The organism is Spongiibacter sp. IMCC21906 (assembly GCF_001010805.1).
Classification (GTDB): Bacteria; Pseudomonadota; Gammaproteobacteria; order Pseudomonadales; family Spongiibacteraceae; genus Spongiibacter.
In genome coordinates, this window is sequence record NZ_CP011477.1 from 2,666,663 (window position 1) to 2,717,500 (window position 50,838).

Below are 50,838 nucleotides of genomic sequence, written 5' to 3' on the forward strand. Positions count from 1 at the left end.
AACTACCTCTTGGGCAGAGGCATCACGTTCAGTCACGGGTTTGAGATTGACCGTGAGCTGGGCATTGGTCAAACCGCCATTGCCGCCACTGGTGCCGGTGACATCAGCCACGGCCGGGTCTTGCAGAATGTACTGACGAAAGGCTTCAATTTTCGGCTGCATAATTTGAAAAGAAAACCCGTCGTCTCCCCGCACAAAGCCCCTGATCTGCCCGGTATCTTGATTCGGCAAGGTGGTTTTAGGGATGGCCATATACAGATAAATATTGCTGGCCAGCACCCCCAACAACAAAACCATCACCAGTACGCCGTGACGCAATACCCAGTCCAGACTGTGACCATAAGCCGTTTGCAGCGATTCAAAAAGCTCCGCACTGTTGCGCGCAAAACGCCCCGGACGGCGCTGTTCTTTAGCCTGCAACCAGCGGGCACAAAGACTGGGGGTCAGCGTGATAGACACCAGCAGAGAAATTAGCATGGCCCCAGCCAGGGTAATCGAAAACTCCCGAAACAGACGTTCGACAACCCCGCCCATAAACAGAATTGAAACAAACACCACCACCAAGGCCAAATTCATTGCCAGTAGCGTAAAACCCACTTCGTTGGCACCTTTTAAGGAGGCGTGTAATGGCGACAAGCCAGCCTCCAGGTGACGCTCGATATTCTCCAGTACCACGATGGCATCATCCACCACCAAACCACAGGCCACCACCAAGGCCATCAACGACAGGTTGTTGAGCGAGAAGCCGTAGAAATACATCACCACAAACGCGCCAATTAATGACACCGGAATGGCCAAGGTGGGGATTAATGCCGTACGGAAGCTTCCCAAAAATGCCCACACTACCAATATCACCAACACCACTGAAATCAGCAGCGTCAGCTCGGCTTCAGACAATGTAGAACGGATTCCCGGCGAGCGATCCATTATCACTGACAACTCACTATCGGCGGGCATCAAGGCTTTTAACCTTGGCAGCTCGGCATATATCGCATCGATGGTTTCAACAATATTAGCGCCGCTCTGGCGACTGATCATTAACATCACCGCGGGCCGATCATTGTGAAAACCGCTGCTATAACGGTTTTCTACCGAGTTAGTCACCTCCGCCACATCCCCCAGCCGCACCACCGCGCCATCGGTTTGGCTAATAACCAGATCGCGATACTCACTGGCCTTACGCAAGGGGTCACTGGTGGTAACCCGCCAGCGATAGTTCGCATCTTCGATGACACCCAGAGGGCGCAGAGCATTGGCGGTGCTAATGGCATTGCGCACTTCATCCAAAGCCAAGCCTCTGTGCAGCAACGCGCCAGGGTTAAGTTGCACCCGCACTGCAGGCAACGATGCCCCGCTGACTTCCACTTCACCCACCCCCACAATTTGAGCAAGTCGTTGGGCTAAAATGGTCGAGGCCGCGTCGTAAAGCTGGGCCGACATTAAATTGGGCGAACTCAATGCCAAGCCCATAATAGGCGCTTGAGAAGGGTCTACTTTTCTAAATTCAGGGTTACCGGGCATGCCCGACGGTAACTGGCTGCGGACACTATTAATGGCCGCCTGTACATCTCTGGCCGCCTCGTTAATATTTCTATCCAGTTCAAAGGTCAACACAACCTGAGACGAGCCCTGATTGCTGGAGGAAGAAATCGCGGTGACGCCAGAAATTGCCCCCAGCGCCCTTTCTAAAGGTGTCGCCACCGTGGTGGCCATGCTCTCTGGACTGGCACCGGGCAAACTGGCGGAGACACTAATTACCGGAAAATCAATCTGGGGCAGCGGCGACACCGGTAGCATTCGCCAAGCCAGCAGCCCCACCAACACAATGGCCAGTGACAGCAGCCCGGTTCCCACAGGCCGTTGAATAAAAGGCCGGGATAAATTCATTGCAGGGCCTCAGCCGCATCAAGATCAAGCGGATCTTGCCGAAACCGATCAAAGAATAAATACACCACAGGGGTCGTAAACAAGGTGAGCACCTGACTCACTAATAAACCGCCCACCATGACCAGCCCCAGCGGCTGGCGAAGTTCAGCACCCGAACCCGACGCCAACATCAATGGCAAGGCGCCAAAGAGTGCGGCAAGGGTCGTCATTAAAATCGGCCGAAAACGCAACATGGCGGCGCGGTGAATCGCCTCACGAGGGGCCATACCCTGAGTACGCTGCGCGTCTAGGGCAAAGTCCACCATCATAATGCCGTTCTTTTTAACCAGACCAATAAGCAAGACCACGCCGATAACCGCCACTAAATCCAGCGGTCTGCCGGTCAACAACAATGCCAACAGCGCGCCAACCGTGGCCGAAGGCAGAGTAGATAAAATGGTAATAGGATGAATAGTGCTTTCATACAAGATCCCCAGCACCACATACATGGTCGCGACAGCGGCAAGTATTAGCCAGAGAGTATTCGACAAAGAAGCCTGAAAAGCTTCGGCAGCGCCTTGAAAACGCCGTTCAATTCCCAGCGGCAAACCAATTTCTTTTTCTACGGTTTCAATGGCATTAATTGCTTCACCCAGTGAGGCATCCGCAGCTAAATTAAACGACAAGGTTGCCGAGGGAAACTGTCCTTGATGATTGATCAGCAGCGCCGCCGCACGTTGCTTCACCGTGGCAACACTGCTCAACGGTGCAGGACTACCCGAGGCAGTTGGCACATACAGACTTTGTAAGGCCTCCAAGCCCCGAGCCTGATGTTGATCCACCTCCAACACCACCCGATATTGGTTGGCCTGAGTAAACAGAGTCGCAATTTGCCGCTGGCCATAAGCGTTTTGCAAGGTATCGGCAATATCCGACACACTTACGCCAAGCCTTGCTGCAGCGTCCCGATCAATATCGATATAGGCTTCCCGACCCTGTTGCTGTAAATCACTGGCAACATCGACCAGTTCTGGACGCTGGTCCAACGCCTCAATAAAACGAGGCACCCAATCGGCTAAATCTTTGGTGCTGGCTGCCGTCAACGTAAAGCGGTATTGGGTACGACTAACCCGGTCTTCAATACTCAGTTCTTGCACTGGCTGAAACCAGGCTTCTATCCCCGGCACGTCTGCAGCTCGGGCGCGAAGTTTTTCGATTAACTCAAATACCGATTCACTGCGCTGGTCGTGGGGCGGCAAATTAATAAACATGCGGCCGCTATTCAACGTGGTATTGCTGCCATCCACACCAATAAACGAAGACAGACTTTCTACACCGGGCTCTTCTAATAATGCCGCAGCCAAACTTTGTTGACGCTTGGCCATATTGGCAAAAGAACTGGTCTGGGGCGCCTCGGTCACCACTTGAATCACGCCGCTGTCTTGCACCGGAAAAAAGTCTTTATCCACCGCAAAGTACAGCACCACCGTTAACGCGATGGTGCCCAGCATGACCAACATCGCTGGACCTCGTCGTTCTAAAACCCAATCCAGGCCGTGACCATAACGACGAATCAAACCGTCCATAAAATCCTGAGAGCTGTTTTGATGATTCAACGGCTGCTTCAACATTTTTGAACACATCATCGGCGTCAGCGTCAGCGAGATCAGTAAAGAAATACCGATAGCCACCGCCAGTGTCACCGCAAATTCATGAAACATTCGCCCCACCACATCCGCCATAAACAGCAAGGGGATTAATACCGCAATCAAGGAAACGGTAAGGGAAATCAACGTAAAGCCAATTTCTTTGGCACCTTTTAAAGCGGCGGCCAGCGGCGAGTCTCCCTCTTCCCGATGGCGGGCAATGTTTTCTAGCATCACAATGGCATCGTCCACCACAAACCCAGTGGCGATGGTTAAGGCCATCAGGCTGAGATTGTTAATGGAGTATTCTGCCAAATACATAAAGGCAAAGGTGCCCACCAGCGACAGCGGTACTGCAATGCTAGGAATAATCGTGGCGGGAATACTGCGCAAAAATGCAAAGGTCACCAGCACCACAAGGCCGATGGCAAAGAACAATTCTTTTTGTACATCCCGCACCGACGCGCGGATGCTATCGGTGCGATCACTTAATACCGTCACATCTACCGAGTCAGGCAGAGTTGCAGCCAATTGTGGTAACAGCGCCTGTACCCGATCAGCCACATCGATGACGTTTGCACCCGGTTGTTTTTGAATATTCAACAACACTGCCGCTTGAGTGTTGGCCCAGGCACCCATAAAACGATTTTCTGCACCATTAACTATATTGGCAACATCACCCAAGCGCAGCGGTGCGCCGTTTTGCCAGGCAATGATCAGTTTTTCGTAATCAGCCACCGAGGTAATCTGATCATTGGCGTCTAGCATAGTGCTGCGATTAGGGCCGTCAAAACTGCCCTTGGGCTGATTAACATTGGTCGCCGCAATGGCACTGCGAATTTGATTCAAACTCAAACCATAGGCCGCCACCGCCGTGGGGTTAACCTGAATGCGCAGAGCCGGGCGCTGCCCCCCAGCCAAACTGACTAAACCAACACCCGATAATTGCGCCAGTTTTTGCGCCATGCGTGTGTCAACAAGGTCGTAAACCTCCGGCAAAGGCAGGCTGGCAGAGCTAATCGCCAGCGTCAGTATGGGCGCATCGGCCGGATTCACCTTGCGGTAAATTGGCGGTGTAGGCAGATCGTTGGGCAGCAGATTATCGGCGGCATTTAAGGCGGCCTGTACCTCCTGCTCGGCTACGCCCAAATCGACTTCCAGCGCAAACTGCAGGGTAATTACCGATGCGCCACCAGAACTGGTGGAAGACATCTGCTTCAACCCTGGAATTTTCCCCAGTTGTTTTTCCAGCGGCGCGGTAATGGTTCTGGCGGTCACATCGGGACCCGCGCCGGGATGAAAGGTGAATATCTGAATAATGGGATATTCCACCTGCGGCAGTGCTGCCACCGGCAACAGGCGCCAGGCCAATATCCCCATTGCCAACAGCGCGGTCATCAGCAGCGACGTTGCCACTGGTCGAAGAATAAAAGGACGCGACAGGCTATTCATATCTGCAATCAGCCTTGGGGGGCAGCGCGTGCTGGTCTGTTACCGTCTCGGGGCCGTCCACCCTCAGGGCGATTAGCTGCCTGACCTGCGGGCCTGTTGCGAGCACCCGGCTCAGTGGCACCGCCTTTGGCATGGCTGTTTGACTCCGTTGCGGGCTGGGGCTGAGTCTCTTGCCCTTCGACAAGCACTTCACGACCATCACGCAGACGATCTAAACCTTCCAGCACGACTTGCGCACCTTCACTTAACCCCGCAGTGATGGTCACTCGCTCATCATCTGCCGCACCCAGCTCCACCGAGCGAATATAAGCCCGGCCCTCTTCAACCACATAAACGTAGTTACCCTGGGAACCATGCTGAACTGCATCGGCAGCAATGGTGAGAACATCCTTCACCTCTGCCAGACGCAGCCTGACGTTAACAAATTGATTGGGAAACAAGGCTTCATCTTCGTTGGCAAACTCAGCTTTAACCCGCAAGGTACCCGTATTGACATCAATCTGATTATCCAAGGTCACCAGCTTACCCGTGGCAATCACCTCCTGTTCATTACGGCTAAGCACCTCTACGCGCAAATTGTCATCGACACTCATGGCCTTACGCAGCGCCGTCACCTGCACTTCGGGAATCGTAAAAAACACCGCGATGGGCTTGGTTTGGGTAATGGTAATCAAGCCTTCTTCTTCATTGGCGGTAATCAAATTACCAGCATCAACCCGACGCAAACCAAGGCGGCCCGCTATCGGCGCCGTAATCGTGGTCCACGACAGTTGTAAACGGGCATCATCCACTTCTGCCTGACTGCTTTTGTTGGCCCCCTGAAGCTGTCTTACCAGCGCGGCCTGACTGTCCAGCTGCTGCCGGGCAATGGAATCTTCTTTATAAAGACCTTGGTACAGCTCTAAATCAACCTTGGCATTTTCCAACTGGGCGCGGTTTTGCTGTAACTGACCTTCAGCCTGAGCGAGCTGAGCTTGATACGGGGCGGGATCAATCTGCGCCAATGGCGCCCCGGCTTTTACCTCTGCACCCTCATCAAATAAAATCTCATCCAACACGCCACCAACCCGGCTACGCACGATCACCGTATTCATAGCCGTCACGGTGCCGATAGAATGCACCTGCACATCGAGACTGCCTTTCTGCGCGGTCACCACGCTGACCGACGTTGCCATATTGCCCCAGCCTCTTCGCCGTGGCTCTGGGGCAGTATCGCCGCCGCTCGCGCTTAGCAAATACCAGGTCCCACCCACCAGGGTCAGCAAAATCAGCACGCAAATAACAATATTGCGTCGTTGCCGACGTTTTATTCCGTCTGTCATCGTTGGTTTTTCTCTCTGTCAATCGGGCGAACACTTGGCATCGTTAACACACTGGCAATACCCAAGGTTCAAAACGGAAGAGGCTAACAGCACAACGCCACGACTAAGCGTGGCGTTGGCTACAGTATTTCACATTACCGGCGACACTGGCTGAATGCAGCTCGCTGGTTTGACCCTCGCATACGGTTTAAACACAAGACCGGCATAAATCCTTCGCCAGTTTAAGCCTTGTTTACAGATTTTTTTGCCGCTAAGACTGAGGCTCGGTCACAAAACCCAACTTTAATATACCTGCCCGCTGTACCGCCGCCATCACCTTTAACACCTCTTCGTAATTGGCCTTGCGATCACCGCGTATATGAATTTCAGGCTGAGGCTCTTTTTGGGCTGCAACGACCAAACGCTGATCCAACTCGCCGCTACTCACCACCGACTTATTCCAGTGCAATGTGCCATCGGCATCCACCGCCAGATTCACCGTATCGGGTTTAATAAGATTGGGCGTGTTATCTGCTCGCGGCAAATCCACTTTCACCGAATGAGTAATAACCGGCACGGTAATAATAAAAATAATTAACAGCACCAACATAACATCCACCAACGGCGTCATATTGATTTCGCTCATTACCTCGCCTTCTTCATCAAAGCCGCCGCCAAAGGACATTATCTAGCCTCCTGCTGCCGCTGTTTGCGGCCACTGATCTTGGCGACCACATCAGGATTACTGGACTTTTTTGGCGCGGGAGGTGCCCCTGTCAGCAAGTAAGCATGAAGCTGATGCGCAAAGCGATTGAGCTTGCCGATAACACCTTTATTCGAGCGCGCCAAGGCGTTGTAACCCAACACCGCTGGAATCGCCACTGCCAAACCAAAGGCGGTCATAATCAAGGCCTCACCCACAGGGCCGGCAACCTTGTCGATACTCGCTTGACCAGACATACCAATGCCCACCAAAGCATGATAAATACCCCACACCGTGCCAAACAAACCAATAAACGGCGCAGTAGATCCAACAGAAGCCAAAATAGCCAAGCCCCGCTGCAGGCGTTCCGCGCTCTCATCAATAGAGCCCTTCATGCAGGCAGTGACCCAGTCGGCCAGTGGCATATGGCCGTGCAAATCGTCTTTGTGATTAACATGGTGGACGACGGCCGCTTCACCGGTTTCGGCCAGTTCCCGAAAGGGATTGTCCTTACCATCGCCCAGCAGTTCCACCGCCTCACTAAAACTGTGCTCATGCCAAAAATCCTGCAACGCCGCCTCGGCACTACGAAGACGGTTAAGACGCCATGAGCGCACGACAATGACATACCAAGACGCAACAGACATTATTAGCAAAGCAATTGCCACCACCTTGATGATGGCATCGCCCTGGGACCACATCGCCTCGACGCCATAGGGGTTATTCATAACTGTTTCCTCTTTCTCAATAAGCCGGATCAATAATCCCGCTGATGATTAGTTCAATGAAAATTCCAGAGGCTGGAGATACCAATATTCGATAGGGGTATCGCCCCGCATCGCCGGTATATATTTCCAACGCTTTACCGCTTTAATCGCGGTTTTATCCAACCGCTCAAAGCCGCTGGACGTTTTAATAACAACTTCACCCACACTGCCATCGGGCAAAATCAACAGCTTCAACACCACAATACCCTCCTCCTTCAAACGACGAGAGATACTCGGGTAAGCGGGTGCCGGATTATTCAGCGGATTGGCATCATGCTTCGGAGGCGTAACTGGCGCCCCCAGTGCTTTATTGTCTTTATCTGTCACCGCTGACGGCTTTTGGGTTTGGGGTGGCGGCGGCTCACTCTCCGCTTCCTCTGGCTTTTGCTGATTAATGGCCTTTTCCAACGGCGGTGCTTCAACGGGTGGCGGCGCCTTTGGTTTAGGCTTGGGTTTTGGTTTGGGCTTCGGTTTTGGCTTGGGTTTGGGCTTCGGTGTTTCAACCGGCTTTTTCACCGGCGGTGTTGTAGGCTTGGCACTGGGTAACTGTACCTGCTCTGCGGGTGGTGCAGGCACAATCACGCCTTGAATGGTTGGCATCACCAGCGTGTTTTGCTTGGACTCAGGCGCCAACACCACCGCCGCCACAAAACCAGCGTGTAGCGCCAATACCAGAAACAGCCCCAGCCAAGAATCATCGCCGTGCTTTTTCAACCCTTAACCTCCAAGGTATAACGCAATACGCCGTGTAACCTCCCGCGGAATAGCGCAGCCCTGAGCAACATCATTAACCTCACGTCCTGTTCATTCCTCCACTACCCCACGAGCACCAAAGCCATCAGCCACAGCGCCAAACGACCAGTGTTTTCTCAGAAGATGAAAACCGCTATTGCGAAGGGCCAGCTATAATCCGTTGACCAAGGCAAAAGCCCTGCCAATATAGAATTGATAATTAAGTGCATTTGAGAATCAATTCTAACTCAAGAGCTTATACTCCACCAGTAGCCAGCTATAAGGGAGGTAAATTATCTGTCCGCCCCCGCAGCCTTCGTAGCCCGCAACACTACAAACCGTAACGAATGGGCCGCAAAGCACGATGGCAAGAATCTAAATTTCAGAATAAATCCGGGAGGACGTAGCGCAATAAAACCGAGTTCAAATCAGGGTTGCGCAAAAAGGGAAGGTCTTCAACAAGGTTGAATTAGTGGATAAACAGGGCTTTATGCGAAGGAATCGTCATTGCAAAATTAGTAACAGCCCGTAGCCAGGCTGCTCAAGTCTTCAATACATCTGCGAAAGTTATGGCCTGTTTTAAAGTGCTAAGCCTAATTTAGCGCACTCTGCCGACAGACAAAGATGCTGTTCTAAATACCATTATGATCAGGCCTGCACGCCCTCCCCTTTAAAATTTATAACAGAGAGAAAAAGCCAGGCCTGGTCCCAATCATTTTGGACAACAAGCATTCGTCTTCGATGAAATTAATAAGTGATTCTTAGAGGTCAAGTCCGCCGCATTAACAACGCAATACCCGCAACAAAGCAGATGGCGATGGGCATAATGCTGGCGTATATCGGGTCGAAGCCATACACCAAACTGGAGGGGCCGAGAATATCCTGCAGGGTGCGAAACACCACACCCACCATGACACCAATAAACACCCGAAAACCCATGGTGACACTGCGCAACGGCCCAAAAATAAAAGAAATTGCGACCAATACCATACCGACAATGGTCAGGGGTTGGAGGACTTTATTCCAAAAGGCGAGGCGGTATTCTCCAGCATTTAAACCTTGTCGCTGCAGATAGTCAGCGTATTGCCATAAACCGCTGATTGATAAATCACTGGGTTCCAGCACCAGAATATTCAGCAGGGTTGGGGTTAGATCAGACGCCCATGAAGAGCTTGAGTGAAACTCTTGTAAGGCCCCTTCGTCGGTCAGGGTGACTTTGCGTGTATCTTCCAGCAACCAGCTACCGCCCAGATAACTGGCCCGCTCGGCAAAGGTACTACTGCGCAGACGGCGCTGATCATCAAACTCATAAATACTGACGCCATACAACACGCCATTGGCTTGCACCGCGTTAAAGTGCATAAAAGCATCGCCTTCCCGGTGCCACATGCCGTATTTGGAATGCAGGGATGAAGACTTTTGCAACGCCACCGCCCGCTGGCTTTCAGCAATTTGCTGGGCGGCAGGAGCAACAAATTGCGCAATTAATAAACCCGCAAAAGTAATCAATAACGTTGGTCGCATTATCGCCCAAATCAGGCGATTGGTTGACACCCCGGCAGCGCGCATGGCGACCAGCTCACTACTGCTCGCCAACATACCCAGCCCAGCCAAGCAGCCTACCAAGGCGGCAAAAGGCAAATATTCGTAAAGACTTCTGGGCACGTTGAGCAACACATAGCTCACCACCGATAAAAACTGGTAATCACCCCGAATCTCTTTGATCTCTTCAATCAAGGCTGACAAAACGTCAATGCCAACAATCACCGCGAGCACCAAGAAGATGGCCGAGGCAACGGTGGTACCAATATAGCGATTAATTTTATGCATTATTGCGTCTCCACCCCAGCCACCAATGTCGGGTCATGCTGTCCCAATACAGCAATACCAAGCCCAACAATAAAAACACCAGATGGATGACCCACATTCCGGGCATAGCCGGCCAATGACCTTTTGCAATGGCGTCACGGGCGGCGTTTAGGCTGACGAGGTAAATCATATACAGAACGAAGGCGGGAAACATTTTGCTATAGCGCCCACGTCGGTGATTGGTTTTACTGAGAGACACGGCAATTAACGCGGCAATAGGCACCAGTATCGCCAATGAAACCCGCCACTGTAAGGCGGCGATATCTTCTGGGTCGCTGGAACCCAGCAGTTCAACCGTATCCATGCCATCTAGCTCTTGGCGATAGGTTTTTTCTTCGGGATCGGTCAGTAATTGACGGAGCAAATCAAAACGGGTGACTTGATAATCCATAAAACCCGGTTCACCGATATACCGCACCCCGTTATCTAACACCAAATAACGCTGACCGGTTTTAGAGTCTACCTGAAAGCGGCCACTATCGGCGGTCATTAATGACACCAGACTGCGACCATCTTTCGCAAGCGGCTCTGGTTGAGCAACAAAAACGCCGCGCATGGATTGATCATCCCGGTTGGCACTTTCAATATAGGTGACCCGGCCGGTAGATTTATCGACCCGAAAGCGTCCTTCTACCGCAGCCTTCACACCGATATCGGCCTTACTTTTGGCCAATAAGTCCATATACGCCTGAATACCATTGGGCGTTATCGACAAACTGATCCACGCTACTATCGCAGCAACAAAGCCGGCGGGAATAAGAGTGTAGGCCAACAAGCGGCGGCGACTTATGCCACAAGTGCTCATCACGGTCATTTCACTATCGACGTATAAACGGCCGTAGGACAGCAAAATGCCTATAAATAAACCAAGGGGTAATACCACTTCCAAAAAATTGGGTAAGCGATACACCATCACCATAAACAAAACATCAGGAGCAAAATCGCCAGAGGCAACCTGGGCCAAATATTTTACAAAGCGACCGCTCATAATAATCAACAGTAGGGTAATGGTTACCGCCACCACCGATTTGAGCATCTCAACGGCCAGGTATCTGAAAAGAATCAAAAAGTGCCTCTCTCGGTCGGCTGTAGGCTTACAGTTTCACGGGCGAATAATACCCTTTACACTAGGAACTGTTAACAGGCTTAGATTCACGCCACCTATTAAGACAACCGTAGCATTGCTTCAATTGTCGAGGTGGTTAAGAATCACATGGCCGGTGTGGCTCAAAGAAACGTGCCGCATTATTACTAATGCATCTTCAGTCTGCGAGAGTCTCAATGCAAATAAGCCTTAAATCCTATAAAGATGTTGCTGCTATCCGTAGCGACTGCCTGATATTGACCACCGACGCCAAATTAAGTGACAGCGCAGCTAAAAAAATAGATGACGCCTGTGGCGGCGCACTGAGCAAAATTATTAAACGGGGTGAGTTTGCTGCCAAACTTGGTGACACCGCCTACTTACCCGTTTGCGACGGTATCAAAGCCGACCGCATTCTATTGATCGGCACTGGCGAAGCAGCAACGCTTAGCCCCGCTGATTTTGACAAAATGGTTACCGCGGGTATTCGCGCTTTAAACCAAAGCCGTTGCCAGGATGCCTGTTGGGTCAGCGAAGGCCTTGATGTTGCCGACAAAGAAGATCGCTGGCAGTGGCAACGCCTTGCCCAGTTACTCGAGCTGGCGTCTTATCGCTACACCAAAACTCTGAGCAAACCCAAGCCACCCATGACGCTCAAGCGATTGAGCATTGCTGCCAGTAATAATGCCGCTAACAAAGCCGCCGTTGCCCATGGCAGCGCCATTGCCAAAGGCACCAACGTTGCAAAAGAACTGGGCAACCTCCCCGCCAACATCTGCACACCCAGTTACTTAGCCACTCAAGCCAGAGCCTTGGGCCGACGTTTTGAAAACACCAGTGTGACCGTGTTGGATGAGAAAAAAATGCAGCAACTGGGCATGGGATCGTTACTTTCTGTTTCGGCTGGTAGCGATCAACCGGCTAAATTGATTGTGATCGAATACAACGGCGGCAAAAAAGGCGACGCGCCTCACGCCCTTGTCGGAAAAGGCATCACCTTTGATACCGGTGGCATCAGCCTTAAACCCGGTGCAAAAATGGACGAAATGAAATATGACATGTGTGGCGCAGCCAGCGTGATTGGCACCATGGAAGCTATTTGCCAAATTGCCCCTAAAGTTAATGTGGTGGCCGTGGTGGCCGCCGCAGAAAATATGCCCAGCGGCCGCGCCACCAAACCTGGTGATGTTGTCACCAGCATGTCTGGCCAAACCATTGAAGTGTTAAACACAGACGCCGAAGGTCGACTGGTATTGTGCGACGCGCTTACCTATGTCGGCAAATACAAACCCGCTTCTACCATTGATATCGCAACATTAACCGGTGCTTGCGTCGTGGCACTGGGCAAGCATGCTGCAGGTTTATTCAGCAATGACGACAGCTTTGCCGCAGAACTGCTGGCAGCCGGGCAGACCGCTCAAGATCGGGCTTGGCATATGCCACTATGGGACGATTACCAGCCCCAACTGGACAGCAACTTTGCCGACATCGCTAACATTGGTGGCCCTGAAGCAGGCAGTGTCACCGCGGCGTGCTTCTTGTCTCGCTTTACCAAAGATCAACGCTGGGCGCACTTGGATATTGCCGGTGCAGCGTGGAATGGCGGCGCCAACAAAGGCGCAACCGGCCGCCCCGTTGCCCTGCTCTGCCAGTATCTACTGAGCAAAGCGAGCTAAGGCAAATGACCAGGGTAGATTTTTATATCCTTGATAGCGCAGAGCCAGAAGACGCTCTGCGCTATGCCTGTCGTCTTACCGAAAAAGCCTACAAAAACGGCCATCAACTTTGCTTGCAAACCAGTGACGCAAATCAGAGCAACGTGTTAGATACACTCTTGTGGGGGCACCGGCCAGAATCCTTTATTCCCCATAGCCAGAGCGATAATGACGAATCTGTACTGATTCAACACAATGGCGAAGTGGGCGCACACCATGACGTTATGGTAAATCTTGGCCGCGAAGTCCCCGCTGCATTCAGCCGTTTTAAACGACTGGCAGAAATTGTTTGCCAGGAGCCAAGCTTACTGACAGCCTCACGAGAACGTTATGCCTTTTATCAGCAACGAGGCTACCCCCTACACACCCACCGCATAAAGGTCTAACTCTTGTTTAAGCGCTCCCACCACAAAGAAGATCAAATAAAACGGGACGAGCTGCTGAACGAGCTGCAATCCCTAAAGTCGCTGCTGCGTGAGAAAACCAGCATCGACTCCAGCATGATTCCGGTGCTGAACGACATCATCGACGAAGCTGAAACTGGGGCCGAAACTGAAGAAAGGCATGAGCTAGACACCCTGGCCCCCAAAGCTTCGTCACCCGATCCCGATAACATTGACCGGGAAATTTTTATTCAAGAAGTGATAGACAGCATGATCCCGCAGGTAGAGGCCGAGCTACGTCGCCGGATGTTAAATCTCGACGACCAGACCCTTGCCAACTGGTACCAGCACACGCCAAACCCCAATCTCAGCGACCCAAACCAAGCGATTAATGACATCGACCCTCCCTCCAGCAAGGAATAACGCCTCGCCTTTGCCCTGCCCCGGCAAAAATCAGTATACTTGACGGCTTTTTTCGACCACACAGTACGCCGCCTGCGGGTTATACTGCCCGACGCACTGCTGCCAGACCGACACAAATTAATTATTTGGATTTCCATGGACAAAACCTATCAGCCCGCCGATTTAGAACAAAAGTGGTACAAACATTGGGAAGAGAGTGGATTTTTCTCGCCCCAAGGCGAAAAAGCGCCTTATAGCATTATGATTCCGCCTCCCAATGTCACCGGCAGCCTGCACATGGGCCATGCATTCCAAGACTCCATCATGGACGCCCTCACCCGCTACCAGCGTATGAAGGGCCACAAAACCCTCTGGCAAGTCGGCACCGATCACGCCGGTATCGCGACTCAAATGGTAGTAGAACGTAAACTGGCTGCCGAAACCCAACAGACACGTCACGACCTTGGCAGAGAAACCTTTCTGGATAAAGTCTGGGAATGGAAAGAGCAATCTGGCGGCACCATTACCAGCCAACTTCGCCGCTTGGGCGCGTCGGTAGACTGGAATCATGAACGCTTCACCATGGACGATGGCTTTTACAAAGCCGTGCAAGAAGTCTTTGTTCGTCTTTACGATGACAAGCTGATCTATCGTGGCAAACGTTTAGTAAACTGGGATCCCAAGCTGCACACCGCCATCTCAGATCTGGAAGTTGAAAACACCGACGAACAGGGCAGCATGTGGCATTTCCGCTACCCGCTGGCCGATGGTGCCACCACCGCCGACGGCAAAAACTACTTGGTTGTGGCCACCACTCGCCCCGAAACCATGCTGGGTGATACCGCCGTTGCCGTAAACCCCAAAGACGAGCGTTATGCGTCACTGGTGGGGAAATCGATTTCGTTACCCATTGTTGGCCGCCGCATTCCCATCGTTGCCGACGATTATGTAGATAGAGAATTTGGCACCGGCTGCGTCAAAATCACCCCGGCCCACGACTTTAACGACTACGCGGTGGGCCAGCGCCATAAGCTGCCAATGATTAACGTCATGGACCAGAACGCCGCCATTAGGGACATTGCTGAGGTTTTTAATAGCGACAGCAGCGTCAACAACGATATTGATGCCGCCATGCCCAGCGCGCTGGCAGGACTGGACCGCTACCAAGCCCGCGAAGCGATCGTGGCAGATTTTAAATCTCAAGGGCTGTTGGAAAAAATAGACCCCCATGCATTAAAGGTCCCTCGCGGTGATCGTTCGGGCCTGGTAATCGAGCCCTTGCTGACGGATCAATGGTTTGTGTCTACCGCCACCCTCGCCAAACCCGCTATCGAAGCGGTGGAAGATGGCCGAATTCAGTTTGTGCCCAAGCAATACGAGAATATGTACTTCAGCTGGATGCGAGATATCCAAGACTGGTGTATTTCTCGCCAGCTTTGGTGGGGCCACCGCATACCCGCTTGGTACGACGCCGACGGCAACATCTACGTTGCCAGAAATGAAGCTGAAGCCCGGCAAAAATATGCCCTGGCAGCCGACTTGGCACTGCATCAAGATGAAGACGTGTTGGACACCTGGTTCAGCTCAGCACTCTGGACCTTTGGCACCTTGGGCTGGCCAGAACAGACCGAGCGCCTCAAAACCTTCCACCCCACCGATGTACTGGTGACCGGTTTCGACATTATCTTTTTCTGGGTTGCCCGCATGATCATGATGACCATGCACCTGATAAAAGACGACGAAGGCAAGCCTCACGTGCCCTTTAAAACCGTCTACGTCACTGGCCTGATCCGCGATGAACAAGGCCAAAAAATGTCCAAGTCCAAGGGCAATGTCTTGGACCCATTAGACATGATTGATGGCATTGAGCTGGATTCCCTGTTGGAAAAACGCACCGGCAATTTGATGCAGCCCCAACTGGCAGAAAAAATTGGCAAAGCCACCGCCAAAGCGTTTCCCGACGGCATCAATGCCCACGGCACCGATGCCCTGCGTTTTACCCTTTACTCCCTGGCTTCCACGGGTCGCGATATCAACTGGGATATGAAGCGCCTGGAAGGCTATCGTAATTTCTGTAACAAGCTCTGGAACGCCGCCCGTTATGTGTTGATGAACACCGAAGACGAAGATTGCGGCAATAACGGCGAAGCCGTCAGCCTCAGTTTGGCGGATCGTTGGATACGCTCGCGACTAGACGAAACCATTGCCAGTGTCGACAAAGCGATGAGCGCCTACCGCTTTGACCACGCCTCGCAGGCGATTTATGAATTTATCTGGAATGAATACTGCGACTGGTATCTGGAGTTATCTAAACCCGTACTCTGGGATGACAATGCCAGCGCCGAAGCTAAGCGCGGCACGAGGCAAACCCTGATTCAGGTTTTGGAAGCCACCCTCCGCCTGGCCCACCCATTTATGCCCTTTATCACCGAAGAAATTTGGCAACGCGCCGCAGCTATTGCCGGTCTTGGTGGCGACACTATTATGCTTCAGGCCTTGCCCGAGGCGTCAGCCGACAATATCGATGCAGAGGCCATGGCCGATGTCGAATGGCTTAAAGGCTTGATTCTCGCTGTGCGAAATATTCGCGGCGAAATGAACGTGCCGCCGGGAAAATCACTGGACATACTGCTAAAAAATGCCAGCACCCAAGACCGTCAACGTCTACAGGATAATCAGCAATTTCTGACCAAGCTAGCCAAACTGAGCAGCGTGACCGTAGTAGAAGCTGGCGAGGCGACACCCCTGTCCGCCACTCAACTAATGGGGGAGCTGGAAATTTTAGTCCCCATGGCTGATCTCATCGACAAGACTGCCGAGCTGGCACGTCTGGAAAAAGAAAAGCAAAAGCTGGAAAAAGATGTTCAGCGTCTACAAGGCAAACTCAGCAATGAAGGCTTTCTGGCGAAAGCCCCCGCCAATGTAGTGGACAAAGAAAAAGAAAAACTTGCGGCCCAAGTCAGTGCAATCGACAAGCTCAGTGAGCAAATTGAGACCATAAAAGCCTTATAAGCTCGCATTTTAGCAAACTGTCACACGAGTGGCGTGGACAAAACCACGCTACTCGTTATAGTAGTGGTATTAAAAAGGGCTAACCGCCACCACTACAGTGATCGTAGATATGGACTCATCCCCCCGCAAGACAACGCGCACCGCCCCCTCTTTTACAATTTTTTTCAATTTTTGCAGTCCAATAACGCCGGCTCGGCCCGTTGGTTGCATCCTACTGCCCACATAATGTTGCCCTGAGTTAATTTTGAATCTCTACTTTGGAGTGAGTTAGTAATGAGTGAACGCGCCACCGGGACTGTTAAATGGTTCAATAACGCCAAAGGATTTGGCTTTATTACTCGTAACGAAGGGGAGGATGTTTTCGTACATTTTCGCTCTATTCGCGGCGATGGTTACCGCACCCTGGACGAGGGCCAAGCGGTAGAATTCAGCATGGTAGAGGGCCCAAAAGGGCTGCAAGCTGAAGACGTTATAAAGCTATAAGCTGCACGTTACTACCACAACAGCCTGCGGGCCGCCAAACTCATTGAGCCGCCCTTCACGCTTTTATAAATGCTTTTTGCTGCAGGCTGTCTAATAACGCCCTTGCCAATAACGGGTGGGTAAAGACCTTCGTCTTATCCACCCCGCCGCGCCATTCCCCCTTGGGTCGCGGCAACAACACAATCAGCCTGTCTACCTCGTCAGGTTTGCAAAGCACGCCGCCATCACTGATCAACGTTACATTTTCTGCCAATTCCCTTTCTGCCAATTCCTTTTGAATAATGTGTGCCGATCCTCGCCACCGCAAACACGGGTAGCCAGCATGTTTAAGAATGGCAGTTACAGATTGTTGTATTAATTCGTTTTGAATGTCCACGAACACCACCTCATCACGAACCTCTGACGATGGTGGCTGTTTAGGCAAGCTGACTGGCACTGAAACCTTGGCCTCGGTAAACTGACCGGGCTGACTGTTAAACTGAATATCACCGTCCATCAATTGCAAGAGCTTGGCGCATATCGCCAAACCTAAACCGTTGCCTCCAAACTTTCTGCCATAACCACTATCTCCCTGAGCAAACGCTTTAAACAAATTTTTATGCTGATGCACATCAATTCCAATTCCGTTGTCCCAGACAGCAAAAATCAGCCTCCCTGCCTTAGCTTCCTGAAATGAAATCGACCACTTCACAATCCCGTGGGGTTTACTGCCTTGAGAAAATTTTAAGGCGTTATCCAACAATTTGATAACCACCTGACGCAGCCGTAACGGGTCACCGTATACGACCCTCGGCAACCCACCGGCAGGAATAAAATGCAGCTGTTGTGCGCGCCCCGCCAAACGAGGAATATAGTGTTGAAGAATATCGTCCAGCCAGACCATGACGTCAAACGGCTGACACTGCAACTCGACGGCACCGTTTTGCAGGGCTGAATAATCAAGCAAATCATCTAATACCGTTAAAAGATTAGAGGAAGAATCTTGTATCACTTTTACCATTAACTGCTGATCGGCAGTTAATGAACTCTTCAGCAACATTTCAGACATTCCCATTAAGCCATTCATGGGCGTCCGGACTTCGTGTCCTAGCACCTCCAGCAATGCCGAATTATTCGCTGACAGGGGATTCAAACCGGCATCACTCTGGCTTTGCAACAAGGTCTCAAGCCGTCGATTAAGCTGAAAAACCTCCTGCTCTTTGCGCTTAATACCAGTGACATCGGAGTGGGTTCCCACCACTCGTATCACCCGCCCCTCTGCATTGCGCTCCACACTTGCCCGACAGATCACGTCGAGCAAGTGACCATCCCGATGCCGAAGATGATGATCAAAGCGAAACAAATTTCGACGACTGGCAAAGAATGCCTTGATTGCCGCCCTAAATTCACTTTTTTCCGCCTCAGGAATCACCTTTTCAAACATGTCCTTCTCATCACTAGAGATTGCCTCAGCGCCAAAGCCGAGCATCTCTTTCCATGTCTGACTAAAATACGTTTGTTTAGTATTTAAGTCCCAGTCCCACATGCCATCACGGGTCGCCCAAACCGCCATTTCAAAGCGTTTTTGACTTACATTAAGCTGCTGATACAGACGGCTTTGCTCCGCCTGATCTCGAATACTCAGCAAGAAAAATTGGCGCTCCCCCAGCATTACCGCGCTTAATTTCAATTCGACAGGCACATCATTTCCAAGATGGTCAGCCAGAACAAACTCCCTGGCAACATCATCGGAAAGCACACCATTAACAACAGGCATCAGAAAGTGCTGGAACCGGCCAAGGAACCGCGTTGGCAGCAAAGAGTACAGCTGCTCGCCACGCAGGGATTCAGGAGAGTAGCCTAACAAGGGTAAAATTGACTGACTCGCCCGAACAACACGCGCATCTTGTGATAACAACAAACACGGTTCAGGAAAGTCTAAAAACAATTGCTCGGCATCATTTTTCAACACCTCCACTTCTTGAGCCAATGAAAAATACCGCCAAGCGACGAGTATCAATATGATAATTGGCGCAAGTAATATGAGCAGAAGCACTGCGCTATTGAGGTAAAAATTACGTTCAGTGTTAAGCAGATTGTCAGTTTCAATCCCCAGTTTGCTTGCACTGATAATCTGGCGACGATGCACCCCTTGCAGCAAACCCAATAAAACCTGGCGGTCCACTTCTGGAGAAAACGGTAAACTTCTCCCTATCACCTTACTGTTTAGGCCAACATATAATTCTAAAAGCTGGTGTAAATCATTGATCAGAGCCTTCGCATCCGGATCTGGCCATAATCGCAGTGAAGGACGGGCAAGCTGTCGCTGGGCATCCCGCATACGTAATGTCAACGCAACAAAATTTTGCTCACCGGACCGAAGGGCATGCTCATCCAGTATCGCGCCCCGCTGCAACAGCTTATCCAGTTCCAACAAGGTGTTTTCACGCTCAATGTAGCTTTGTACAGCCGCCTCTCTGCTGAGTAACTGCCGATTCCAGCGCGCCTCGTGTTGCCAACTATGAAACACCAACACCAAAACACAGCCAAGTAAAAACAACAGCGTAATCGATATAAAAATGCGAATATGCTTAACTCGCTGGGGACGGGGATCAAAGAAAAAGGATTTGGGCTGTGGCATATTTGCGTGGCCTGAAAACCAAAGCGCGCAGCAGAATGAGCGGCTACCATTCCTTAGTCGCAACGGCGGGAATCAATGAATAGCGTGAAGCTTCTCCCAGAGCGTATGGCAAGCGTCACTTTTCATACGGGGATAATCATAATTATTCTCGTTAAGACCTATCCAAGCCATGCGTATTTTCACCTACCCAGCCTCAGATCAGCCAAAACGCTACTTCTGCAATAAAAATAGCGCAGCCAGACTGCCGAACAATGATCACGCTATATTGGCCGCTAACTGGCCGTGGCAAGCAGCAATAAATGACTACGGGTTCTCAACACTTCGTTCACTCTTCCTGACGGATCGCTGAGTGAGACGGCAGTTTGATTTGGAGGAAAATGCGTCGCGACCTTAGCGGCGACTAATGCTACAATCTGCGCCGGGTAGATTTTATTTCTAAAAAATCAAGGTTTTAACGCTTAATAAGGTACTCCGAAGGCACGTCGTGCGAGGGTTTGGCACCACGCGCATATCGGATTTTCCAGATTGTCGTATGGATGGTTATGTTACTGATACTTAGATTACTTTTTATTGCTTTACTCAGTGCGCTGAATATTTTTGCGCTTTACGCTTATGGCTACAATGTCTTACAGGCAGCCCCTATTGCAACGGTGGTCATTTTGACCATGGTGGCGGTAATACTCGCTCCATTTATTCCCTTGGTAGCAGAAAAAATGCGCAGCCAAAAGGAACGTGGTGTAGTGAAATGGTTTAACGTGAGCAAAGGCTACGGCTTTATCACCCGGGAAGATGGCGGCGGCGATGTATTCGTACACTTTCGTTCAATTCGTGGTCGCGGCAAAGATCGTCGCAGCTTGAACGAAGGCCAGCAAGTTGAGTTTGTTTTGACTCAAGGCGACAAAGGCCCACAAGCCGAAGAAGTTTCCATTCTTTCTTAGTCAGACCGGAATGACCTCCTCAGTAATGGGGAGGTCGTTCAATCGCTACAGCGTTTTCACCTTGGGATTCTGACATTGAATCTGCCAGCTTATGGTAACTGTCTCGCAGCGCTAAAAGCATACGCTTAAGCTGTAAAAGCTCCTTATCCTGTTCCGCAACCCGATGATTCAACGCCGCCAACAAGTCTTCTTGATATGCAACCTGGGTTTGCAGTTCTACCACTTGTGCCTGAAGATCAGCGCTCATCGTTTACTTCCTCAACATCATAATTCAATAGTAAGCCATGCAGGCTACCGGCAAGGACGCGATTATAATACCTATAGAGGGCGAAGACCTTTGCATAAGCTGGAATTTTGTACACTAGCGATGAAAAAGCCCTTCTGTAGCGAATAAAGGAGACACGCATGTCACGATTAGTTTACTCCACCCAGCAGGGCCGCCTGTGCCCCGAGTGCGAACATCCCGTGGAAAACTGTCAGTGCAAGAAAAAGCAATTCACCCCTGAAGGCGATGGTATCGTCCGAATACGCAGAGAAACAAAAGGCCGTAAAGGCAAAGGGGTCAGTATCGTTTCTGGCTTGTTACTCAACGAAGATGAACTGAAGTCTCTAGCTAAAGAGCTAAAGCGTAAACTGAGTAGTGGCGGCAACATTAAAGACGGTGAAATCGAGTTTCAAGGCGACCACCGGGACAAAATCAAAGCGGTACTAGAAGGCAAAGGCTTTACCGTAAAGCTCGCAGGGGGTTAATTCGGATTAGTTCAGGCACGAGTCCTTACCAGCGGTGCTCAGCGCCTTTTTAAGCCATATCAACGCTCCCTATCTAAAAACTTAAGGAGCACAGGCCCTGCTTTAACAAAAAAGAGCTAGCGATTGGGAATATCCAGCTTGCGCATCTTTTCTATTAAGGTCGTGCGCCGCAGTCCCAAATGCCCTGCCGTACGACTCACCACGCCATGGTGAACAGATAAAGCTTCAGAAATCAGCGTTTTCTCCATTTCCTGCATTTTCAACTTTAAGTCCAAAGGCTGTTCGGCCGAGATTATCGATACCGGTGCAGTTGTTGCCACATCAAGGTCTGGCCGGTATTTCTCGGGTAAATCCGCAACCCCCACCAAGGCGTCCGCATGCATAATTAAAAGCCGTTCAAGCAAATTAGCCAGTTCGCGAATATTGCCAGACCAACTTGCCTGGCTCAGCGCCGCTATTGCTGCGGGGGTCAACCGCAACAAGCCCAAGCCTTCCGCCTCTAGCTGCACTACAATTCTATTAATCAACAACGGAATATCTTCCCGGCGCGCATCTAAAGCGGGAACCTCAATGGGGAAAACATTTAACCGGTAGTACAGGTCTTCTCGAAAATCGCCACTGCCAATCATCGCCTCAAGGTCACGATGGGTAGCGGCCACGATTCTAACGTCCGCCTCTTGGCTCACACTCGAACCCACCCGCTCAAAACGGCGTTCTTGTATTACTCGCAGGATCTTCACCTGCATATCCAGCGGCATATCACCAATTTCATCAAGGAACAGCGTACCTCCCGCCGCCAATTCAAAACGACCTGCACGACTAGAAATAGCGCCAGTAAACGCGCCTTTTTCATGGCCAAACAGTTCACTTTCTAACAGCTCGCGAGGAATAGCGCCGCAATTTACCGGCACAAAAGGACCATTACACCTAGGAGAAAGCCGATGAAGATTGCGTGCAACCAATTCTTTGCCCGCCCCCGATGGGCCCGTGATTAATACCGTGACCGATTTGTCCGCAACCCGGTGCAACATACTTCGCAAATGTATTATTGCCAGGCTGCTACCCACCAAACCATCATCAACAGAGTCATCTACCGACTCGGGGCCACGATGCTGCACCCTAGCCAATACGTCAAGTAACGACTGATATGGCAGGGTCTCGGGAATCTGCAAAGGAATAACGCCACTAGCAACAACGGCAGAAGGTGAATCAAGCATCTCGATAATCGGAGTGCTCGACGGAAGCCTCGCCAGCACCGAGTGCTGCGACACCGCGTCACCGGCCTTTATAACTGCATCCACATCTCCAGACGCCGTTGAATGCACAACGGTTTCGCCCAAACTTTCTAACACCGCAGACAAACGAAGGGCAACGGGGTCATCGGCAAGGATTAGAATTTTCACAGCAGCGCGCCTTTATTCACTCCATGCGCTCAAAAATAGTCGCATCGAGTACGGTAAATGACGAAATTTTGACACAAAAGCTACGCCACCACCAAGAATAAAAGATTACGTCATTATTTCGACAGTACGCCTAACGCCAACTTGCCCGATCGCCGTGGTTCCTGCACAATTCGGCCGTCTTTGATTACCCCGGAAAACCGCCATGCTCGACACACCACCTATTTACTACCTAAGCTGGGATGAGTTTCATCGGGATACCCGAAGCCTAGCAAAACAGCTAGCGTCGACCCCATGGAAAGGCATTATCTGCATCGCCAGAGGTGGGCTGGTGCCCGGCGCCATCTTGGCCAGGGAACTCAATCTTCGCTTGGTAGACACCCTCTGCATCGCCAGCTACGACCACGACAAACAAGGCGAAATCAGCATACTGAAAAGTATTGAAAGCGATGGTGAAGGCTATCTATTAGTAGATGATTTGGTGGACTCGGGCAAAACCGCCGAGATTGCCAAGCAAATGCTACCGAAGGCCTGCTTTGTCACCGTGTATGCCAAACCTAAAGCCAAAGCACTGGCTGATATCTATGTCAAAGAATTCTCTCAAGACACCTGGATCCATTTCCCGTGGGATATTCAATACAGCTACAGTGCCCCCCTGGTAGGTGGCTAACCCTTTACTCTGCACAAGTTTTTGATTAACGCGAAGCAAGACTATAGAATCCCCGCCCGAACAATGTTTTCGCCCCGGTGGCACAGCTGGATAGCGCGGCCCCCTCCTAAGGGGCAGGTCAGAGGTTCAAATCCTCTCCGGGGCACCACTTTAGAACACCCAGCCTATGCTGGGTGTTCAAATATTGGGCCGAGCACATTTTTCACGACACCACCTCGAAAGTCGTTACCCACATTAATAGTCAATAACTGACCGTTGCCCCCATAACCAACAATTAATGTAGCTCACTCCCATACTGTGACCCGACTCCCATTATCTATAAGTCTTTTAGAAAAGACTGGATAGTATCGTTAGATACTGACTAAAGTAATAAACTGCTTTTTATTGCCAACAGAACATAATTGGCGCACAAACTGCACAGACAATGAAAATTTCCAGCACGGACCGATGGTAATTTAACAAGTCGAAGGATAATTTAGAAATTACCCAGAGGTTAGTGATGCAAGCTCTTGCCCTACTTTTTAATACTTTTGCCGCCTTGCTACGATGGACTGGAAATCTAAGTATTATCTTAGCCATTGCCTACAGCATATACTTCCAACTCATTAATAGCGTAGCTGTCGCCACTATTACGATAGCAGCACTGTGTAGCTTATTATTTTGTATCCACTTGGCATCCAGTACGCTCCAAAACATCGCTAATGCTACTGCCGCGATTCATATCAGGCATTAACTGAAAACCCTCACTCAGGATCACCCAGAAAACCAATCCGGCAACATAAGGACAGCAAGGCCAATTAGTGTCAGGATGAACGAGACAAGGCGATAAAAATATTGGGGGGGGGGGGGAAGACAGAAGAAGGCAAGAGAACTAACCACCTGTCAATGCAACAAGTAGAAACTTCTTAAAAGCGCATATAGAAATATGCAGGAAAATTAAGCGTCTAGAATAGTATTTAGACTTAGGAGGTCAAATTTTAATTCGTTGAATAATCAACTAGGAATATGGCGGACCGGACGGGACTCGAACCCGCGACCTCCGGCGTGACAGGCCGGCATTCTAACCAACTGAACTACCGGTCCGCATACTTCCTAACACTCGAATTTTGGTGGGTGATGACGGGATCGAACCGCCGACCCTCTGCTTGTAAGGCAGATGCTCTCCCAGCTGAGCTAATCACCCTCTCTCGTTCGAGTGAGGCGCATTCTACAGTAACCACCCGCCTTGTCAAACACTAGGAGACGTTTTTTTTAAATTTTTGTGAATTTCCTATCTTGCTGATTTTGTTCATTATTTAACCACCCGCAAGAATCAATAGGCTCGAGTAAAATGGCACCTTATAATTGCCCAGTACTTCGCGCTGTACACAGCTGTGATGGCTGATTAACATTAGCGCCATCCTCCAGATCACCACCAACGATTACCGTTATATTTAAGAGACTTAACCTTGGAAATTTACAAAGAATTCACCTTTGAAGCAGCTCATCGCCTTCCCAACCTGCCAGAAAATCATAAATGTCGACGGCTACATGGGCATAGTTTTGTCGTGCGGCTTTACGTCAGCGGTGAAATTGACACCCATACCGGATGGTTAATGGACTTTTCCGATATCAAAGTCGCTTTTGCTCCTATCTACGATCAACTCGACCATTACTACCTCAACGACATTCCAGGTCTAGAAAACCCCACCAGCGAAATTATAGCCCAATGGGTCTGGCAACAAACCAAACCTAGATTACCTGCCCTATCCGGGGTCGAAATAAGAGAAACCTGCACCAGCGGGTGTCTCTATCGCGGTCCAAACCTATAAACCTCAGCACCAGTGTTGGGCGCAACGTGCTCAAGAGCGACTTGTCGGTGAATTTCAGTAACAGGTTACACAAGTCAAGTCTTGACGTAACACTTATTCACAGATATAGCCCTAAAAGGTAAAACAGCCACCTTAGGCACGACACATCAACACCATTATCATAATAATTATGTAAGTATATGAATTTATTGAATTTTAATAAAATGACTAAAATTTGAACAATTTGTTACACCCCTGATAAGCTCTCTGTTAGCTGGACAAACTGACAACTTGTCCACCAAGTTACCCACAGATATTGTGGACAACATTTTGTAACTTTAAGCAAATCGTTATACCCCGCATCTTTAGGCTTAGTGAGTGCTGCACACATTTGCAATTGATCACTACTGCACAAATTCAAGTTATTTTTCATCGCGATGCACCAAGCTGATTGTCACTAAAAAGTCACAAATAACTTTATTGTCATATTAGTGTCATGTATCTGTCACACAATGGCGCCCGGTTCTGAAACACCGCTGTGTCAACGTAGCTTTAATAGCACTAAAACGTACGACCTGAATCGAACACCTACAACTGCACCAACGAATGAGGGAGCCATGATTAAAAACCCCGCGATGAAACGAGTTCAACCACGACAGATTCTTGCCGCCGCGATTTTAGCCGCTACAAGCTCCTTGGCTGCCGCCGATCCTGCCCATTTACAACTGTATGTAGATAGCAACAGCAAGCAGGTATTTACCGAGCCCGGTCCCGGCAGAGTCAAACTGGGCACATTTCAGGCGGTTGAATCGCAACCAAGCACCAATGCCGCAAGTTTAAAGATGGGTAAAAAAGGCCTGGAAATAAGTTCTGCTAAAGGCGATTTTAAAATGTCGATAGGGGGGCGCATTCATATGGATGCCAGCACCCATACCAATGACAGCCTCATTGAGAAAAGCTCAGGCGACCCAGTCGAAGCGACTTCAGGTAGCAGCATTCGTCGTGGACGCATTGCGCTAAAAGGCGTGTTGTACAAGGACTATCAATTTATTCTGGAAACCGATTTCGCCGGAGACAGTGTCTCCATGAAGGATGCAATGGTCACCTACACCGGTGTGAAAGCTTACGAGCTGACCGTGGGTAACCAAAAACATGCCGTCAGCATGGAAATCCAAGAAAGCTCCAATGACATTATGTTTATTGAACGCTCACTATTATCCGCTCTCACGACGCCACATTTTGATCGAGCCATGGGCATCAATCTAAAAACCAAAGGTGACGACTGGTCGCTGCAGGGCGGTATTTACGGTGATGCTATTTCGTCTTCAGGTGATGGTGCAGATGAAGGCGGCGGCTGGGGTGTCCGTGGCACTATCGCCCCCATTAACGAAGCGAACAAGCTTATTCATTTAGGTGCTAGCCTTGGCCAGCGGCAAGCAAACGACAATAACAAGCTGAGCAACAGTAAAACGCCCCGGGCACGTTATGAGACCACCGCTATTTCTGACCTGTACCTGACGAACACCGGTAGCATTGATGGCTTTGAGGATATTAGCTTCGTCGGAGTTGAAGCAGCAGCCATGCATGGACCATTTTCAATTCAAAGTGAATACGGCCAAACCAGCATCAATCGTGACGTCGGCCGCAACCTCAGCTTTGACGCATATTACGTGCAAATGGCATGGACACTAACTGGCGAAACACGTCGGTATAAAGGCTCAGACGGCGAATTTAAGGGACTCAAGCCCGGCAAGGTATTTGATCCTGACCAAGGAAAATGGGGCGCCTGGGAGCTAGCCATACGGCTAGACGAATTGAGTTTAAATGATGTGGACGTAGTCGGCGGTGAACAAAAACGCCTGACCCTGAATCTAAACTGGTATTTAAACGACAATCTACGGATTTTGATGGGATATAGCCGTGCCTACGACGTGGAAGACTCACCGCTAATGCAAATAGGTGGCGATGAACCTGATAATGTAGACGTATTTATGATCCGCACGCAATTGGCGTTTTAAGTGCAACAAGCACTCCCCGCCCTTATTGGCTGGGGAGTGTTACGCTACATTAATAGGTTGGAAGCCCCGAACCTAACTCGGCATCATGCTGCTTAGAAAGATGCTCGGTCGCGGCCTTTAATGCATCCAATCTAGTTGTGAATGACGCATCTCCCGGCAAACCACCGTTCATGTTCTTCAATGTGTTAGTCACTGAAGTATTCATACCAACCAGATACAGGTGCTTACCGCTGCTTAGCGCGTCTGCCGCGATATTTTCTACTGCCATCACCGCCGACACATCCAAATAAGGGACGCTGGTAAAATCCAGAACCAGAATCCTGCTGCCCGGTTCACAATGCTCTCTTACCCTATGCCCCAAATCTGCCGCAGCACCAAAGCTTAAGGGGCCAGAAAAGTCGAACAACATCACCGCATCACCAGCGTCATTTAGCAACGCCTTCTCTTCAGGCGAATCTAAATGCTCTGGACGATAGCGCAGGTTTTCAATTTGCAGCTGCGCCACCTGTCTTACAAAGCTCAACGCCGCTAACACGACACCCGCAGCCACAGCTGTAATCAGGTCCACAAATACCGTCAGCCCCAATACCATTACCATCAACAGCAAGTCCCAACGGGGACCTTGGTGAGCGCGCTTCAAGTAATTCCAGTCAACGATATCCAGCCCGACTTTAACCAGAATACCCGCCAGTACAGCAAGGGGGATATTGGCGGCCAACGGTCCCAGACCTAACACAATAGCCAGCAACAAAAGAGCATGCACAGCACCAGAGGCACGAGTTTTACCGCCAGAACGGATATTCACAACCGTACGCATTGTTGCACCGGCACCGGCGATCCCACCAAATAAACCAGAGAAGGTATTACCAATACCCTGGCCAATCAGTTCACGATTACTGTTGTGGCGGGTGCGCGTCATATTATCTGCCACCAATGAGGTCAACAAACTATCTATCGCCCCCAGCAAGGCCAGAATCAATGCCGCTTCTATGACCAAAAACAACTGACTTTGCTCTGGCATAACGGGCAGGTGCAGACTGGGCAAACCACTGGGGATATCACCCAGCACCGGCACATCCAACACGCCATAGGCCAACAGACCACCGACAACTAGGGCTGCCAATGGCGCAGGCACATATTTACCCACCGACGCAGGCCAAAAATACACAAGCGCCAAAGAACCTAAGCCCAATAATAAATTGGCAACATGGATATCCCCCAAGGCCGTAGGCAAATGGCCGAGTGCTCCAAGAGTACCGCTTGGCGATTCATGCCCCAGTAGCGGACTGAGCTGCAAAATAATGATAATGACACCGATCCCGCTCATAAAGCCGGAAATAACCGGGTAAGGCACCAAGCGAATGTAAGCACCTAAGCCCAATATGCCAAACACCACCTGAAAAAGCCCCGCCAGCACTATCGCGGTAAAAATTAGACTCGCATCGCCAGACAAGCTGGCGAAAAGGCCAGCCAAAACCACAACCATGGGCCCCGTTGGCCCAGAAATTTGTGATGCAGTGCCACCGAATACGGCAGCAAAAAAGCCGACAAAAATAGCCCCATATAAACCGGCCATCGGTCCCAGTCCGGATGCAACACCTAAGGCCAAAGCCAGTGGCAGTGCGACAACACCGGCGGTAATACCGCCGGTGAGATCACCCCGAAGATGATCTAATTTCATACTGCGTCTCCATTGGCCACAGCGTTCAAGCTCTGATCCATAAACTTGCGATAACGTTCATCCATCACTTCAAACTGACCGCTCTCTTCATTGAAGCACAGCACCTCACCACTACCGATGTTGTATACCCAGCCATGCAGAGTAAGTCGGCCATTGGCAAGTTTTGCAGCAACCGAAGGATGCGTTCTAAGATGCTGAAGTTGTAGCAGCACATTCTCTTGCGTGACTTCGTCTAAATGCTCATGGCTTATTTCACCACGCCGCTCTTTAACGACTGCCGTTGCTGCACTGCAATGTCCCAACCACTCGCGAACATGGGGCATTTCGTCCAGTTTCTCAGGCGCAATTGCACCCTTGACCGCGCCGCAGTCCGTGTGACCGCAGACCACAATATGGGAAACACCCAAGCCTGCCACTGCAAATTCTATCGATGCGGTCATACCACCCGTTTGATTTGTTCGAGGTGGCACAACATTGCCGGCATTACGACAAATAAATAGCTCCCCTGGCTGAGTCTGCGTTACCAAACTGGGATCAACCCGGGAATCAGAGCAAGTAATAAACAACACTTCTGGGCTTTGCCCACCAGCTAATTTTTGAAAATCAGCCTTTTTATCAGGAAAAACGTCCTTCTGAAATTTCGCAACCCCTGAAATAATCTGCTCCATAACTGCGTCCTCATTTTGCTTAGAATATGAAGTAAGAGAAAATTATCGGTTGATAGTTTTATAGAAACATATAGCATTTACTAATCAGATTTAGTTATCAGCCGAGTTTACTGAAATGCAAAACAAGTCCCCCAGCATTGCTCAAATAAAATACTTTGCCACTGTTGCCGAGCTTTCAAATTATCGAAAAGCCGCCGACGAACTTGGCGTCAGCCAACCTGCACTAACCGCGCAAATCACCAACTTAGAAACGCTTTTAGGCGTGTCTCTATTTGAGCGGTCCCGAGCGGGCACACAACTTTCCCCTGCTGGCCGAGAATTGCAACAGGCAGCGCAACAAGTATTGTTGTCGATGCGAGGCTTTGAAGAATTAGCCACCGTTATTTCCAAAGGCCATCAAACCACGTATAAACTTGGCGTGCCTCCCACAGTGGGCCCTTATTTATTGCCCCATGTACTACCCGACCTGCACCAAAAACATCAGTCCCTTAAACTTCACGTAAGAGAAGCCGCCCACAAAATACTGCTTAGAGAGCTGGAAAAAGGCAGCTATGACCTGGTCTTGGTACCTCTACCGTTACCCGCGTCTCTTTCTCATTTTTCGGTAGAGCCGTTATTTACAGAATCCTTGAAATTTGTCGTCCCTAGCGACCATGCCCTTGCGGGCACAAAGGGGGTGGCCGCTAAAAACCTCAAAGGCGAGAAAGTATTAACGCTAGAAGAGCAACATCACTTTCACCATCAAATTCAGGAAACCTGCGAACGTCATGGCGCACTCATTCAGCCCGACTATGCCGGTACCAGCTTAGATACTTTGCGACAAATGGTGGTAATGGGAATGGGCGTGGCATTTTTACCCGCTCTCTACGTTCACTCCGAACTCCACCACCCTAAAGCCTTGCACGTATGTGAGTTGATCAACAATCCCATTACACGGCAGCATGGATTGGTATGGCGATCTGCGGCACCCAATCGATCTTTTTATCGAAAAGTGGCCGCAGACATCCGTAGAATTATTGAAAAACGCTTGGGAAATGTTCTGGAAATAAACTCCTAAAACAAAGCTAACTATTCACGTTTTACGGTAAGTCTTGGTAGCGACCATCGTCGTTAAAACCTTGCTTATCTTTGTAAAACTGCATAATAGCTGGCAGGTCTTGTTGATAGTCACCGGAGGGATAAAAAGCCTGCATAATGCCAGCCTGCTTGGTTTTAGTATCCACAAAACCAAGATAGATGGGCACCCCAGCCCCCACCGCAATGTGATAAAACCCAGCCTTCCAGTTATCAACCCGGGTTCGGGTGCCTTCAGGGGTGATCAACACCAAAAGCTGTTCGCGTTTTTTATACTGCGCCACCATTTGCTCTACGGTATTTCTCGCCTCTCGGCGATCGATAGCAATCCCCCCAAACCAGCGCATAATGGCCCCTAATGGCCCTTTGGGAAACAACGTGTGCTTCCCCATCCAATGCACATCCATTCCCAGCACAAATGCCGCAACCATCATGGTGGGAAAGTCCCAATTACTGGTATGCGGCGCGGCAATTAATACGCATTTATCATCGGCAGGCTTCTCACCCACAATTTTCCAACCGATTAAGCGGGTACAGATTTTAAAAAAGTATCTAAAAAAACCACTAACAACTGGCGTTTTAAAAATTGTTTGTTTTTGCATCTCGGCGCTAAACGCTCCACATCAATCTAATGGACTGAATACATTTATCGTCATCAATCTTTAAAACACGCCGCCTCACCACTACGATCACCCTGCATAGCCGTAAGTAAATCGTCTTTGCTGAGCATACCTGCGTTCCACGTAGCCACCTGTTCCAGTGCATCGGCCACACTGTGATCTCTTGCGTACAGCAGTGCCTGCTTGGTTCCACGAATCGCCAATGGTGATTTGCGCGCAATTTCTTGAGCCAGTTCAGAGACATTTTCGATCAAAGACTGATAACTCTCATAATTGGCATTCACCAAACCCAAGCGTGCCGCCTCAGCAGGCTTAACCGCACGCCCCGTAAACGCCAACTCTCTTGCCACACCTTGAGGGATCAAACCAGGAAGACGCTGCAAGGTGCCCACATCCGCCACAATCCCAATATCAATTTCTTTAATAGAAAATACGGCGCCGTCGCTGCAATAACGCATATCACAGGCACTAACAAGATCAACACCACCGCCCAAACAACTGCCATGGATAGCGGCAATGACCGGTTTGCGGCAGCGCTCAATGGCAGAAATATTGTTCTGCAAACGCAACACGGTTTGACGAAACCGCTCTGCTAGCCGAGCCTGATCCATGATCTGCCCGTCGGTATCGGGAAGGAGATCGGCAAACATCGCCAAGTCTATCCCCGCACAAAAATGCTTACCTTCGCCACAAAGCACCACGACTCTGACATGAGGCTCGGCATCCAACCACTCAAAAGCCTGCTGCAGTTCATCCCACATAATCGGGTTCATCGCATTGGCTTTATCAGGACGATTAAGCGCCAGCCAGGCCACATGCCCTTCTAAACGTAGTGCGAGAGCTTCATAACTTGGCGTTTCAACATTTATCATTATTGTGTTCCCCATGCGGTTAAATATTCTTCTAGTTTCAACTCCGGCAACAGCTTTGATCCACCATCACGCGTACCCAAGTAAATAAACCCAATAATAGCGTCATCTGCGGACAAGCCAAGACCCGTCTTCACGGTTTGATCATAGGCATTTACTCCTGTACGCCATATACCGGCATACCCCAAAGCTTCGGCTGCCAGCAATAATCCCTGAGCGGCACAGCCTACGGTTAATTTCTGTTCAATTTCAGGGACTTTAGGATGAGCACTTATTTGTGCATACACTACTAATATTAGGGGCGCTCGCAACGGTTGTTTGCGAAATTTAGCCAACGCCTCTTCTGTCAACTCAGGGTCGCGTTTTTCCGCGGCCGCCGCAAACAGTTCGCCAAGCTGCAATCGCGCATCACCGCGCACACTTAAAAAACGCCAAGGTCGAATCCAGCCATGATCCGGCGCCCGACTTGCCGCTGCCAACATGGTTTGCAGCGCTTCTTCGGTGGGGGCAGGTTCGGTGAGCTTTGCAGAGGAGTTACGTCGCAATAGCAGTTCTATGGCGTCCATTATAAAAAATCCTGTCGATCCAATTAGGGAGATTGTGGCGGATGCTACGCATAGCAAACAGCGAAGCTTAATAAATATGGTCTAGGGAGGAATCACTTAAAATGAAAAAAAGATACCACCAACAGCAAGCTTATTTAGGGCATATTCAAACATGAATTCCCACTGCTGTCTTGGCTGAGATGGCAAATGAACACCGCCATCAATACACAACTGATAACGGCTTGAGAGAATCAGGAAAGGGGAAAATGTCGATTAAATTCTTCAGCGTAATGCTCAATCCACTCTGCGGCCGCTTGCTCGCTGCTTAAACAGCGATCTTCTTGTTGTGCCACTTCACGGCGATAGAGCTCTATCTGACATAGCTGCTCCACCATCCTCGCCTGAAATGTATCACGTAGAGACGTAAACTGAATGCCAACATGAAAGGCATTCTCATGCTCCTGACACCACACCACCACCCCCCGCCCGGTAAAGTTCTGGCAAAGTGATGGCACCGCAAACTCAATTTGGCTACCAGCAAAAATAGGCTGATTGACGCAACAGCAAACGCCGCCACCACTGACATCATGCAGCCGCGCATTGCAGACTTGTGGCGGCTCAATAATTCTAACGTCCACCGGAATATCACTTGGATGACGAAGGAACTCTCTCATATTTGCCTCTTATACCACCGTGGCTCTTATTAGGAAGTCAGTACACAACGCTGATACCTCGCGCATCGCAACGTTGTATAGAGACGCCTCTGCAGTAAGCCACACTACACACATCCTGTGTAATCCGTAGAAACCGAGTTGACGATGCCCGTCATAAACCCTGCGGACATTCGCCATAGCCCCATCGGTATTCCCTTAGAAAATCAGTAAGAGAGTTTAATCTTTCATCCAGCCAGCATAGGGAGAAGCTTTAGTTAATTCGACGCCCGCCTTCCAGCCCCGCAGACGAATAGCCTCTCTGGACATTTCCACATCGTCACCATTCATCACATTATGATCAAAGTGATAAATCGCGCTGATATCACCTGAGCAAGCCTTGTCATCATAAGCTTGAGCTTTTTCAACAGCGGCTTCTCGCTTATCCAAGTAAGCCGTCCACGCAGCGTTGCCGTGGCGGCCCCGAAGCATTTTTTCGCTGACAGTGGGCGACAACACCGCAGCCGAGGCATTGTTACCGCCAAAGCCTTTTGAGTTGAGAACGGCTAAATCCATAGCACCCGGCTCTAAATGCATATGCTCGGCCTGCAGTTGCAAGTTGCTGTCATGAACGTCTTCAGCAATATGATCGATGGTGGCAATACCCGCCAGAATATTCTCATTCCAGACCCCAAGGCTGGCGATCAGCTGATCGCCAGAGGCCGCGCCGATACTATGTCCCAAGTAGGCTTTTATTGCGCCCACTGGCCATTTTTCGATACCGAATACCTTGGCGGTTTCATTCAAAATATGCGATTCCGTTACTCGGTTCTGAGGCGTACTGGTACCGTGGGCCTGAACAAAGCTGCGTTGGCGAATTGAATCGCTACCCAAAATAGATTCAGCGGCAGCCAGGGTTTTGGCAATGGTGAGATAATTGCCAATGCCGGGGCCAGAGATGGATTTTTTAAAGCCATCGGCATTCACAAACACATCTGGAACCGAGCTGTGAATTTGCGCACCCAGCTCAAGGGCCAAGCTGTCATCAAACAAGACAATAAACTGCGCGGATTCAGAAATAGTAAACCCACAGTTGCTGCTAAACGGGCGACTAGAACGACGATAATCCGGCTCAGATAAGCCTTTTGCTGCGTCCAGTTTCAATAAGCCGTCGTCGGTAGCTAATGCTCCCATCGTGGTATAACCGTCGATGATTCGAGGATCCAGACCCGCCTCTGCCACACCGACAACGGCCACCCGAGTATTACCCGCTTTAATATCATTTACAGCCAAACGCATATTGTAGAAAAAGGTGGCACAGGCGCCGAGGCTGGGCGCCGTGGTACCAACATTGCCTAACACATACGCACTGACAAAATCACCAGGCATATCTGCAAGGCCCAAAGCCAAGTTTTTGGAGCTGACCCGGCGACCATCTGCCCGGGACATCAACAAACCACCCATGCCGTTATCGTCAAGCTGGGCCATCGCCGAGCTGGCATACACCCCGATTTGGTCGGGATGTACGGCATCCATCACCGTTTGCCAATCGATACCCATTGAACCCAGGGCATCAGATGCGCCATAAATAGCCATTTGCAAACCCCGCGGATGATTCCGCGAAGCGTAGAGTTTAGAGGGATCAAAACCGCTAGGGAGCTGGCCCGCCGTCGACACATCGATGCGACGATGGCTTGGCATCAACACATCGCAGGCATCGGCCATTGTCACTTTCACCTTGCCGTCACCCAGATCAGTGACCGACCACTGCTCAGGAATAACATCAGGCAGCTGCCGAGCACGGGTCACAAAAGAGAGTTCACCGCCACTGCCAGCAATGGACATGCGCTTGTTAAAAGGCACTTTTTCAATATCAAACAAACCGTCTTCAATACGACGAATAAGCGTATGCTCGAGGATGTACTCGCGTTGCTCTGGGGTGAGCTCCCCTCTCGACATGTCCAGCCCCATCACCGACGCCAGGCTGCGATAAGTTCGGTCAGCGCGTGCAGAGTCCAATGCATCAATCACCATTCGGCGATAACCATGATGAAAAGAACTTCTTCCGGCGGGGTTAATCCCACCAAATCCAACAATTACGGGCAACTGGCTCACAACAACTCCTAAACAGGCACTTATTTAATACCCGCAAGTCTAGCTCCTGCTCATCGAAGGTAGATATTATATTTCCGCCATTAGATATGGCATTATCGCCACATGAAGAAAATTTCACTTTTAGCCTTTCAAGATGCCCTTGCCACCAGCATTAGCTTGCCGATGGAATTGTTCAATGCGGTGAACAGCGTTTCTCGGCTCATGTCTCGCCGGGACAGCTTGAGCATTGAGCTCATAGGACTAGAGCCTGGCCTATTAGAATTGTCCGGTGGTTTAAAAGTGTCGCCGACTCGACTATTTGACCCCGACCAGCATTACGATATTGTGATTATCTCCAGCCGCTGGCGACATCCTCACCTCGGCTCACCCACCGACCCCAAAGTAAAAGCATGGCTGAAATCCTTGGCAGATGCCGGTAGCGATATTTGCGCCGTGGGTAATGGCAGTTATTTTCTGGGGGAAGCAGGCCTGCTTGACGGTCGAGCAGCCACCACTCATTGGCACTACTTTGATGATTTTGCCAAACGCTATCCCAAGGCCCAGCTCAAGCGGGATTACCTCATCACCCAAGCCGAAAATATCTATTGCACCGGCAGCGTTAACGCCGCTGCCGACCTGATTATTCACCTGATTGATCGCAACTGGGGCGCGCTTACGGCGAGACGGGTGGCCCAGCAGTTTTCCCCAGAAAGCCGACGCCCCTTCTCCCGCAATACTTATCGAGTAGACCGCAGCGACTTACACGGCGACGAGACCATTGCTCTACTTCAAGAATGGTTAGTCAGAAACATGAGCAAAAACCTCCGATTAAATGATTTAAGCGAACAAAGTGGGCTCAGCGAACGCAGCCTATTAAGACGATTTCGCAAAGCCACCGGCCAAAGTCCGCTCAGTTACCTACAACGACTGCGAATGGACTTGGCAGAAGACCTGCTCAAAAACAGCAATCTCAGCATCGAAGAAATTGGCCAGCAATGTGGCTATCAAGACCGAAGCTATTTTGGCAAACTTTTTAAAGACCACGCCTCAGCTCAGCCTGGCGCTTATCGTCGGGCGGTACGCCGCAAACTGTTTGCAGTGAAGAACGCCCCCGAAAAAGAAACTCGCTGACTCGTGCCCTGCCCCGGTATCCCACACGCACTAGTTGGTATAAAGTGCCGGTCCGGAGAGCGCAAATGAGAAAAAATCCCATGCCAGAAGTAGGAAAAACCAGCACCCTAAATGTCATTCGGGAATCCGGTAACGGTTTTATCCTTGATGGCCAGGAACTGGGCGAAATTTTTCTGGGCAGACGACAAGCGCGAGGAGACTGCGCGCCCGGCGACACCGTCACCGTTTTTCTCTATCCCGATGCCGACGGCGCCACCACAGCCACCACACTGACACCCAAAGCCCAACTTGGCGAAGTCGCGCTATTGAAAGTCGCCGACGTCAACGACACCGGCGCATTTATGGACTGGGGGCTAGAAAAAGACCTACTGCTACCCTATGCAGAACAACTCGGCACACCCCGCGCCGGTCAGGAATTGCTCATTATTATTTATCAGGATAAGCGCGGGCGATTAGTCGCGTCGATGAAACTGGATGAGTTTATTGAAGATAACGGGCCAGCCCTCACTCCCGGAACAGAGGTCTCCATCATCGTCGCCAACAAAACCGAACTGGGGTATAAGGCGGTTATCAATCACCAGCGCTGGGGGCTGTTATACGACAGCGAGCTACGCCGCCCGCTGACACGCGGCGAGCAACTGCAAGCCTATATCAAAAAAACCCGTGACGATGAAAGAGTCGACTTAACACTGACCGCGCCAAAACGTATTACGGTGCCAAATCTTAGCGAACAGATTTTAGAAAAACTCGCCGAAAACGATGGCTACCTCGCGCTGGGTGACAAAAGCCCACCCGAGACCATTTATCGTATATTTGGCGAAAGTAAAAAGTCATTCAAGCAGGCAATTGGCCGCCTTTATAAAGCGGGAAAAATTGCTATTGAAGAGCGCGGCATTCGGCTTAAACAGTAAGTCCCTAAACAGTAAGTCCCTAATAAGCAACAGCAAACCCAGGCACGCTAAGCCGCCGGGTTGCTGTTACTGCAATACTGAATCTCAACTCCGACCCAAACGCTTTTTCACCGCCTCACCCGCCGATGCAATCAGCACATAAAACAACGGCACAAACACGGTGGCAACAAAGGTCGCAACTAACATACCGCCAATAACCCCTGTACCCAACGCAGTTCGAGCGCTGGCGCCCGCGCCACTAGACAAAGCCAGCGGCAAGCACCCTAAGGTAAAGGCTAAGGAGGTCATCACAATGGGCCTGAAGCGCAGACGCAAAGCCTGCAGTGCAGAGTCAACAATCGAGGTGCCCTTTTCTCGCTGCTGCATAGCAAACTCGACGATCAAGATCGCATTTTTACTGGCCAAACCAATCAGACAGACCAGACCGATTTGAAAGTAAATATCGTTTTCAAGTCCCCGCGCCCACATTGCAGCGATGGCGCCCAATAGAGCAAAAGGCACTACCATAATGACCGCAGCAGGCATCATCCAGCGTTCGTACTGGGCGGCCAAGATTAAAAACACCATAACCAGGGCAAGCACAAATGCCTGAGTACCACTACCACTAGCCGCTTTCTCTTGATATGCCGTACCAATCCAGCCCAATGTGTAATCAGCGCCAAGTTTTTGGCTGGCAACGTCTTGTAGTGCATCCAAAGCGTCACCCGAGCTATAACCCGGCGCGGCGCCACCAAGAATTTTGGCCGACGGAAAACCATTAAAGCGTGCCACCGCATCAGGCCCCACCACTCTCTGCACATTTAACAGGCTGCTTAAGGGCACTAGCTGACCACTATCCGAACCGACGAACACGTGGCTCAAGTCTTCGGGAGAGCGTCTAAACTCTTCTTCTGACTGAAGGTTAACCTGAAAACTGCGACCAAACAGAGTGAAATCATTAACGTACAAACTGCCAAACGTGGCTTGCATGGTGCTGAAAACATCGTCAACCGGCACCCCCAAACTCATCGCCTTTTCTCGGTTTAAGTCCAAGCGGTATTGCGGGGTATTAACCTGAAAGGTGGTTGTCACGCCTTGCAACTCTGGACGCTTGTTCGCAGCCTCCACTAAAGTCTGAGCCATTTCATTAAGTGCTACTAAGTCACCATTACCACGGCTTTGTAAATATAGTTCAAAACCCCCGGTGGAACTTAAACCAATAATTGGCGGCGGGTTAAACGCGAGAATGGTACCGTCCAGAAGGTCCTCACCAATACCCGGCAAAGCAGCCGCCATAGCCGGGGCGCTCTGGGATGGATCCGGACGTTCTTCCCAGTCTTTAAGCATAATAAACGAGACCCCGGCGTTGGTTTTCAATGCCGATGCCAGAATATCAAAGCCCGAAAAAGTCATCACTGAGCGAACTTCCGGTGTGGCCAGCAGCCGCTTATTCATTTCGTCAGTCACTGCGGAGGTTCTTGCCAAAGAGGCCGCCGGCGGGGTGATATACGCTGACATAATATAGCCTTGGTCCTCTGAGGGAACCAAGCCTTTGGGCACCAAACCAAAAAACAGCACGATTAACCCAAGCAATCCTAGAAATAAGCCACCGGAAATAATCTTATGCTTTAACAGAAACTGCGTTACCGAGACGTAAAAATCCCGCAGCTTATCAAAGCCTCGATTAAAGCCGCCCATAAAGCCGCCCATAAAGCCGCCAGCCGGACCATGCGACTCGTCATGGGGCTTCAGCAACATGGCACACAATGCGGGGGTCAACGTCAGGGCGACGATGCCGGATAAGATCACCGAGACCGAAATGGACACTGCAAATTGCCGATACATTTCCCCGGTCAGGCCTTCCATAAAAATGACCGGCAGGAATACTGCGGTGAGCACCAACACAATGGCGATCAATGGACCAGCCACTTCTTCCATAGCTTGGCGCACCGCCGTGGGGGCATCGACTTTTTGCTCGGACATAATCCGCTCAACGTTTTCAATAACGATGATCGCGTCATCCACCACAATCCCGATGGCCAACACCAAGCCAAATAGCGTGAGCAGGTTTATAGAAAATCCCGCTAAATACAGTCCCGCGAAAGTACCAATAATAGATACCGGAATAGCCAGCAAGGGAATCAACGTAGCGCGCACGTTCTGCAAAAACAGAAACATGACCAACACCACCAATATCAAAGCCTCAACAAAGGTGGCAATAACCTCGTCGATGGAGTCCTGAACAAAAACCGTGGGGTCAAAAGAGATTTGTAAATTCACGCCATCGGGCAGTTTCTCTTTTGCCCGATTCATTACCTCCTCTGCCGCTTTGGCGGTATCCAAAGCATTGGCGCCGGGTTGCAGATACATGGCAATGGGAACCGCATCCTGGCCGTTGAATTTGCCACTAAAGCTGTAATCCTTCGCCCCAAGCTCCACTCGAGCGACATCACCCAAATGCAAAGCCGCACCGGAATCATCGGCCCGAAGAATAATTTGTTCGAACTGTTTGGCCGTCGCCAAACGGCCCTGAGTGGTAACCGCGTAGGTAAATGGCGCGGTTTCAGTTAACGGCTCAGCAGAAAAACTCCCCACGGCAAAGTTGGCATTTTGTTCACGAATAGCTTGGGCAACATCTGCCGGAGTGAGTCCATATTCAGCCATAATATCCGGCTTGAGCCACACTCGCATGGAGTAGTCTTTGGCACCAAATAAGCGCGCATCGCCGACGCCCGGCAGCCGCCGGAGTTCATCGAGAATATTCAGCAGTGCATAGTTACTTAAATAAATCGCATCGTAATCGGCAACATCTGAGGTCAACGCGTAGATCTGCAAAATATTCGTAGAACGTTTGCGAACCTGAATCCCTAAGCGGGTAACCGCTTCAGGCAAGCGGGCTTCTGCCACGGCCACCCGGTTGCTCACATTAATCGCCGCCTGATCGGGATCAATGCCGGTATCAAAGGTGACCGTAATCGAAACCGAGCCCGAGGCCGAAGCCTGGGTGGTCATATACAGCATACCGTCAACGCCGTTAATCTCTTGCTCTAACGGTGCGGCAACGGTTTCAGCAATGGTCTCAGCATTAGCGCCAGAATAAGTCGCACTGACCACGATCTCGGGTGGCAAAAACTCTGGATACAAAGAAACCGGTAAGCGGCCAAGCGCTGTTGCGCCCCCGAGTAAAATAAGCAGCGAAATAACAATAGAGAGAACCGGCCGTTCAATAAAAAAGCGAACATTCATTACTTGGCCTCGCTCGCTGCATTATTTGGCTGGGACGGTTTGTCTTGTTGTTCTGTGTCATCACTTGTTGACGTTGGCTTCTGTTTGCCCTGTTCTTGTTTGTTTGATTTCTGCGCAACAGGCGCTTGTTGAGATTTGTTTTTTTCTTGCTCAGCAGCTTTCACTGGCATACCGGGCCGAACGCGACCCAAGCCCTCAACAATGATTCGGTCCCCTGCTTCTAGACCAGAAGTGACTATCATTCCCTGCTCGGATTTAAGGCCAAGACTAACGAGTGCCGTTTCTGCATTCCCTTCGTCATTGATTCGATAAACATAGCTACCTTGAGCATTTTGCATAATCGCCTGTTCTGGAATCGTCAGCGCATTAACACCTTCTATACCCTCAAGAAACACCCGAACAAACTGACCTGGCAACAAAGTTCCCTGGGGGTTAGGCAAGCTTGCGCGAAGCTGTACGGTCCCGGTCTGGCGGTCTACCGCACTCTCGGTGAAATTAATAGCGCCGGTATAACCGTGCTCTTCGCCCTGGCCGGACTCCACTCGCACTTTTCTGTTTTCGTCGTGAAAACGCAGCTCGTCCCGTTTTAACATGCTCCGAAAATTCAGCAACGCACTGTCTGGCATAGAAATATTGACCCAGATAGGATCGAGCTGAGTAATCCGTGTTAACAAGCTATTGCTTGGCCCCACCAACGAGCCCTCCGACACTTCTTCTCTACTGGTAATACCGCTGATTGGCGCTTTTACTTGGGTGTAATCGAGGTCAATTTGGGCAGATTTCACTTCCGCTTTTTGAAGTTGAACTGTAGCTTGTGCCGCTTCAAGGTCAGACAGTGCATCATCCCGCTCCCGGCGGCTGATGGCATCTCGCTTAATCAACTCACTCGCTCTATCCCAACGACGCTGAGCCGCCGAGAGTGCCGCATTGGCCTGGGCTAACTGGGCTTTTGCCCGCTCCAGGTCCACCCGGAAAGGCGCATCATCAATCTGAAAGAGCAGCTGATCCGCTTCTACTGAAGCTCCCTCTTTATATTCTCTACTGAGCAGAATCCCCTCAACCCTCGCTCTAACCTGAACCTCCTTCGAACCCTCGGCTCTACCGGGGTACTGAATCGCGATTGGCACAGAACGACGCGTCAAGGTCAGGGTTTTTACCGCCGTTGCCTCTGGTTTTGCTGGCCCTGATTCTTCACCACCACAGGCTTGCAGCAACAGCGCGCCGGCAACGATGATAAGGACGTTGAATGAGATATGAGATAAAAGACGGTGCATGAACAGGTCTCGCTGTGAAAGGCTTAGCTTTAGCCGACCACTTTACATACATACGTGCATGTATGTAAAGTGGTCGTATTATTATAAAAGGAATCTCGACCCAATGAGACGCTCCAAAGAAGACGCCGATGCCACCAGAACAAGTATTCTCAATGCCGCCGAGTGGTTGTTTAGTACCCAGGGCATCGCGAGCACACGTTTAATTGATGTCGCCAATCGTGCAGAGGTTACGCGGGGTGCAATTTACTGGCATTTTAAAAACAAAGAAGAAATCATTAATGCGATTATCGATCGATTGGTAACCCCCTCTGAGGCCGCAATAGAAACCTTCTTCAAAAGCGGTGAAACCAACCCCTCAGTCACGATTGAAACCCTCAGAGATATTGTTTTGCAGGGTTTGATTCGATTACGTACCGACTGCTCAGCCAAGCAAGGCACTCGATTGATATTGCGTTACAGCCTGTGTGCAGAAAGCAAAAGCGTTGCAAGCAAATTAGAGAATGAACGTGAAGCAGGCCTTAACCGTATTTACCGCTTTCTCGACATTGCCAAATCCCAAGGCTATCTGAGAAGCGACTATTCGGTAGAAGCAATGTCATTACATGTTCGCGCTCATATTACCGGGCTGTATCACCACTTCTTAAGCGATCCAGAAAAATACCCCAGCGATAACCATTTAAAAGAATCATTGGATATGCTTTTTTCTGGGCTATCTGTTCCCTCTGTCCCGTCCTGAAATAGGTTTACACAGGTGAACTCTAAAGCCGCTTCCCATCCGGAAGCGACGCCTTAAAGCCTGACCACCCATGTCAAAACGGGACATCGAATTAGCAACCCAGAAAATTTGCCAGAGGCTTAGCGCGGCAAACTAGCCAAGCTATTTAACGTACCAATACAAGCGTTTGCCGCTTCGATACCTTTAACGACAAAGTGCTCCCGGAAGAAGCCGGTATGATCGTCACTGTTATGGAAGTTATGGGGCGTCAGCACCACAGAAAACACGGGCGTCATTGTTTCAAGCTGCACTTGCATCAGGCCAGAGACCACCGCCTGAGCAACATATTCGTGACGATAAATTCCACTGTTTGTCACCAGGCCTGTCCCAACAATGGCGGCATATTTTCCTGTTTGCGCCAATAGCTTGGCATGCAGCGGAATTTCAAACGCGCCGGGCACTTCAAAACATTCAACGTTGTAATCAGTGCGAGTTGAAATCTCTTTCAGAAAAGCGTCTTTGCAGCGGTCAACAATATCTTTGTGCCAGCAGGCTTGGATAAAAGCAATGGTCTGTGTGTTGGAAGCAGTGGAGTTTGCCGATGTCATTTTTTCGTCCCAAATAAATAGATGCAGGGCAAAAAGATGAGCTCACAAACCGGAGGAGCTGGCAGTGCAGAGGCAAAACCAAGCGACCTGGGGCAGAATTCACTTTTCTCATAACCGGACTCTAACCGTCGGCTCCGGAATCGCACCAGATCTGCTGTCCTCGCTTAGCTATCGGTCAATAGCAAGCAAGCGCCCGCGGGCTACATGCAAAGCATGATTACCGCCGGTGGGGACTTTCACCCCGCCCTGAGAACCCCGATGCCGCTAAGCCGTGTTAACAAGCCGCCGATCTGGGGACGCGAATATTAGCAATGTGTAGCGCGTTTGTATATCCGCAGCTTGCATTACGCAGACCTGGCTATAAATGCCCAGGATTATGTAACTCTCGCTGATCAACAGGGGGCGGCGTCCACTGGTAAATCCAGGTTTCACTGACAGGCTGTCCATCAACCTCTAGCTGCAAACGAAGATTAATGGGTGCTTCACTATCTTTGGGCGGCACGACATCAAACATCGCCCGGTAACCACCAATATGATACTGGGGACGCAGCGAGGTTAACTCTATTTCTCCAGCCGAACTTTTCACTACCGGTTTAATATCAGCATCGTCGCCCATCATGGCAAAGCGACCACCAGAAAAATCTATCACAAAACGCTTGCTGTAATACTCTCGCTTCTTGCCCACCACACCACCAAGCCCAGTGAAGCTGTCTTCCACCTGCGCGAGGTTTTCGGCCTTCGGCAATTTACTCCCCCATGTCATTCGGTAGCTGTAGAGCAGCTCTTGACCAGCAGCTATGTCTTTAGCGGGCTTCCAAAAGGCGACAATATTATCGAAAGTTTCATCATCTGTGGGAATCTCTACAAGCTGAATCTCGCCCTTTCCCCAGTCACCTTTAGGCTCAATCCAAACTCCTGGGCGCTGCTCATAAAACACACCATCATCTTGGTAGTGGTCAAAATCCCGGTCACGTTGCAGCAACCCAAAGCCTTTGGGATTTACATCAGAATAGGCGTTAAAGCGCAATTGCCTAGGATTTACCAATGGCCGCCACAACCACTGACCTTGCCCGGTGTGCATGGCCAAGCCATCGCTATCGTGAATCTCCGGACGCCAATCCCAAGGGGTACGGCGGCTATTTTCACCAATCATATACATGCTGGTTAAAGGGGCAATTCCCAACCGCTCAATAGGCTTACGGGGATATATTGCCGCATCCACATCCATTACTGTGTTGTCGCCGGGACGAATTTCAAAGCGATAAGCCCCTGTCGCACTAGGCGAGTCCAGCATGGCGTAAACCACCGCCACATCACTGTTTTTAGCTGGGGTTTCCAACCAGAAATGGGTGAATACGGGAAATTCCTCAGGGCGATTCATTGCAGTATCGATGGCCAAGCCCCGGGCTGACATGCCGTATTGCATTTCACCGCCCACCGCTCGAAAGTAGCTGGCCCCTAAAAAAGCCACCACATCTCGTTGCCAATCGGTATGAAACTTAAAACGAAACCCGGCAAACCCTTGCTCTTTAGGCAATGTGTCACCATCTACACCAGATTCACCGTAATTGAACAAATCTGTTTGATAAGCAATTTCCTTAGCCTCACCATTCTCCAGCTGATAAATATGAATGGGACGCTTAAAAAATAAGCCTAAATGAAAAAGCTCACCACGAAACCGCCCCCCATCTTGCTTCCATAACGCGTGATCTGCATCAAATGCCAACTGTTGATACTCATCCCAGGTCAAATCCTGTAATGCTTTGGGCAAGGCCTTTTCATGGGCATCATATGGCTGGCCAGCCAAACTCTTTGCTTTACCTTTCAAGCTGGCGTAATCGAAGTTTTCTGCTGGCCCGAAAGTTTTCCCTGGCGCAGCACAAGCGCATATGCTGATACTCAGTAATACCAATACCACGCTTGATTTCCAAAATGGGGAATAACGCAATGGGGCTTCCTCCTTGAAATAACCGATAAGCTACCATTACCAACAAAATGGTAACGGGATGTTTTTGATCGTGATAACTGTACTGACCGGCAAGCTGGGATTAAGTTTGCAAAGATAATGACTGATGACGAAAACAAAGGGTGGCGCGGCGGCTAAAAACAGCTACAGTAAAAGAATTATTACGACAGTAGAGATAACAACAATGCGACTACAACATGAAATACTTGAGGAACTGCGGTTACTTGCTCAATTCAATCCTGATTCGACTCTGGAAGGGATAAAAGTCCACCACACCGCCGAAGCCAGTATGGTTGAAGCATCAGAACGTTTATATGCAAAGGGCATGGTTAGCCAGCCAGATGGGGGCTATCTCACCCTTAGAGGCCAAGAAGCAGTTCAGCACCTAGACAACGTACTCTCTCTTCTCGACTGCGCCATTGCCCACCACTAAAATCCCATAGTTCCAATTTTCGCCCCGGTTTATCGCATCGGGGCGGTGACACTTGCCTTATTCTAAGACCTGGTTATATTGCAACTTTCCACGCTGTTCTAAGCGGCGCTACAATCAAAGCTAAACGTAGCCTGCCTTACAGCAGTTTCTTTATATTTCTGCCCTATTTTAGCTAGCTGATGACACCCTATGTCCAAAAGACGCACCCCAACATCACCATCCAAAAACAAACGCGATAAATACGCCAATAAAATGGTGAGCGTTAGCCTTCCCAAGCGGCCGGGGCAGACCACATTAACTGCCGCACAAGTACACAGTTTTGGTCAGCAGCTAGCTCAACAACAGCAATGGTCTGCCGTGATCGTCTTAATGCGCCAGCTTATAAAACAGCTCCCCCAATATATGGACGGCTGGTACTTACTATTTGATGCCCTTAGGGAAGCTGGTGATTACCCTGAGATTGAACGAGCTGCCCGTCATTGCCTAGAGTTCAAACCCCGCAATATACCTGCTCTTCTATCTTTAGCATCAGCCCAGCGCATCCAGCAGAAACATGCGGAAGCCGTTTTAAGTATCGAAAAAGCCCTAAAGCTGGAACCCGGTAATGCCAGTGCGCTCAACCATCTTGGCGTCACCTTAAAAGAACAAGGGCACTTGGACGAGGCACTGGGGTACTTTAATCGCTGTATTCGCATTGCACCAAAATCAGGCCACGCCTACTGGAACCGAGCCGATTTGTTCAAAGATTGCAGCCAAAAAGACATTGACGAAATGGAAGCGGTGCTTGCCACAAGTCAATCCGAAAACAACAAGGTCCGTTTGCACTATGCCCTTGCAAAAGCCTATGAGTTCACCGGCCACCACCACAAACAGTTTCAACATATCGAGCAAGGCGCTACGATCAAGCGCCAACTTCTAAATTACGATCACCAAGCCGAACGTAAGCAGGTCCAGAGAATCATTGATATTTTTGATTCTACTAATGAGATAAACAAACCCCAAACTGGTCAACATCAACCAATTTTTATCTGCGGCTTACCCCGCTCAGGCACAACACTACTTGAGCAAATCATCTCCAGTCACCCCTTAGTGACCGCTGGCGATGAACTCAATGCCCTGCCCATGGCAACCGCCGAGCTATTACGAAGTAAGCAGATAAACAAGCCATTTCCGGAGTGGGCACAGCAATTAACAGAACAGGATTGGCAGTCTATAGGCCAACGCTATTTAGCCATGACACAAAGCTTACATATCAGCCCATTTTTCACTGATAAAAATCTACAAAATTACAAAGCCATTGGTTTAATTCAGCGTATCTTCCCGAAAGCAAAAATCATTTATTGTCAGCGGCAACCGATGGACAACCTTTGGGGTTGTTACCGCCAATATTTCGCCGACGGTTTACGTTTCAGCTATTCACAAATCGAACTGGCCGATACTTACCACGATGCAAACCGTTTGTACCAGCACTGGCATAAGCAAAATAAAGAGGGCCTATTACGACTACGCTACGAAGATTTGATAAAAGACCAAGAATCCGTCACCAAACAAGTGCTTGATTACCTAGGCCTACCTTGGGATGAGTGTTGCTTAGCGTTTTACGACAACCCTAGAGCAGTGCGCACGACCTCTGCCAGTCAAGTGCGTTCACCCTTGCACAGTATGGGTATTGGCAAATGGCAAATTTTTGCAGAACAATTAAGCCCCATGAGAGAACGCCTCAAAGAACTGGGAGAGCTTCACTAAACAAGGAGGATAAAGCCAAAATTCAATGACAAAGAAAATAATTCTCAAATAGGGTACAATAGCCGGTTCACATACAACAGGTTGCCCCTATGAGCCTCACCATCAAGAACAGTCAATCCAAGAAAAAGCCGCCCGCTGCACAAGTCTCCTCCGAGGCGATTGCCGATCAAACTGCTGCATTTTTAGCCTCCGGCGGAAAAATTGATCAAATAAACTCGGGAATAAGCGGTCAATACAGTACAACCGGCTCAAAGCAAATCTCTCTCGGCAAAAAACCTGCTCGCTAACAACGAGCTAGTTGAAACCAGCTCAAACATCTCTACAGTGAAGAAAGACAAGTGCCTCCATGAGTAATAATGACGTGCACATTTTTTAACGCTCTTTTAAAACGCATCATCTTCACTGTGAAGCTCCACTCTGACTACGTCCCCATCATCCCCTTCCAAAAAGACATTCACCACCATCGGCTGACAGCAAACCTGACAGTCCTCTATATACTGCTGCTCACCCTCTGAGCAATCCACGAGAAGTTGAATAGGCTCACCACAATAAGGGCAAAGTTGATCGACCGTTTCGAGTGCGTTCATTAATCAATACCTAAGCCATTGCTGCTGCCAAAGATAGAATTATATATTCAAGCTTGTATGCTATTTGCATTAGCGTGGCTGCTATAGGTCAGCGCGTCAAGGATGGCGCGAGCCCTCACCGTAGGGCAGAGCCTGGTGGATATCACTTCCAGAGGCCCATAAAAAAACCCGAGACTCAACTGAATCTCGGGTTTTTAATTAAAGCCTGGCGATGACCTACAATGATCAGAAGCATCGCTTCTGACCCTTCGGGCGCCTCCGCGATGCTGCGGCGTCCAAACCGGTTCCTACGGAACATCGCTTTGTCACATGGACCCGTTGTAGTGGCAGAAGTTAACCGCAATCCACAACCATCCCGAAGGGTGGCTGAACGTCTGCATCATTCAAGACGGGCCGAAGGCCGAGCAACGGTAGTTGCGAGTAAAATAAAACACCCCGTCCAGCGATGCTGAACGGGGTGTTTTATTTAGAAGCCTGGCGACCAATCGGCAGGAGCCGATTGGGGCGCTGTAGCGCAGCGCAAGCGGGGCAAAGCCCCGAGCGCCAAGGATGGCGCGAGCCCTCACCGTAGGGCAGAGCCTGGTGGATATCACTTCCAGAGGCCCATAAAAAAACCCGAGACTCAACTGAATCTCGGGTTTTTAATTAAAGCCTGGCGATGACCTACTCTCACATGGGGAAACCCCACACTACCATCGGCGATGACACGTTTCACTTCTGAGTTCGGGATGGGGTCAGGTGGTTCCGTGTCTCTATGGTCGCCAGGCAAACTGGCTTGAAGAGCGAAGCGATTCGAGCCATCCCGGACATGATCCGGGATCTCAGGAATCTTGGCACGGTCTCTTATGGATCCCCGCTTTCGCGGAAATGACGCGTTAAGAGAACGCCGTGTCACTCTTCAAATAGGGCGGTAAATAAGCTGATTAAACATGTTTTCTATAGTGCTTTGCAACAATCCAAACGTCATTGCAGTTTCTTGATTTTCTAATGATGACTAAACCACTTGATTATATGGTCAAGCCTCACGAGCAATTAGTACAGGTTAGCTCAACGCCTTACAACGCTTACACACCCTGCCTATCAACGTCCTGGTCTTGAACGGCTCTTTAGGGGAATCAAGTTCCCAGGGAGATCTAATCTTGGAAGAGGCTTCCCGCTTAGATGCTTTCAGCGGTTATCCCGTCCGAACGTAGCTACCGGGCAATGCATCTGGCGATACAACCCGAACACCAGAGGTTCGTCCACTTCGGTCCTCTCGTACTAGAAGCAGCTTTCCTCAAATCTCCAACGCCCACGGCAGATAGGGACCGAACTGTCTCACGACGTTCTGAACCCAGCTCGCGTACCACTTTAAATGGCGAACAGCCATACCCTTGGGACCGGCTTCAGCCCCAGGATGTGATGAGCCGACATCGAGGTGCCAAACACCGCCGTCGATGTGAACTCTTGGGCGGTATCAGCCTGTTATCCCCGGAGTACCTTTTATCCGTTGAGCGATGGCCCTTCCATACAGAACCACCGGATCACTATGACCTACTTTCGTATCTGCTCGACTTGTCAGTCTCGCAGTTAAGCGCGCTTGTGCCATTACACTAACCTGACGATTTCCGACCGTCATTAGCGCACCTTCGTGCTCCTCCGTTACTCTTTGGGAGGAGACCGCCCCAGTCAAACTACCCACCACACAATGTCCTCGATCCAGATAATGGACCTGAGTTAGAACCCCAATAGTACCAGGCTGGTATTTCAAGGTTGGCTCCACTGTAGCTAGCGCCACAGTTTCAAAGCCTCCCAGCTATCCTACACAAGTAATATCAGAGTCCACTGTGAAGCTATAGTAAAGGTTCACGGGGTCTTTCCGTCTAGCCGCGGGTATACGGCATCTTAACCGCAATTTCAATTTCACTGAGTCTCGGGTGGAGACAGCGTGGCCATCGTTACGCCATTCGTGCAGGTCGGAACTTACCCGACAAGGAATTTCGCTACCTTAGGACCGTTATAGTTACGGCCGCCGTTTACCGGGGCTTCGATCAAGAGCTTCGCCGAAGCTAACCCCATCAATTAACCTTCCGGCACCGGGCAGGCGTCACACCGTATACGTCCTCTTTCGAGTTTGCACAGTGCTATGTTTTTGATAAACAGTCGCAGCCACCTGGTCACTTCGACCGGCATCAGCTTAGGGAGCAAGTCCCATCACCAACGCCGGTGTACCTTCTCCCGAAGTTACGGTACCATTTTGCCTAGTTCCTTCACCCGAGTTCTCTCAAGCGCCTTGGTATTCTCTACCTGACCACCTGTGTCGGTTTGGGGTACGGTTTGTTATAACCTGAAGCTTAGAAGATTTTCTTGGAAGCATGGCATCGACGACTTCATCCAAAAGAGGACTCGTCATCACCTCTCAGCCTTAGGGAACCGGATTTGCCTAATCCCCCAGCCTACT

The 50,838-nt window shown here is 50.2% G+C and carries 40 protein-coding genes, 3 tRNA genes, 2 rRNA genes and 1 riboswitch (2 of these 46 only partly in view); of the genes, 18 read left to right on the forward strand and 27 right to left on the reverse strand.

Annotated features, from left to right (window positions below; all coding sequences use genetic code 11):
• The 8 genes from IMCC21906_RS12305 to lptF form a co-directional block, all read right to left on the reverse strand.
• Positions 1 to 1,887, reverse strand: partial view of an efflux RND transporter permease subunit gene (locus tag IMCC21906_RS12305; RefSeq protein ID WP_047012418.1) — the 5' portion only. It extends 1,221 nt beyond the left edge of the window; 1,887 of the gene's 3,108 nt are visible here — the first part of the coding sequence; its start codon is at positions 1,885 to 1,887; its stop codon lies off the left edge, out of view.
• Positions 1,884 to 4,964, reverse strand: coding sequence for a multidrug efflux RND transporter permease subunit (locus IMCC21906_RS12310; protein WP_047012419.1), 3,081 nt, complete (start codon positions 4,962 to 4,964; stop codon positions 1,884 to 1,886). The genes IMCC21906_RS12305 and IMCC21906_RS12310 overlap by 4 nt, the downstream gene beginning before the upstream one ends.
• Positions 4,965 to 4,972: 8 nt before the next feature.
• Positions 4,973 to 6,286, reverse strand: a complete 1,314-nt coding sequence (locus IMCC21906_RS12315; protein ID WP_082117472.1) for an efflux RND transporter periplasmic adaptor subunit — start codon at positions 6,284 to 6,286, stop codon at positions 4,973 to 4,975.
• A gap of 250 nt (positions 6,287 to 6,536) precedes the next feature.
• Positions 6,537 to 6,950, reverse strand: coding sequence for a biopolymer transporter ExbD (locus IMCC21906_RS12320; RefSeq protein WP_047012420.1), 414 nt, complete (start codon positions 6,948 to 6,950; stop codon positions 6,537 to 6,539).
• On the reverse strand, positions 6,950 to 7,696 hold the full coding sequence (locus tag IMCC21906_RS12325) for a MotA/TolQ/ExbB proton channel family protein (protein WP_047012421.1): 747 nt from the start codon (positions 7,694 to 7,696) through the stop codon (positions 6,950 to 6,952). The genes IMCC21906_RS12320 and IMCC21906_RS12325 overlap by 1 nt, the downstream gene beginning before the upstream one ends.
• A gap of 48 nt (positions 7,697 to 7,744) precedes the next feature.
• A complete protein-coding gene (locus tag IMCC21906_RS12330) occupies positions 7,745 to 8,449 on the reverse strand; it encodes an energy transducer TonB (RefSeq protein WP_047012422.1) in 705 nt (234 codons plus the stop codon).
• Between the two features lie 786 nt (positions 8,450 to 9,235).
• Positions 9,236 to 10,297: an LPS export ABC transporter permease LptG gene (gene lptG, locus IMCC21906_RS12335; protein WP_047012423.1), complete on the reverse strand. Its 1,062-nt coding sequence runs from the start codon at positions 10,295 to 10,297 to the stop codon at positions 9,236 to 9,238.
• Entirely contained in the window at positions 10,290 to 11,402 is a 1,113-nt protein-coding gene (gene lptF / locus IMCC21906_RS12340) for an LPS export ABC transporter permease LptF (protein WP_047012424.1), read from the reverse strand. Before lptF ends, lptG begins: the two co-directional genes overlap by 8 nt.
• A gap of 215 nt (positions 11,403 to 11,617) precedes the next feature.
• Between lptF and IMCC21906_RS12345 the strand changes: the two genes are divergently transcribed.
• The 5 genes from IMCC21906_RS12345 to IMCC21906_RS12365 all read left to right on the forward strand — a co-directional run bounded on the left by IMCC21906_RS12345 (position 11,618) and on the right by IMCC21906_RS12365 (position 17,415).
• Positions 11,618 to 13,096, forward strand: a complete 1,479-nt coding sequence (locus IMCC21906_RS12345; RefSeq protein ID WP_047012425.1) for a leucyl aminopeptidase — start codon at positions 11,618 to 11,620, stop codon at positions 13,094 to 13,096.
• A 5-nt stretch (positions 13,097 to 13,101) separates the two neighbouring features.
• Positions 13,102 to 13,521: a DNA polymerase III subunit chi gene (locus tag IMCC21906_RS12350; RefSeq protein ID WP_047012426.1), complete on the forward strand. Its 420-nt coding sequence runs from the start codon at positions 13,102 to 13,104 to the stop codon at positions 13,519 to 13,521.
• Positions 13,522 to 13,524: 3 nt separating this feature from the next.
• Positions 13,525 to 13,941 (forward strand): hypothetical protein, encoded by a 417-nt coding sequence (locus IMCC21906_RS12355; RefSeq protein WP_047012427.1) that lies wholly within the window; start codon positions 13,525 to 13,527, stop codon positions 13,939 to 13,941.
• Positions 13,942 to 14,076: 135 nt separating this feature from the next.
• The gene (locus tag IMCC21906_RS12360; RefSeq protein ID WP_047013400.1) at positions 14,077 to 16,932 is read left to right on the forward strand and encodes a valine--tRNA ligase; all 2,856 of its coding nucleotides are present in this window, start codon (positions 14,077 to 14,079) and stop codon (positions 16,930 to 16,932) included.
• Between the two features lie 273 nt (positions 16,933 to 17,205).
• Complete coding sequence (locus tag IMCC21906_RS12365) at positions 17,206 to 17,415, forward strand: cold-shock protein (protein WP_047012428.1); 210 nt, start codon at positions 17,206 to 17,208, stop codon at positions 17,413 to 17,415.
• Positions 17,416 to 17,470: 55 nt separating this feature from the next.
• Here IMCC21906_RS12365 and IMCC21906_RS12370 read toward each other — a convergent pair whose 3' ends face one another.
• Complete coding sequence (locus tag IMCC21906_RS12370) at positions 17,471 to 20,035, reverse strand: PAS domain-containing sensor histidine kinase (RefSeq protein ID WP_047012429.1); 2,565 nt, start codon at positions 20,033 to 20,035, stop codon at positions 17,471 to 17,473.
• A 713-nt stretch (positions 20,036 to 20,748) separates the two neighbouring features.
• Between IMCC21906_RS12370 and IMCC21906_RS16880 the strand changes: the two genes are divergently transcribed.
• Entirely contained in the window at positions 20,749 to 20,973 is a 225-nt protein-coding gene (locus IMCC21906_RS16880) for a cold-shock protein (protein WP_052763631.1), read from the forward strand.
• Between the two features lie 19 nt (positions 20,974 to 20,992).
• Here the strand turns inward: IMCC21906_RS16880 and IMCC21906_RS12380 are convergent, their stop codons facing one another.
• Positions 20,993 to 21,220 (reverse strand): SlyX family protein, encoded by a 228-nt coding sequence (locus IMCC21906_RS12380; RefSeq protein ID WP_047012431.1) that lies wholly within the window; start codon positions 21,218 to 21,220, stop codon positions 20,993 to 20,995.
• Positions 21,221 to 21,378: 158 nt separating this feature from the next.
• Here IMCC21906_RS12380 and IMCC21906_RS12385 point away from each other — a divergent pair, with 158 nt between their 5' ends.
• Positions 21,379 to 21,723 (forward strand): translation initiation factor Sui1, encoded by a 345-nt coding sequence (locus IMCC21906_RS12385; protein WP_047012432.1) that lies wholly within the window; start codon positions 21,379 to 21,381, stop codon positions 21,721 to 21,723.
• Between the two features lie 116 nt (positions 21,724 to 21,839).
• Here IMCC21906_RS12385 and IMCC21906_RS12390 read toward each other — a convergent pair whose 3' ends face one another.
• Positions 21,840 to 23,126, reverse strand: coding sequence for a sigma-54 dependent transcriptional regulator (locus IMCC21906_RS12390; RefSeq protein ID WP_047012433.1), 1,287 nt, complete (start codon positions 23,124 to 23,126; stop codon positions 21,840 to 21,842).
• A 202-nt stretch (positions 23,127 to 23,328) separates the two neighbouring features.
• Here IMCC21906_RS12390 and gpt point away from each other — a divergent pair, with 202 nt between their 5' ends.
• Together gpt and IMCC21906_RS12400 are read left to right on the forward strand one after the other, a co-directional pair.
• Complete coding sequence (gpt, locus tag IMCC21906_RS12395; RefSeq protein WP_047012434.1) at positions 23,329 to 23,793, forward strand: xanthine phosphoribosyltransferase; 465 nt, start codon at positions 23,329 to 23,331, stop codon at positions 23,791 to 23,793.
• A 71-nt stretch (positions 23,794 to 23,864) separates the two neighbouring features.
• A tRNA-Arg gene (locus IMCC21906_RS12400) sits at positions 23,865 to 23,941 on the forward strand.
• 858 nt (positions 23,942 to 24,799) lie between these two features.
• On the opposite strand, the gene IMCC21906_RS12410 is transcribed toward IMCC21906_RS12400, so the two are convergent.
• Together IMCC21906_RS12410 and IMCC21906_RS12415 are read right to left on the reverse strand one after the other, a co-directional pair.
• Positions 24,800 to 24,876, reverse strand: a tRNA-Asp gene (locus IMCC21906_RS12410).
• Between the two features lie 24 nt (positions 24,877 to 24,900).
• Positions 24,901 to 24,976, reverse strand: a tRNA-Val gene (locus IMCC21906_RS12415).
• A 265-nt stretch (positions 24,977 to 25,241) separates the two neighbouring features.
• On the opposite strand from IMCC21906_RS12415, the gene queD reads away from it, so the two are divergent.
• Both queD and IMCC21906_RS12425 read left to right on the forward strand, forming a co-directional pair.
• The gene (gene queD, locus IMCC21906_RS12420) at positions 25,242 to 25,604 is read left to right on the forward strand and encodes a 6-carboxytetrahydropterin synthase QueD (protein WP_047012436.1); all 363 of its coding nucleotides are present in this window, start codon (positions 25,242 to 25,244) and stop codon (positions 25,602 to 25,604) included.
• 596 nt (positions 25,605 to 26,200) lie between these two features.
• The gene (locus IMCC21906_RS12425; protein ID WP_052763523.1) at positions 26,201 to 27,601 is read left to right on the forward strand and encodes an OprO/OprP family phosphate-selective porin; all 1,401 of its coding nucleotides are present in this window, start codon (positions 26,201 to 26,203) and stop codon (positions 27,599 to 27,601) included.
• A 49-nt stretch (positions 27,602 to 27,650) separates the two neighbouring features.
• Here the strand turns inward: IMCC21906_RS12425 and IMCC21906_RS12430 are convergent, their stop codons facing one another.
• Together IMCC21906_RS12430 and IMCC21906_RS12435 are read right to left on the reverse strand one after the other, a co-directional pair.
• Positions 27,651 to 29,282 carry a SulP family inorganic anion transporter gene (locus tag IMCC21906_RS12430; protein ID WP_047012437.1) on the reverse strand — a complete coding sequence of 544 codons (1,632 nt, stop codon included), beginning with the start codon at positions 29,280 to 29,282 and terminating at the stop codon, positions 27,651 to 27,653.
• Complete coding sequence (locus IMCC21906_RS12435) at positions 29,279 to 29,950, reverse strand: carbonic anhydrase (protein ID WP_047012438.1); 672 nt, start codon at positions 29,948 to 29,950, stop codon at positions 29,279 to 29,281. The genes IMCC21906_RS12430 and IMCC21906_RS12435 overlap by 4 nt, the downstream gene beginning before the upstream one ends.
• Before the next feature lie 115 nt (positions 29,951 to 30,065).
• On the opposite strand from IMCC21906_RS12435, the gene IMCC21906_RS12440 reads away from it, so the two are divergent.
• Complete coding sequence (locus IMCC21906_RS12440) at positions 30,066 to 31,007, forward strand: hydrogen peroxide-inducible genes activator (RefSeq protein ID WP_047012439.1); 942 nt, start codon at positions 30,066 to 30,068, stop codon at positions 31,005 to 31,007.
• A 22-nt stretch (positions 31,008 to 31,029) separates the two neighbouring features.
• On the opposite strand, the gene IMCC21906_RS12445 is transcribed toward IMCC21906_RS12440, so the two are convergent.
• The 5 genes from IMCC21906_RS12445 to IMCC21906_RS12465 all read right to left on the reverse strand — a co-directional run bounded on the left by IMCC21906_RS12445 (position 31,030) and on the right by IMCC21906_RS12465 (position 35,823).
• Entirely contained in the window at positions 31,030 to 31,626 is a 597-nt protein-coding gene (locus tag IMCC21906_RS12445; protein ID WP_047012440.1) for a lysophospholipid acyltransferase family protein, read from the reverse strand.
• 53 nt (positions 31,627 to 31,679) lie between these two features.
• Positions 31,680 to 32,516 (reverse strand): crotonase/enoyl-CoA hydratase family protein, encoded by an 837-nt coding sequence (locus IMCC21906_RS12450; protein WP_047012441.1) that lies wholly within the window; start codon positions 32,514 to 32,516, stop codon positions 31,680 to 31,682.
• Positions 32,516 to 33,079 carry a nitroreductase gene (locus IMCC21906_RS12455; RefSeq protein ID WP_047012442.1) on the reverse strand — a complete coding sequence of 188 codons (564 nt, stop codon included), beginning with the start codon at positions 33,077 to 33,079 and terminating at the stop codon, positions 32,516 to 32,518. The genes IMCC21906_RS12450 and IMCC21906_RS12455 overlap by 1 nt, the downstream gene beginning before the upstream one ends.
• Positions 33,080 to 33,309: 230 nt before the next feature.
• Positions 33,310 to 33,732 carry a PilZ domain-containing protein gene (locus tag IMCC21906_RS12460; RefSeq protein WP_047012443.1) on the reverse strand — a complete coding sequence of 141 codons (423 nt, stop codon included), beginning with the start codon at positions 33,730 to 33,732 and terminating at the stop codon, positions 33,310 to 33,312.
• A gap of 216 nt (positions 33,733 to 33,948) precedes the next feature.
• Positions 33,949 to 35,823, reverse strand: coding sequence for a beta-ketoacyl synthase (locus IMCC21906_RS12465; protein ID WP_047012444.1), 1,875 nt, complete (start codon positions 35,821 to 35,823; stop codon positions 33,949 to 33,951).
• Positions 35,824 to 35,925: 102 nt separating this feature from the next.
• On the opposite strand from IMCC21906_RS12465, the gene IMCC21906_RS12470 reads away from it, so the two are divergent.
• Together IMCC21906_RS12470 and IMCC21906_RS12475 are read left to right on the forward strand one after the other, a co-directional pair.
• The gene (locus IMCC21906_RS12470; protein WP_047012445.1) at positions 35,926 to 36,933 is read left to right on the forward strand and encodes a GlxA family transcriptional regulator; all 1,008 of its coding nucleotides are present in this window, start codon (positions 35,926 to 35,928) and stop codon (positions 36,931 to 36,933) included.
• Between the two features lie 65 nt (positions 36,934 to 36,998).
• The gene (locus IMCC21906_RS12475; protein WP_231580264.1) at positions 36,999 to 37,844 is read left to right on the forward strand and encodes a S1 RNA-binding domain-containing protein; all 846 of its coding nucleotides are present in this window, start codon (positions 36,999 to 37,001) and stop codon (positions 37,842 to 37,844) included.
• An 84-nt stretch (positions 37,845 to 37,928) separates the two neighbouring features.
• Here the strand turns inward: IMCC21906_RS12475 and IMCC21906_RS12480 are convergent, their stop codons facing one another.
• Positions 37,929 to 41,069, reverse strand: coding sequence for an efflux RND transporter permease subunit (locus IMCC21906_RS12480; RefSeq protein ID WP_047012446.1), 3,141 nt, complete (start codon positions 41,067 to 41,069; stop codon positions 37,929 to 37,931).
• The gene (locus IMCC21906_RS12485; protein ID WP_052763524.1) at positions 41,069 to 42,343 is read right to left on the reverse strand and encodes an efflux RND transporter periplasmic adaptor subunit; all 1,275 of its coding nucleotides are present in this window, start codon (positions 42,341 to 42,343) and stop codon (positions 41,069 to 41,071) included. Before IMCC21906_RS12485 ends, IMCC21906_RS12480 begins: the two co-directional genes overlap by 1 nt.
• 103 nt (positions 42,344 to 42,446) lie before the next feature.
• Between IMCC21906_RS12485 and IMCC21906_RS16400 the strand changes: the two genes are divergently transcribed.
• Entirely contained in the window at positions 42,447 to 43,079 is a 633-nt protein-coding gene (locus IMCC21906_RS16400) for a TetR family transcriptional regulator (protein ID WP_052763525.1), read from the forward strand.
• Positions 43,080 to 43,198: 119 nt separating this feature from the next.
• Here IMCC21906_RS16400 and IMCC21906_RS12495 read toward each other — a convergent pair whose 3' ends face one another.
• Entirely contained in the window at positions 43,199 to 43,666 is a 468-nt protein-coding gene (locus IMCC21906_RS12495; protein WP_047012447.1) for a 6,7-dimethyl-8-ribityllumazine synthase, read from the reverse strand.
• A 98-nt stretch (positions 43,667 to 43,764) separates the two neighbouring features.
• A riboswitch (FMN riboswitch) is annotated at positions 43,765 to 43,924 on the reverse strand.
• 100 nt (positions 43,925 to 44,024) lie between these two features.
• Positions 44,025 to 45,614 (reverse strand): glucan biosynthesis protein, encoded by a 1,590-nt coding sequence (locus IMCC21906_RS12500; protein ID WP_052763526.1) that lies wholly within the window; start codon positions 45,612 to 45,614, stop codon positions 44,025 to 44,027.
• Positions 45,615 to 45,738: 124 nt separating this feature from the next.
• Here IMCC21906_RS12500 and IMCC21906_RS12505 point away from each other — a divergent pair, with 124 nt between their 5' ends.
• The 3 genes from IMCC21906_RS12505 (at position 45,739) to IMCC21906_RS12515 (ending at position 48,098) form a co-directional block, all read left to right on the forward strand.
• Positions 45,739 to 46,065 carry a TIGR02647 family protein gene (locus IMCC21906_RS12505; protein WP_231580265.1) on the forward strand — a complete coding sequence of 109 codons (327 nt, stop codon included), beginning with the start codon at positions 45,739 to 45,741 and terminating at the stop codon, positions 46,063 to 46,065.
• Positions 46,066 to 46,254: 189 nt separating this feature from the next.
• The gene (locus tag IMCC21906_RS12510; RefSeq protein WP_047012449.1) at positions 46,255 to 47,811 is read left to right on the forward strand and encodes a sulfotransferase; all 1,557 of its coding nucleotides are present in this window, start codon (positions 46,255 to 46,257) and stop codon (positions 47,809 to 47,811) included.
• An 89-nt stretch (positions 47,812 to 47,900) separates the two neighbouring features.
• Positions 47,901 to 48,098 (forward strand): hypothetical protein, encoded by a 198-nt coding sequence (locus tag IMCC21906_RS12515; RefSeq protein ID WP_047012450.1) that lies wholly within the window; start codon positions 47,901 to 47,903, stop codon positions 48,096 to 48,098.
• Between the two features lie 96 nt (positions 48,099 to 48,194).
• Here IMCC21906_RS12515 and IMCC21906_RS12520 read toward each other — a convergent pair whose 3' ends face one another.
• The 3 genes from IMCC21906_RS12520 to IMCC21906_RS12530 all read right to left on the reverse strand — a co-directional run.
• Positions 48,195 to 48,398 (reverse strand): CPXCG motif-containing cysteine-rich protein, encoded by a 204-nt coding sequence (locus IMCC21906_RS12520; protein WP_047012451.1) that lies wholly within the window; start codon positions 48,396 to 48,398, stop codon positions 48,195 to 48,197.
• A gap of 650 nt (positions 48,399 to 49,048) precedes the next feature.
• A 5S ribosomal RNA gene (gene rrf, locus IMCC21906_RS12525) occupies positions 49,049 to 49,164 on the reverse strand.
• Positions 49,165 to 49,409: 245 nt separating this feature from the next.
• Positions 49,410 to 50,838: ribosomal RNA gene (locus tag IMCC21906_RS12530) — 23S ribosomal RNA — on the reverse strand (it continues 1,468 nt past the right edge of the window).

What these genes read in the sequence shown, in the direction of transcription:
- IMCC21906_RS12485 (WP_052763524.1), bottom strand. Translation starts at nt 42,343, where the DNA reads ATGCACCGTCTTTTATCTCATATCTCATTCAACGTCCTTATCATCGTT.
- IMCC21906_RS12425 (WP_052763523.1), top strand. Translation starts at nt 26,201, where the DNA reads ATGATTAAAAACCCCGCGATGAAACGAGTTCAACCACGACAGATTCTT.
- IMCC21906_RS12470 (WP_047012445.1), top strand. Translation starts at nt 35,926, where the DNA reads ATGAAGAAAATTTCACTTTTAGCCTTTCAAGATGCCCTTGCCACCAGC.
- IMCC21906_RS12350 (WP_047012426.1), top strand. Translation starts at nt 13,102, where the DNA reads ATGACCAGGGTAGATTTTTATATCCTTGATAGCGCAGAGCCAGAAGAC.
- IMCC21906_RS12315 (WP_082117472.1), bottom strand. Translation starts at nt 6,286, where the DNA reads ATGACAGACGGAATAAAACGTCGGCAACGACGCAATATTGTTATTTGC.
- IMCC21906_RS12370 (WP_047012429.1), bottom strand. Translation starts at nt 20,035, where the DNA reads ATGCCACAGCCCAAATCCTTTTTCTTTGATCCCCGTCCCCAGCGAGTT.
- IMCC21906_RS12505 (WP_231580265.1), top strand. Translation starts at nt 45,739, where the DNA reads ATGACGAAAACAAAGGGTGGCGCGGCGGCTAAAAACAGCTACAGTAAA.
- IMCC21906_RS12360 (WP_047013400.1), top strand. Translation starts at nt 14,077, where the DNA reads ATGGACAAAACCTATCAGCCCGCCGATTTAGAACAAAAGTGGTACAAA.
- IMCC21906_RS12450 (WP_047012441.1), bottom strand. Translation starts at nt 32,516, where the DNA reads ATGATAAATGTTGAAACGCCAAGTTATGAAGCTCTCGCACTACGTTTA.
- IMCC21906_RS16880 (WP_052763631.1), top strand. Translation starts at nt 20,749, where the DNA reads ATGCGCAGCCAAAAGGAACGTGGTGTAGTGAAATGGTTTAACGTGAGC.
- IMCC21906_RS12435 (WP_047012438.1), bottom strand. Translation starts at nt 29,950, where the DNA reads ATGGAGCAGATTATTTCAGGGGTTGCGAAATTTCAGAAGGACGTTTTT.
- gpt (WP_047012434.1), top strand. Translation starts at nt 23,329, where the DNA reads ATGCTCGACACACCACCTATTTACTACCTAAGCTGGGATGAGTTTCAT.
- IMCC21906_RS12480 (WP_047012446.1), bottom strand. Translation starts at nt 41,069, where the DNA reads ATGAATGTTCGCTTTTTTATTGAACGGCCGGTTCTCTCTATTGTTATT.
- IMCC21906_RS12380 (WP_047012431.1), bottom strand. Translation starts at nt 21,220, where the DNA reads ATGAGCGCTGATCTTCAGGCACAAGTGGTAGAACTGCAAACCCAGGTT.
- IMCC21906_RS12460 (WP_047012443.1), bottom strand. Translation starts at nt 33,732, where the DNA reads ATGAGAGAGTTCCTTCGTCATCCAAGTGATATTCCGGTGGACGTTAGA.
- IMCC21906_RS16400 (WP_052763525.1), top strand. Translation starts at nt 42,447, where the DNA reads ATGAGACGCTCCAAAGAAGACGCCGATGCCACCAGAACAAGTATTCTC.
- IMCC21906_RS12440 (WP_047012439.1), top strand. Translation starts at nt 30,066, where the DNA reads ATGCAAAACAAGTCCCCCAGCATTGCTCAAATAAAATACTTTGCCACT.
- IMCC21906_RS12455 (WP_047012442.1), bottom strand. Translation starts at nt 33,079, where the DNA reads ATGGACGCCATAGAACTGCTATTGCGACGTAACTCCTCTGCAAAGCTC.
- IMCC21906_RS12325 (WP_047012421.1), bottom strand. Translation starts at nt 7,696, where the DNA reads ATGAATAACCCCTATGGCGTCGAGGCGATGTGGTCCCAGGGCGATGCC.
- IMCC21906_RS12310 (WP_047012419.1), bottom strand. Translation starts at nt 4,964, where the DNA reads ATGAATAGCCTGTCGCGTCCTTTTATTCTTCGACCAGTGGCAACGTCG.
- IMCC21906_RS12430 (WP_047012437.1), bottom strand. Translation starts at nt 29,282, where the DNA reads ATGAAATTAGATCATCTTCGGGGTGATCTCACCGGCGGTATTACCGCC.
- IMCC21906_RS12345 (WP_047012425.1), top strand. Translation starts at nt 11,618, where the DNA reads ATGCAAATAAGCCTTAAATCCTATAAAGATGTTGCTGCTATCCGTAGC.
- IMCC21906_RS12520 (WP_047012451.1), bottom strand. Translation starts at nt 48,398, where the DNA reads ATGAACGCACTCGAAACGGTCGATCAACTTTGCCCTTATTGTGGTGAG.
- IMCC21906_RS12475 (WP_231580264.1), top strand. Translation starts at nt 36,999, where the DNA reads ATGAGAAAAAATCCCATGCCAGAAGTAGGAAAAACCAGCACCCTAAAT.
- IMCC21906_RS12515 (WP_047012450.1), top strand. Translation starts at nt 47,901, where the DNA reads ATGAGCCTCACCATCAAGAACAGTCAATCCAAGAAAAAGCCGCCCGCT.
- IMCC21906_RS12365 (WP_047012428.1), top strand. Translation starts at nt 17,206, where the DNA reads ATGAGTGAACGCGCCACCGGGACTGTTAAATGGTTCAATAACGCCAAA.
- IMCC21906_RS12320 (WP_047012420.1), bottom strand. Translation starts at nt 6,950, where the DNA reads ATGTCCTTTGGCGGCGGCTTTGATGAAGAAGGCGAGGTAATGAGCGAA.
- IMCC21906_RS12510 (WP_047012449.1), top strand. Translation starts at nt 46,255, where the DNA reads ATGTCCAAAAGACGCACCCCAACATCACCATCCAAAAACAAACGCGAT.
- IMCC21906_RS12495 (WP_047012447.1), bottom strand. Translation starts at nt 43,666, where the DNA reads ATGACATCGGCAAACTCCACTGCTTCCAACACACAGACCATTGCTTTT.
- IMCC21906_RS12445 (WP_047012440.1), bottom strand. Translation starts at nt 31,626, where the DNA reads ATGCAAAAACAAACAATTTTTAAAACGCCAGTTGTTAGTGGTTTTTTT.
- lptG (WP_047012423.1), bottom strand. Translation starts at nt 10,297, where the DNA reads ATGCATAAAATTAATCGCTATATTGGTACCACCGTTGCCTCGGCCATC.
- IMCC21906_RS12385 (WP_047012432.1), top strand. Translation starts at nt 21,379, where the DNA reads ATGTCACGATTAGTTTACTCCACCCAGCAGGGCCGCCTGTGCCCCGAG.